Here is a 57,671-nt window from a genome sequence, read left to right on the forward strand (position 1 = left end):
GTCAAGGATCAACCGAAGCAGGTGTAAAGCATCAGCCGAAACCCTGTCAGCCATCAGCCGGAGACGAAACGTCAAGCATCACCCGACGTCATACATGCTCTGAAGTGGGGCGGGCGGGGCTCGAACCCGCGACCAAGGGATTATGAGTCCCCGGCTCTGACCAACTGAGCTACCGCCCCAGCGCAACGAATGCGGCCACTATGTTCGCATGCCGCCCCAGCCGAAGAACGGACTGGTCGCTTTGGACTCGCTCGGCGCTGCGGCATGACGCTGGCGGTGCACATGGCGCCGTTCGACTGCTGACGCCCAACCAACACGAGGCATCATGTTGGGCGTGACCGACATTCACTCGTTCGACAAGGCCCTGCAATTGCAGCCTGTCGATGACACCAGCATGCGCGGCAAAACCCAGCCGGAATGGGCGAACATGGTCGGCCCGTTCGGCGGGATCACTGCGGCGACACTATTGCGTGCGGTCGAGATGCGGCCGGACCGCATCGGTGAACCGCTGGCCCTCACTGTCAACTTCGCGGCGCCCATCACCGACGGCGAGTTCGACATCTCGCTCAAACCCGCCCGCACCAACCGCACCAACCAGCACTGGATTGCCGAACTCAGCCAACAAGACGACGTGAAAACAACGGCCACCATGGTCTTCGGCATCCGTCGAGACACGTGGTCGGACAACGAGACCCGGATGCCGACCGCGCCGCCGCCCGAGGGGCTCGCCACCAGCGGCCCGCCGCTGGTGTGGATGAGCCGATACGACACGCGGTACGTCGAAAACCCTTTCCCGACAGAACATTCCGGGCCCAATCAGTCGTCGAGGTCGACGTTGTGGGTGCGGGATGCGAACCAGCGCGGCATCGATTTCGCCGCGCTCGCAGCAATGTGCGACATCTTCTATCCGCGGGTGTACCTGCGGCGCGGCGAATTCACCCCGGCGGGGACCATCTCGCTGACCACGTACTTTCACGCCAACGGGCACGAGCTCGAAAAACTGGGCGGCGACTTCGTGTTGGGCAGTGCACACGCCGATCGCTTCTCAGACGGATATTTCGACCAGAGCGCACATCTTTGGGCCCGCGACGGCGCGCTGCTGGCCAGCTCCCATCAGATCGTGTATTTCAAGGGCTGAAGGCGCTCAGGAGTACACCGGCTGGCCGTCTACTCCGAGCAGATAGCGCTCGGTCCCCTCGGCCACCCGCGGTGCGTCGCCGCCCAGCGCGACGGCGATCTTGTTGATCCCGTTGCGCATGGCATCCAGGGTGATCTCGGTGGCCTCGGAATCTGAGTAGTGCGCACGGACACCAGCGGCGACCTCAGGGGGTATCGCGGACGGCGTCCACACCAGTGCATCGACGTACCGCAGCGCGGCCTTGTGCCGCTCGTCGAGCAGCACCGAGGATTCGTAGACCTCGATGTCCGAATAGAGCGACTCGTTACCGCCGGCATCCAGGGCCGCACCTTCGCGCAGCGATTTGCAGACTCGGCAGTTGTGCGCGGCCGCGCCGCGCAGCCGCACCAACTCCGTGGTCACCGGGTCCAGTCCGCGCAGCGCGCCGACGGTCCCGGCGAAGTGATTCAGCAGCAGATCCACGGGATCGGTGTCGTGGTCCCAGCCCCCCGGGTCGGTAATGCCGGGCAGGCCCAACGCCGCAAAGCCGGCGCGCACCCGCGGCACAAAATCGGCGATGTAGGTCAGCACAGCCACCTGGAAGGCCCGCTTGCCGAAAGCCGCCAAGAACCCCGCACGCATCTGCGGCGACAGCACCGATACGTCGACGCTGAACTGCTCGGCGAACAACGCCAGCTCTCGATCGTCGAGCGGCGCACCCTCACTGGGTAGCGCCGGTAGCGACAGTGCCTCCGCACAGGTCCGGCGCACCAACGTGTTCAGCGCCGGATCAGGGTTGACGGCGATCAGCTGAGTCAGCAGACCAACAGGCTCCACAGTGATCTTTCTCCCGTCGCTTCGCTCGCCCTGGACGGATTTCCCGTCGCTTCGCTCGCCTTAGACCCCGATTATTGCGCCTGACTGACCGACGACATGTGGAAGTCGGGAATCCGCAGCGACGGCATCTGCGCGCGGGTCGCCCAGTCACCCCATTCGCGGGGCAGTGTGTGCTCGCTGACGCCGACCTCGGTCGCGCGGCGCAGCAGATCCAGCGGGCTCTCGTTGAACCGGAAGTTGTTGACCGCCCCGGTCACTTCACCGTCCTCGATCAGGTACACGCCGTCGCGGGTCAATCCGGTCAACAACAGCACCGCCGGATCGACCTCGCGGATGTACCACAGGGTGCTGAGCAACAGTCCGTGTTCGGTACCGGCGATCATGTCGGCCAGGTCGACCGTGCCGCCGGTCATCAGCAGGTTGTCGGCGGGCACCGCCACCGGAGCGCCGAATTCCCTTGCCGCGGCCCGCGGATAGGCCAGCGCGTTGATCGTCCCGTCCCGAATCCAGTCCACCCGACCGATGTCCAGACCGTTATCGAACACCGAGACCCGCTCCGAAGAACTAGACGCCGCGACAAACGGTTGGCAATCCAGGCCTGGCGCAACGGGATCCGAGTACAAGGTCAGCCCCAGGTCGGTGAGCTTCTCCCCCACCCGGGTGCCGCCCGGCGCCGATAATGCGGTGCGGCCTTCTTGAGCACCGCGGCCGTCCATGGTCCAGCTCAGATAGATCATCATGTCGGCCACTGTGGACGGCGGCATCAGCGTCTCGTACCGACCGGCGGGCAGCTCGACGGTGTGAGCGGACCAGCCGAGCCGCAGTGACAGATCCTCGAGCATGGAATCGATCGGCACATCGACGAAATCTGCGGTACTGACCCCCGACCAGGCACTGGCGCCGCCACGCTTGGCGTTGATCTCCACCGAACCGGTGGGCTGGGTGAACCGGCGTCGAATACCGCCGGAGGTCGCCAGGTAGGTGGTATCCAGCTCGTGGCGGGCGAACCCGTAGAGGGCATCGGCACCGTGGAACCCGTCAACCAAACGTGGTGCAATACCGCCGAATACGGCCGCACCGGTGAGGGCCGACGGTTCTTCCCAATCGTCCGGGCATTCCTGGCCCGACAGCGCCGGGGCACCGTCGCGGGCCTCGGGCGCCGACTGCGCGGCCTGCTGCGAGGCAGCCACCAATCCAGCGATGGTGCCGGGATCGACCTCACTGGACTTCACCGACCCGACCTGCGCGCTATCACCGCGCCGGACGATGGAGATCACCGTGGTTTCCCGGCTGACCGATTCACCGTTGGTGGTCATGGAGTTTCGGGCCCATCGCAGTGACGCGGTGGACCGGTCCGTCACCAGCACGATGGTCTCGTCGGCACCGCCGCGGCGTTTGGCCTCGGCCAGCACCTGCTCGACGACCTGCGGTGCGGTGATCATGAGCGCCCCGATTCAGTCCGCGTGTTGAGCACGTTGATGCCGCGGAACAGCGCCGACGGGCAACCGTGGCTCACCGCGGCCACCTGCCCGGGCTGGGCCTTGCCGCAGTTGAACGCGCCACCAAGTCTCCAAGTCGACCGTCCGCCAACAGCTTCCATGGCCCCCCAGAAGTCGGTGGTGGTGGCCTGGTAGGCGACGTCGCGCAGTTGGCCGTCCAACCTGCCGTCGGTGATCTTGAAGAACCGTTGGCCGGTGAACTGAAAGTTGTACCGCTGCATATCGATTGACCACGATTTGTCACCGACGATGTAGATGCCGTCTTCGACCCGAGAGATCAGGTCTTCGGTGCTCAGCTCCTCGGCGCCGGGTTGCAGTGACACGTTGGCCATCCGCTGGATCGGTACGTGGTGCGGCGAGTCAGCGTACGAGCAGCCGTTGGAGCGGGCCACCCCCAGCTTGGGTGCGAACACCCGGTCCAACTGGTAGCCGACGAACACTCCGTCACGCACGAGGTCCCAGCTCTGGGCGCGTACCCCTTCATCGTCGAATCCGATTGTCGCCAGTCCGTATTCGACGGTGCGGTCGGCGGTGACGTTCATGATCGGTGAGCCGTACTGCATGGTACCCAGCTTGTCCGGGGTGGCGAACGAGGTGCCGGCGTAGGCCGCCTCGTAACCGATGGCCCGGTCGTATTCGGTGGCGTGCCCGATCGATTCGTGGATGGTCAGCCACAGGTTGGTCGGGTCGATCACCAGGTCGGTGGGGCCCGCAGCCACGCTGGGCGCCTTGACCTTCTCGGCGAGCAATGACGGCAACTGCGCCAATTCGGTTGTCCAGTCCCACACCTCGTCCCCGGCGACGGCCTCCCAGCCGCGGGCAGTCGGCGGGGCCAGCGTCCGCATGCTCTCGAAGGTGCCGGCCGCGGTGTCGACGGCCACGGCCTCCAGCGTCGGTAGTACCCGGACCCGCTGCTGAGTGATCGCCGAACCGAATGCGTCGGCGTAGAACACCTGCTCCTTGACCGCGTGCAGACCCGCCGACACATGGTCGACCCCGTCGGCGGCCTGCAGCCGTCCGGTGTATTCGGCCAGTACGGCGATCTTGTCGGCGGCCGGCACCTCGAACGGATCGATGCGGTAGTCCGATATCCACGATACGTTGGCATATACCGGCTCGGGCGCCAGCTCGATGCGCTCGGCATTCAGCGGCGCCAACGACACCGCCACGGCGACCGCACGCCGGGCCGTTTCGGCGGCCACCGCGGGGTCCAGCTCGGCGTGTGAGGCGAAGCCCCAGGTGCCGTCGATGATGACCCGTACCGCCAGGCCGATCTCGCGGGTCACCACCGAAGTTTCCAGTTCGCCGTCGCGCAGCTGGATCATTTCGGTGGTGATGCGGTGTATCCGCAGGTCGGCGTAGCTCGCGCCGGCAGCCAGCGCGGCCGATATGGCGGCCTCGGCCAGCTGGTGGCGCGGCAACGCCAGAAAGTCGGCGTCAACCCGTCGCAGCGCAGTCACGGCTACACCGTAGTAGTCAGCGCCGAAATGACCACGCTTTAATGGCAATGTGCAGCGCCGCCGGTTTCGGGACACCGTGACGGGCTATGCACTGCTCGCGCCCAGCCTGTTCGGGGTGGTGCTCTTTCTGCTGCTGCCGATGCTGGTGGTCGGCTGGCTCAGCCTGCAGCACTGGGACCTGTTGGGGCCGATCCGTTTTATCGGCCTGGACAACTGGCATTCGGTACTGACCGACGCCAGTTTCGGTCGGTCGCTACTGGTCACCCTGGCCTTCGTCGCACTGGTGGTGCCGGTGCAGACCGTCCTTGGGTTGGCAGCGGCACTGATGTTGGCCCGCGGCCTGCCGGGCACCGGCTTCTTCCGTACTCTGTATGTACTGCCCTGGATCTGCTCGCCACTGGCGATCGCGGTGCTGTGGCGGTGGATCCTGTCTCCTACCGACGGGGCCGTCAGCACCGTGCTCGGTCATCGCGTCGAGTGGCTGACCGACCCCACGCTCGCGCTGCCCGTGGTCTCGGCGGTGACGGTATGGACCAACGTCGGCTACGTGGCGTTGTTCTTCCTGGCTGGGATCCTGGCCATCCCCACCGACGTCCAGCACGCGGCCCGGCTGGACGGCGCGGACAGCTGGCAGCGGTTCCGCCACATCACCCTGCCGATGTTGCGCCCCACGTTGTTCTTCGTCCTCGTGACAGGAATTGTCAGCGCCGCACAGGTTTTCGACACGGTGTATGCCCTGACCGGCGGCGGACCACGGGCCCGCACCGATGTGGTGGCGCATCGCATCTACACCGAGGCTTTTGGCAGTGCCGCGGTGGGTCGGGCCGCGGTGATGGCCCTGATCCTGTTCGCACTGCTGCTCGGCGTCACCGCCGTGCAGCACTTCTACTTCCGTCGCCGGGTCAGCTATGACCTCACGTAACGGCCTCATCTACGCGACACTGGTGATCGGCGCCGCGATCACCCTGCTGCCGTTCGGCCTCGGCCTGCTCACGTCGTTCACCTCGGCGCGCCAGTTCAACACCGAATCGGCGCTGTCCCTACCGCATCCGCCGACCCTTGCCAATTACACCGGCCTGGCCGATGCCGGATTCGGCCGCGCCGCCATCGTCACCGCACTGATGACCGCGGTGATCTTGTTGGGCCAGTTGACCTTCTCGGTGACCGCGGCCTACGCCTTAGCCCGGCTGGACTTTCCCGGCCGAGACGTGTTGTTCTGGCTGTATCTGGCAACTCTGATGGTTCCGGCGACGGTCACCGTGGTGCCGTTGTATCTGATGATGGCCGAAGCCGGCCTGCGAAACACCTTCTGGGCGTTGGTTTTGCCGTTCATGTTCGGCTCGCCTTACGCGATCTTCCTGTTGCGCGAGTACTTCCGGTCCATTCCGGCGGACCTGATTCGCGCCGCCCGCGTCGACGGCGCCAGCACAGCCGATGTGATCGTGCACGTGGTGCTGCCGGCCAGCCGCTCGATCCTGGCAACGCTCGCGCTGATCACCGTTGTCTCCCAGTGGAACAGCTTCATGTGGCCGCTCGTGACCACCAGCGGCTCACGGTGGCGGGTGCTAACCGTCGCCACCGCCGGCCTACAGTCCCAGTTCGATGCCCAATGGACGGTGGTCATGGCAGCCACCACGGTGGCGATCGTGCCGCTGGTCGTGATGTTCGGCTTCCTGGGCCGCCACGTGGTCCGGTCGATCGTGCTGACCGGCATCAAATGAAGTTCTCGACCCGGTTCATCATCACCGTGGCGGTCACCATGGTCGCACTGCTGGTGGCTGCGGTACTGCTGGGCCGATCCGATGAGCACGCGGGCAAAACCGTTGTCACGGTGCGGCTGTGGGACCAGCAGGTCGCTACTGCGTACCGCGAATCGTTCGCCGAGTTCGGACGCCGCCATCCGGACATCGAGGTGCGGGTCAATGTGGTGGCGTACGCGTCGTATTTCGACAGCCTGCGCACCGACGTCGCCGGCGGGGGCGCCGATGACATCTTCTGGCTGTCCAACGCCTACCTCGCCGCGTATTCCGATACCGGCCGGCTGCTCGACCTGGGACCGCTGGCCCCCCATGCCCCGAACTGGGACCGATCAGTGGTACGACAGTTCACCCGCGGAGGCGCGCTGCGCGCGGTGCCGCAACTGACCGATGCCGGCATCGCCGTGTACTACAACGCCGACTTGCTCGCCGCCGCCGGCGTCGACCCCGCCGCGTTGGCGACGCTGCACTGGTCCCCGGGCCGCGACGACACGCTGCGGCCATTGCTGGCCCGACTGACCCTGGACCGCAACGGCATTCGAGCCGACGCCCCGGGCTTCGAGGCGGGACAGACCAAGCAGTGGGGCTACAACGCGGCCAATGACTTACAGGGCATCTACCTGAACTACATCGGGTCCGCCGGCGGCGTCTTCTCCGACGGGGACCGGTTCGCCTTCGACAACCCCGGCGCGCGGGCGGCTTTCGACTACCTGGTGCGGCTGATCAACGTCGACCACGTATCGCCCGCTGCGTCGGATACCAACGACAACGGCGACTTCTCCCGCAACCAGTTCCTGGCCGGGCGGATGGCGCTGTTCCAATCGGGCACGTACAACTTGGCGGCGATCGCCGATCAGGCCAAATTCCACTGGGGCGTGGCGATGATGCCGAGCGGACCTCACGGTCGGGTCAGTGTGACCAATGGCGTTGCCGCAGCCGGCAACTCGGCAACCCCCCACGTCGAGGCGACACGCGCTGTACTGGACTGGATGGGCAGCGCCGACGGCAACGCTTTCCTGGGAGCCACCGGCTCGGCCATCCCGGCGGTGCTGGGCGCACAGCGCGTCTATTTCGACTACTGGGCGCGCCGACACATTTCCGTCGACCCGTTTTTCCGGGTGCTGGACGGCCCCCATCTCCAAGCCCCTGGGGGCGCCGGCTTTCCCGCCGGATTCCGGGCCATCAAACCCTATTTCGACGAGATGTTCTTGGGCCGTGCCGACGTGAATTCCAGCCTGGCCCAGGCGCAACGGGCCGCCAACGCCGCCGCCGGACGTTAGTGCCCGTCTCAGCCTTGTTGCGGCGTCGCGAACACCCCATGAGACGAGTGGTGTCTGTGTCGGTTTATCGCGGCCATAATTTGTCGTACCCCTCTGCGATGATGATGTCATGTCCACCACCGCAACACCTTTGGCCGCCGGGGTGCACCCCGGTGAGCGGCTGGAGGTGTTGTTCGAGGAAATCGCGGAGCTGACCGGTCAGCGCAACGCGATCGACGGGCGCCTGGTGCAGATCGTCGCGGAGATCGAACGTGACGAACTGTGGGGCGCTACCGGTGCCCGGTCACTGCCGTCGTTGGTCGCGTGGAAAACCGGGGTCACACCACACAACGCCGAAACCATCGTGGCCGTCGCGCATCGCCTGGCCGAGTTCCCGGCGTGCCTCGACGGGATGAGCGACGGCCGGCTGTCGTTGGATCAGGTCGGGGTGATCGCCGAACGCGCAGCAGACGGCTCCGATGCGCACTACGCCGAAATGGCCGCGGTGGCTACCGTCAACCAGTTGCGCACCGCCATCAAACTCGAACCACGCCCCGACCCCGATCCCCGGCCTGAACCCCAGCGCTCGATCACCAAGACGATCGGCGATGAGTACACGACCTGGCGGATCCGGTTACCGAAGCTGGAGGCCGCGACATTCGAGGCCGGCTTGGAGTCCCATCACGATGCGCTGATCGCCGACTGGAAACGCGACCACGACACCGACGAACCCGTGTCGGAGCAGGCGCCGCCGTTCCCGGACACCGTCGATGCGTTCATGAGTCTGGTCGAAGCCGGCTGGGACGCCGATGTCGCCCGGCGCCCACACGGGCAACACACCACCGTGGTGGTGCATGTCGATGTTGACAAGTCTTCTGCTGCACTTCATCTGGGCCAGCTGCTCACTGACGACGAGCGCCGATTGCTGCTGTGCGACGCGACCTGCGAAGTGTGGCTGCAGCGCCACGGGCAACCGATCGGTGCGGGACGTGGCACCCGGCAGATCAGCCGTCGGCTGCGCCGCGCGCTCGAACACCGGGACCGGTGCTGTGTCGTGCCCGGCTGCGGGGCCACCCGAGGATTGCACGCTCACCACATCACCCATTGGGAAGACAGCGGACCCACCGACCTACACAACCTGGTACTGCTCTGCCCGTATCACCACCGGTTGCATCACCGCGGCGCCATCACCATCACCGGACCCGCCGACCAACTCATCGTCACCGACACCACCGGACAACAACTCACCAACAGCTCACTGGCCCGACCACCAACCACCCCACCACCCGACGTCCCACCATGCCCCGGACCCACCGGCGAACGCGCCCAATGGTGGTGGTACCAACCATTCCACCCACCACCACCGTCCACAAACTAAACGGATTCTCCCGCGATACGGCGGGACGGAGAAGGCTGGCCGACAAGGGAATTCGCGGCTGGACCCGCCCTCCGGGTGTACCTCTCACGCTTGCACTAGAGCGCGCTGGTGGTCAACGCGGTGAACCCTTCCACCCACACCGACAGCACGCACATCGCGGTCACGATCACCCACGCCACCACGTCGGCCCTGCCGGGTCGGGAGGGGTACGCCGAAATCTGGCCGGCCCCACCACGAGCGGTGATCGCATCACCCATTTCGTCGCCACGGCGCAACGCCACGGTGATGGCTGCGGCAAGCAGGTCGACGATCTCCGCCGCACGCTGACGCCGACGTTGCCGACGGCCCGCCGCTTGCCGACGCGGCCGTAGTCGGCGGGCCGCGAACAGCACCCGGTATTCCTCGATCAACATCGGGAACGCCCGCAAGGCCAGCGCCAGCGTGACCGCCCACTCATCTACGGGTATGCGCAACCGGCGCAGTGGCCCGCCCAATGTGGCTACTGCAGGCGCGATTTCGGCCACATTGGTGGTCCAGGAAACCAAGGCGCCGAGTCCCAACAGCACGATCGACAGCAGGGTGATCTGAAAGAACTTCAGCAGTCCACCGAGGCCGAAAACCTGCGAGCCCACGGTGATGAAGGGATACCCGCCGGCCATCGCCGCGGTGGCGCCGCCCAGCGCCAGCAGAATCCACAAGAATCGAGGTACTCCGGGCAGCACACTGCGCGGAATGTGCGCCAGCCTGGCGGTCACCAGTACCAACGCCGCCACCAACCCGATCGGAATCCAGCCGGGATATACGGTGAGGACCACGCCGATCAAGGCCACCGCGGTCAACTTCGTGCCTGCCCACAGCCGGTGGATGACCGAGTCCCCCGGTACCGGTCGCAGCAGCACAACCGATCGGCGTTGGCGCGTCGTGGGTGCCGTCATGAGCGGCCTCCCGCCGTGATCGGTGCCTCGACCAACGCACCCCGATGCAGATTCAGCACCCGCGGGCACAGCTCTTCGAGCCCGGCAAAGTCGTGCGAAATCACCACCACGGTCAGGCCGGTGGTGTGCCGCAGTTCGGCCAGCAACGAGACCAAGGCGCGCTGGCTGTCGGCATCCAGACCGGCCAGCGGCTCGTCGAGGATCAGCGCCCGGGGCCGTCGGGCCAACAATCCGGCCAGCACCACCCGGCGCATCTGACCGCCACTGAGCTGGTCGATCCGGCGGTCGGCCAGGGCTGGGTCAAGGCCCACCATGGCCAGCGCCTCGGCGACACGGGCCCGGTCATGCCGCGAGAACCCGGCACTCGAGGCGATCTCCCGACCCACCCGCGATCGCATCAACTGCAGTCGGGCGGCCTGGAACGACATCGCCACGGCGCCAACCTGTTCGGACACCGGAGCACCGTCGAGCAGACAGCTGCCGCTGGTCGGGACGGTCAATCCGGCCATGATCCAGGCCAAGGTCGACTTGCCAGATCCGTTGAGACCGTGGATCAGCAGACCCTCACCCTCGCGCACGGTGAAGCTGACGTCACTCAGAGCCGTTGATTCCCAAGGGGTTCCACTGTTGTACTGATGGCTGACGTGTTGTAGCTCCAGCACGACCGACCCGCGCGGTTCGTCCTCGGAGGCGATCGGCACCGATGCGGTCTGGACCATTTCGATGTTGTCGGCATGGCTGGACAAGCGCACCACCCGGTCGGCGGCGTCGGCCTCGTCGTTGTAATGCGTGATGTGCACGAGTGCGGTCTGATGGTTGCGGGTCAGGTCGGACAGCACCGAGATGAGCCCGTCGCGGCCCTGCTGATCGACCATGCTGGTGACCTCGTCGGCGATGAGCAGCGCGGGTTCACGCGCGAGCGCGGCCGCCACCGCCAGGCGTTGCAGCTCACCGCCGGACAGCCCGCCGGTATCGCGGTCGGCCAGTCCGTCCAGGCCCACCTCGGCCAGCAAGCGCTCCACATCTGTGGGGTGTCCCGGCGGCAACCCCCACACCACGTCGTCGGCCACGCGGGTGCCCAGGACCTGACTCTCGGGGTGTTGCATGATCACGGCCGTGCCGCCGGGGTGGCCCAGACCGACCGCTCCCGGCCGCTCGATGGTGCCGGCGGTGGCCGCACGCCCGGCCAGCATGAGCATCAGCGTCGTCTTGCCGGAACCGTTGGCGCCCGTGACGGCGACATGCTCGCCGGCGTCGACGGTCATGGTCACCGGACCCAACGCGTCATGACTGGTACCCGGGTACCGGAATCTGACGTCATCGAGCCGGACCGGAACCGGCGCCGCGGCGGCGCAGACGCCGTCGACGTCGAGCTTGTGGACGTCGGGGATGCCCAACAGCCGAGTCAGCACGCGAGACAGTGCCCACCATCCGATGAACGTCACGATCACCGAGTTGATGACCACGGCAACGACGATCAGCACCGGCCAGTAGTGCAGCATGGTGGCGAAGTCGGACCGCAGATGTTCGGCGCTGTCGCGCATGCCAGGGATCTTGTCCAGCGAGTTGGCCAGGCCGTCGATGTTGGCGGTCATCGATGCGAACATCAATTCGCGGGGACGCGACACGGCCAACAGGAACAGCACGCCCAGCGCACCGAAGACAGCGCCAGCGCCGACCGCGGAGGCGGCAACCATCAGACGGCCACTGCGCCGACGGATCACAATGCCGGTGAGTCCGCCGATGTAGGCCGTGTGCACGACCGTGAACAAGCCACCGAGTCCGGCGATCAGAAACGCAATGGTGCAGCCCGCGACGGCGGCGGCCACCAGTACACGCAGCCGATACCGGTACGCCAGCAAACCCATCGGCACGGTGCCCAGCATGGCCAGAACCGCGGCGAACGGTACGACGACGGCAATGATCGCGGTGGCCGCGCACAGCGCCGCCATGACGGCCGCCTGCGCGAGTTCACCAGGATGCAGGGCACCGGCGTGACGTGGCGTGCCGGTTACGGTCATTTCTCAATAGTGCCAGTCATCAGCTGCGTCTCACCGGTGTCGCCTACATAGAAGATCTATGCAATCATGACGACCATGCCTGAACCCGCGGGCGATGCGACGCTCGCCGCCGACCTCCTCTCGGTGGTCGCGCGACTGAACCGGCTGGCCAATCAACGCGTGCGACTGTCCATACCGTTCGCCCAGGCCCGCTTGCTGTCCACCATCGAGGACCAGCGCATGGCGCGAATCTCCGACCTGGCCGCGCTGGATCACTCCTCACAACCGACGATGACCACCCAGGTGCATCGACTCGAAGACGCCGGCCTGGTGGCCCGCTCCGCCGATCCCGAGGACGCCCGCGCCGTGCTGATCAGCATCACCCCGGCAGGCGTGGCCACCCTGGCCCAGGTCCGGGTCGACCGCGGCGGCGCCGTCGACCCCTACCTGGAGCAGCTTGACAGCACCGACCGGGCTACCCTGATTTCCGCCGTCGCCATCATGCGCAGGCTGCTGGCCGCAGCCACCGAACAGCGCCGCTGAAAGTTCTGCAGGACCCTCCCATCGGCGGATCGGACCGGCTAGCGTCGGGGCCATGACGCAGTCCACCGAGGCCACCCTGTCCGATCACCTGCGCAACACCCTCGACGGTCGCTGGCGCGACGTGAAAAACAAGATGCGCCAGGAACTCTCGAATGAGATCTTTCGCCCGCACTACACGCCGATCACCTCGATCGCCCGCACCAAGGTCAACGAACAGCTCAAGATCATGGCAGCCCACGGTGTCGCCGAGGATGGCTTCGCCAAGGCCCACGGTGGCTCGGGCAACTTCGGCGCGGCCGTGATCCGCATCGAAATGCTCGCCATGAGTGACCTGTCACTGATGGTCAAGGCCGGCGTGCAGTGGGGTCTGTTCGGCGGAGCCATCGAGAACCTGGGCACTCAACGTCATCACGACGCGTACGTCCGGCGGATCATCGACCTGGACCTGCTGGGTTGCTTCGCGATGACCGAAACCGGCCACGGCAGTGACGTGCAGTCGCTGGAGACGACCGCCACCTACGATCCGGCTACGCAGGAGTTCGTGATCGACTCCCCAACCCCGACTGCGCGCAAGGACTACATAGGTGGAGCGGCCGCGACCGCGCGGGTAGCCGCAGTTTTTGCCCAACTCATCACCGGCGGCGAGAGCTACGGTGTGCATTGCTTCGTGGTGCCGATCCGCGATGCCGACGGAAATGACCTGCCCGGGGTGACGACTTCGGACTGCGAATACAAGGGCGGGCTACCCGGTGTGGACAACGGGCGGATCATGTTCGACCACGTCAGGGTGCCGCGCGAGAACCTGCTGAACCGCTACGGCGACGTCAGCGCCGATGGCACGTACAGCTCGCCGATCGAGAACCCCGGCCGGCGGTTCTTCACCATGTTGGGCACCCTGATCCGCGGACGCATCACCGTCGGCGGCAGCTCGGCCGCGGCGGCGCGGGTGGCGCTGGACATCGCAACCCGGTATGCATTGCAGCGCAGGCAATTTGAGGCACCTAAGTCCGACCAAGAGGTGCTGATCATGGACTATCTGGTACACCAGCGCCGGTTGCTCCCGCTGATCGCCGAGTCCTACGCGCTGCAGTTCGCGCAGAACGAGCTGGTGGCCAAGATGCAAGAACTACAGTCCGCCGACCAGCCCGACGCCGAGGAGCAACGCGAGCTTGAGTCCCGCGCCGCCGGGCTCAAGGCCGCCAACAGCTGGCACGCATCACACGCCATTCAAGAGGCGCGCGAAGCCTGCGGCGGCGCCGGCTATCTGGCCGAGAATCGGCTGATCGCGTTGCGCGCCGACACCGATGTCTTCACCACCTTCGAAGGCGACAACCATGTGCTGACCCAATTGGTGGCCAAGGAACTGCTGACCGCCTATGCCGATGACATCAAGGGTATGAGCCCATTTGAATGGGTTCGCTTCGCCGCCAACACCGTTGGCGACCGAGTGGTCAAGCGTACCGCGGCTGAGACGATCATCCAGACCGTGCTGGACAGCCGTCAGGACAACGAGGAAGAGGGCAGCCTGTTCAACCGAGGCACCCAGATCAAGATGTTCGAGGACCGCGAGGAGTACCTGCTGAGCTCAGTGGCACGCCGGTTGCAGGCCAAGTCCAAGGAGCTCTCGCCATTCGACGCGTTCAACTCGGTGCAGGACCACGTGCTGCACGCCGCATCGGGCCATATCGATCGAATTGTGTTGGAGGCCTTCGTCGCCGGTATCGAATCCTGTCAGGACCGAGAGGCACGCAAACTACTGTCGCTGGTGTGCGACCTGTACGCGCTGTCGGTGATCGAGAAGGACAAGGCCTGGTACGTCGAGCACCGCTACCTGTCCACCGAACGCGCCAAGGCAGTGACCCGGGGCATCAACGACCTCTGCCGACGGCTGCGGCCATTCGCCGAAACCCTGGTCGACGGGTTCGGGATTCCCGAGCAGCTGCGGTACGCCGAGATGCTGCACCCGGAGCTCATCGCTGCCGCCGACTGACCGCGCTACGGCCCCGGGATCGGGCCGCGCGCTTTGAGCTTGCCGCCGTCGACGGTGAACTCGACGCTGCCGATACCCGTTGGCAGACCGGGCTTGTCGTTCGCCTGCTGCCACTGATACTGCACATTGACCGAGTCGGCACTGGCGTTGGTCACGGTGATGTAGGGCCGCGGGTTCGGGGTCGGCGAGCCCAGCGCGGCGTCGTGGTTGAAGAACAACACCTGCTGCGGGCTGTCGGGCGTGTGCTTGAGCGGACTGACCTGCACCCAGTACAGCGCACAGTTCGACGTGTGGCCGCTACCTACGACCGTCCATGGTCCGGATGGCAGCGCCCGAACCGCCGCGGTGACCACCTCGGGGTTCGGGGCGTCGGCAGTGGTGCAGGTGTCCGGGCCGGCCGGCGGCGGAGCCTTGGGGCTCCAGCCGCAACCGGCGGCCAACAGCGCCGACACAGCAGTGATGGTGAGTGCTGTGGTGACGCGGGTAGGACGCATGGTGTCAGCGTACGGACTGCCTCGACCGCACGTACCGGTCTGGCGTCACGCCATCACATGCCGGGACCATACAGACCAAAACGCAGGTCGGGGTCGCCGGGAACCCAGTCGTTGGTGAACTGCGAGCGGGCGCCCATGGCCGACACCCGGTCGACGAGCTGATTGCCGAGTTGAAGCTGTCCCGGCTCCCACCGCTTGAGCGCTTCGACGATCCCGCCGTCGTGGTTCCCCAGCTGGTCATGGAGAGCCCACGCGTCGGCGGCGGCCTTCGCCGAGCCCGCTGCCGCGTGCGGCCTGGCTGCGAACGCGGCGTCGCCCACGATGGCGATCCGGCCGTCGGCCATCGCCGGGCTGCGAGTGTCGAACACCACCTGCAGGTAAGGCTGTTCGGTGCCGACCACGACCTCGGCCACCGCCGGCGCGAGCTCGGTGACAGCGGCTGCCTTCATCTCCTCGATGAAGCGCTGCTGAACACCACCAGGATGCAGCGACACCGGCGCTTCGAATCCGCGCACGTCGGTGGTGAGTTCGTTCAACTCGGGACCGTCGGCCACGTTGCGGTACCAGACGTAGTTGAGCAGCCGCTTGCCCACCTCGAGCTCACCGTCCATACCGGGGATCGTGTATGTGATGGCCTGCGTGTTCTGGCCCAGGCTGTAGGTCAAGGAATCGGCAAGGATGGCCCGCGTCTCATCGCTCACCAGGTCCTCACGCACCGTCCCGCGCCAGCCGACATAGCCCGAGTATTGCCGCGTCAGGTCTGGGAACAGGCGCCGCCGGCCGGTCGAACTGATGCCGTCGGCGAACACCACCAAGTGGGCGGATTCCCTTCGGCCAGAAGCAAATCGCAATTCGACGCGGTCGGCATCCTGACTGAAGCCGACGAAGGATTCACCCAGGTGGTAGTGCTCGTGACCGAAGTCGCTCAGCAGCGCGCGGTAGACGGTATCCCACGAGGTATAGCGCCACTGCATCGCCTCGTCATGCAGGATCTCGTTGTCCTGACCCAGATAGCGCACGTGCGAGCTCTTGGTGCTGAGCTCTTCGATCTGACGCGTGCTGTGGCCGTCGAACCACTTCATCATGATCGGCTGCAGGACGATTCCCCCGCCGCGGTGCTCCAGGTTGGTGGGTGTCCGCTCGAACACGTCGACGGTGAAGCCCAGCTCGCGGAGCAGTAGTGCGGTGGTGAGCCCGCCGATCGAGCCGCCGACGACGACGGCCCGTGAACCGATGTAGGACTGCATGGTCAAACCTCCTTGGCACGTCTGCTGATGCTCCAACTCTGCGCCAAGCGGCCTCGCAAGTGGTTGTGAGAACACATAGGAATATGGAAAAACACTGTGGAACATCCCAGTCAAATGCCGATGGCGGCGCACTAGCGTCGGGAAGCACGGTGCCGATAACAGTTACCGGCACCACGACCTTGGAGGCAGACATGGCCATCGGTGTGGCGAAGATCCGAGATATCGCCGACGGCGTTCAGGCCGGACAGTTCGAGGTCGGTGACCGCGACCAGCTCCACCGATTGGACGACCTCGACCCGATCTACAAGCAATTACTCGACGGTCCGGTAACCGCGGTGATCTCGGTGATGGGCGGCGCCGGACGCCCGAATCTTTCCCCGGTGTGGGTCGACTACGAGGGCGATCGGATGCTGCTGAACCTGGCTTCTCACCGCAAGAAGGTGCAGTGGCTGCAGAACAACCCGCATGTCACCTTCATGCTGATGAATCCCTCCAACCCATTCCACTGGATGAGCGTCAAAGCCACTGTGGCGCGCCAGATCTCGGAGGACGACCCGGACGACGGCGCCCTGGTCACCGCACACATCGACCGCATGGCCCAGAAGTACCTCGGCACCGGCGGCGGCTACACGTTTCGCGACCCGAGCCGCGACGAGCGCCGGGTGTTGTTCGAATTCACCGTCGACTCGGTCGCAACGTTCGGCAAGCCGTGAGTGACTGCTGACGGACTCAGTCCGGCACGGCAGGCTGCACACCACCGAGCACGTCGGCGGCCATCAACGCGAGCTTGAGCTGCAGCCATGATTCCGGCTGCTGAAGGGACAGCCCCGCGATTTCTTCGACCTTCTTCAGGCGCAGACCGATGGTGTTCTGATGCACGAAAAGTGCTGTCGCCGTGCGGCCTACGCTCATTCCCTGATCGAGATACGCCCGCACCGTCGCAACGAGTTGGGCGTTCTTGCGCTCGTCATACCTGCGCAAGGCCTCCAGCGTGTGGTCCGAGAACCGAACGAGCTCATGCGGGTCATTCAGCTGCAGCAGCAGCCCGTAGACCCCGAGGTCGGGCAGCGTCACGACCCGATCGGACCCGCGCAGCCGCGCCAATTCCATTGCGGCACGGGCGGTTCCCATCGCAGCCCGCGCATCGGACAGACGTTCACACCGGTGACCGACGATGACGGTCGCGGTCTGGGCTCGCGCCAGGCGGCTGACGGCATGGCGAACGCGTTCGGCGGCCTGGCCCGGGGATTCGGCGCGAGATCCCTCGGGCCACAACATCAGGACGTCGCCGCCGGTGCTTGTCACCAGCGGCCGCGGCTCGCATTGCGCGGCCACCGCCCGCGCCGTCGACAGCAACGACCGCGTGCGCCCCGGGCCGCCGTTGCCATCGGCCGCGGCGACAATCACGGTGTGGGCGCGCGTCAGATCGTGTCCGAGCGCCCTGGCGCGGGTGCCCAACGCGTCCGCTGTGGCCCCCGCCAGAAAATCGGCCAGCAGGTCCGATCGCAGGCTCCATTCGACATCGGTGGCGGTGCGCTGCCGTAGAAACTCCAGCGCACACACCACGGCTGCGTGTTCCAATGCGCGCCGGTCGAGTTCGGACATATCGGCCAAGCGCCCCGGCAGCCACAACCGGGCGACCACCTCGCGCCCCAACCACACCGGCGCGGTGACCCGATTCCCTTGTGCCGTTTCCCCGATTACGTCCGGGAGTTGTTCTGTGTCAATGGATTCCGGAGCCAGCTGCACCCCCTCGTGAGCGGCGTTGGCCGCGATGGCACCAGAAGCGTCGGTGACCAGTACCGGACGGCGCTGCAGCCGGGCCAGGGCCTCGGCCACTCCCTGCACTCCCCCGGCGCGCAACGCCACTTCGGTCAGTTCGCGGTGGATGCACTCCGACTGCTCCAACAACCGGCGCTGCTCGGTCAGCGAGTTGATCAGGCGGGAACTCTGCAGTGCCGTGCCGGCCTGGTTCGCCAGGGTCCAGAGCAACGCGACTTCGTCCGGGCCGAAGTCGTGAACCGAGGTGCGGTAGCAGTTGAGCGTGCCGACAGGCGTCCGGTCCACCAGCAGCGGTACTGCGGCCATCGCCCGATACCCATAGTTGTCGGCCAGCCAGGCCCATGGCGCGAACGACGGGTCGGCGAGAATGTCGGGCACGATCGCGGGCTCGCCGGACCGGAAGGCCCACGTCGACGGCCCACCCGACAACGGACCCGAATCAATGGCGATCGTCCTGCGCTCATTGACCTCTGCGACGTACTCGACCGACAGCCCGGACGAACCCGATATGTACAGCCGGTGGCGATCTTCGTCGACCAGCAGCACGCTGCTGGCCTCGTACCCCGTCAGCGTGCAAGCGGTTTCGGCGATGAGGTCGAGCAGCTTCGGTAGCGGTGTCGAGGCGTTGACCGCCGCCGCCAAGTCACCCACCCCGCCGAGCCACCGCCGCATCTCGTTGCTCGTATAGCTATGCACGCCGGCCCCGATTCACTGACGGGTCAAACCAAAAACCTTGGGTAGATACACAATGAAGACCGTACATGCTGTGTTCTCACACAGTCCAGGGTCGGGTGGCGCTCCGTAGGGTTCGTGAACGAGCGGGGAGGTATCACCGCACTCGAACGCACCTGGAGGCCCCATGAATCCCGCGGAACGCATGGTTGAGGCGGCACGAGCGTGGATGGCCGGCCTCTCCGGAGAACAGCTCAGCCAAGCGGTTTCACCGTGGCCATCGGATGAGGAACGCCACCGTTGGTTCTATACCCCCACCGATCACGGCGGGCTGCCACTGGCGCGGATGCGACCCACACAGCAGAGCCGTGCCATGCAGTTGGTCGCGACCGGCCTGTCCAAACCCGGCTACGTCACCGCGACCACCATCATGGGACTGGAGAACGTCCTCGACCAGGTCGAGAACTGGCAAGCGGACTGGGGACGCGAACGCGGCAGGGATCCGCAGATGTACTGGCTGAAGATCTTCGGCGAGCCGGATCTGAAGGGCCCGTGGTCGTGGCGCTTCGGCGGTCATCACATCTCGGTCCAGCATTCGGTACGTGACGGCCAGGTGATCGCCAGTTCGCCCAGCTTCCTCGGCGCGGATCCGGCCGAATCACCCTTGCTCGGCGGACACCTGCTCCGGCCACTCGGGGCGGCCGAAGACCTTGCGCGCGAGCTGGTTCGGTCACTGGACGAAGGCCAGGTGGCAGAGGCGCTGATCAGTCCGGTCGCCCCGGTGGACATCGTCGGAGGCAATCGCCCCCATCTGCACGAGGGCGACATGATGATGGGGCTGCCCGATGTCTGGCGCGAGCCGTTCACCGATCCTCGGTTGCACGATCTGGTCCACTCCATGCACGACACGTCGGAGGTCCAGGCCGGCTTGCTGCCCGCGCATCATCGCGCGGTGAGTCTGACGACTGCTCCGAAAGGCATTGCAGCGTCGGCGATGTCAGACGGTCAACGAGAGTTGCTGCGCGCCGTGCTCGACGTCTTCATCGGCAGGATCCCTGAGGAACTCGCCGACCGGGAGGCCCAGAAATTTGCCGGCGCCAAACTCGACTCCGTCCACTTCGCCTGGGCCGGCGGCGTCGAGCGGGGTCAGCCGCACTATTACCGACTCCAGGGCCCGCGCTTGCTGGCCGAATACGACAACACCCAGCGCGAGGTCAACCACATCCACACGGTATGGCGGGATCCCAGTGGGGATTTCGGCGACGACGTCCTCGCGCGTCACCATGCCGAGTTCCACGGCACGCCGCGGCTGCAGTAATCAGATCGCCCTCGCCGAAGCGGCCAGTCACCCGACTGATGTCGCGATCCCGCGCTGCCCGCAGACTCACCAGAGCACACCGGCGTGGTGCGCATCGACGCGCACTGAAAGGAAGTGTGAGTTGCCAGCCAGATACGCCGTCATCGGTGCAACCGGAGCGACCGGCGGCGCCGTCACCGCCGCCCTCAAGCACCGCGGATCGCAGGTCCGGGCGATCACGCGAAATCCGTATTCAGCACGTGCCCAACATCTTTCGCAAACCGGCGTCGAGGTCCTCGCCGCCGATCTCGACGATGTCGAGGCGCTGGCCCACGCGTTGACCGGGGTCACCGGGGTTTTCGCCGTCACCACCCCGTTCGAGGACGGTCCGGATGCCGAACGGGAGCAGGGCCTGAACCTGGTTACCGCGGCCGAGAAAGCTCAGGTACCGCATCTGGTTTTCTCGTCGGTGGGAGGCGCCGATCAGCACACCGGAATTCCACATTTCGAGAGCAAGGCGGCCATCGAGGCAGCGCTCGCCGATTCCGGCGTGCCTTACACCATCGTCGGTCCCACGTACTTCTACGACAACCTGCTCGGCGGCCTCGACGAGTTGCGCGCGGGCCGGTTCACCCTGCCGATTCCACCCAACATGCCGCTACAACAGTTGTCCCGCAACGACTTCGGCCGGTTCGTCGCCACCGTGTTGCACGATCCCCTGCGCTTCATCGGAGCGCGCGTCGACGTGGCATCCGACGCGCCGACGCCGCGCCAGATGGTCATGGCGCTGCACCGAACACTCGGCCACCCAATAGAACTCGCCACGCCGGACCCGGCCCAGATCGACTCTCCCGACATGCGGGCGATGTTCACGTACCTGTCTGAACACGGCTACAGCGCAGACATCGTCGGTCTACGACAGACCTACCCAGAGGTCGGCTGGCAGCGCTTCGAGGACTGGCTGGACGAGACCCTCCAGGGCTAGTTCACCTGGTTCAGTGCCCGTGACCGCCGCTATGGCCACCGGCTCCTGAACCGGAACTCCCTGTGCCGGCATGGTTGTTGTCTTGATTCGGTGGCGCGTGGCACTGCCCGTCGACCATGACTTGGCCCGGCTCACACACGATCGAGTTGTCGGCCCACGCAGTTGGAGCCGCACCCACCACCGCCGCCGCGCACACCAAGGCCGCAACGCACATAGGTGAACTCAATATCGATGGCACCATGTCATCCCGCCGATCTCGACTGGTAGAGCGCCAGATTACCGCCGGGCCCAGCGCCGCACGTCGCTTATTGACGAGCTGGTTAGAAAAGCGCGCCGACCCTCCGGAGCATTCAGCCTCCGACACCGTCATCGAGTTGCTTTAATGCCGAGAGCCGCCATACGGGAAAGACATCCACCTCGCGGTCGTGCGACACGTTCACTCTCGACGGTTTCAGGAAAGGTCGGTCGCGGGGTATGGATCGACTCGGTATCGAGGCCCTCAGCGTGTTCGGTTTGCCACCAGTTGAATTCATTGAGCTTGCCGCAGACCTCGGATGCCACCACATCACGCTGTTCCTACACAGCGTCGCATTGGTACCACTCGGCTATCCGGCATTCTCGCTGCGGGACGACGTCGCCCTGCGAAAAGACATCCTGGCCGCCATGGATCACCGCGGGGTGACAATCTCACTAGGCGACGGATTCATCGCGCTGCCCGGGGCCGACATGCGCTCGTTCTGCGCGGATCTCGATGTCCTGTCCGAGCTAGGCGTGCCTCGGATCAATGCGGTCAGCCTCGACGCGGACCTCAACCACACCTTCGACCAGTTCGCCACGCTCGCGGAACTTGCGGCGCAGCGGCAGATCGAGACGGTGATCGAACCGGTGCCCGGCCTCACCGTTGGCGACCTGCCCACCGCACTGGCCGCGCTCAACCACATCGCACGCCCCGACGTTCGATTGCTGATCGACACCATGCACCTGGTGCGGTCCGGATCCAGCGCCCAGGACCTGCGCGCCGTGGACCCACGTCTGATCGGCTATGCGCAACTCGCCGATACCACACTCAAGCCTGGCAGCCGCCACTACGCAGAGGAAGCCATGTACGAACGCATGGTTCCCGGAGAGGGCGAACTGCCCCTGCCCGATATCGTCGCCGCCCTTCCCGGCGACGTCGTGATCGGACTCGAAGTGCCCAGACGTTCACTGGCGCTGTCCGGCGCCACTCCCATCGACCGGCTGCGCCCCTGCGTCGAGGCGGCACGCGCGCTGATGAACGCGGTATCCCGCTGACGGCGGGGTCACGAATCGTCACACGCCGACAGCGGTCTGAGCGCCGACAGCCGCAGGGCGCCACAGCACAACCAGAGCGATGATCGACGACGCTCACAACCCTCCGCATTGCATGTCGGTTGCCTGTACGTACAGCGTGCGCTCCCAGCGGCGTCGGAGTGCGGCGTTTAGGCTGCTCGGCAAGCGGCGCGGAGTCGTCCTGCCGGAAAAGACCTAGGTGGTGATGGGGAATCTTGAACGGCGGACGTGATCGAGCAACTCGCTGCGCATACGCTCGGCACCCTCAGACTGGCATCAGGCGCAGGACCCGGGTGCTCGGTAGCGCCCTGGTTTCCTGCGCCATGACGGTCGCCGGGCTCGGTCCGGCCGGCGTCGCTCACGCAGTCTGCGCGTCCGTCAACGGCACCCCTGTCGGGCCGGGCTGCTCCAAACCGTCGTATCAGCTCGCCGACCAAGCACAGAAGCAAGTTGTGAGCGTCGGCCCTCGGCCTTCCACCACGGGCGCCGTCGCAGCCTCCACCGCCATCTCGGACGCTTCAACCGATGCCGACGCCGACCCTGGCGACCCGGACACCGCCGGCGCGCCGAGCAATCCTGTCGCGGTGGCCGAGACCATGCTGGGGACCGACGTCTTCGGGCCCTACGGCTGCGAAGACTTCGTTGACGCCGCATACGGGCGCACTACCAGCACCGGTATCGCTCACGACGCAGCGCTGTACTTCTACCAGTCACTGGCCGACCGTGGGCTGGCACATCACGAAATGCCCATCCCACGCGGCGCACTGGTGTTCTCCAACGGACCCGACGGCGGTCACGTCGACATCTCGCGCGGCGACAACACCTATGTTTCCGGTGGCGTGCAAGGACTTTCGCCCGGTTACGGCGACGGCCACAACGTGCAGATCCTGCCCGCTCCGAACCTTGGCTCCTGGACGCTGTCCGGATGGGCCTATCCGCCCTGGTAGGGGTGCGCGCGGCGTAGTAACTACCGTCAAACCGCACACCATCGCCGGAAGGATGTAATGAAGCTTCGCCGGCTGGATCTCACTGTCGGCTTGATATTTGCCCTGGCCGGCTGCAGCTCATCGAACACCGCCAGTACCAATAGCACCTCGACGAGCGCACGCACGACGGCGTCGGAGTCTCACTGCGCTACTGCCCAGTTGGAGGCCAAACTTGGTGAGCCCCAAGGCACTACCGGCACCACCAAATATTCACTCAACCTGAGTAACACCAGCACATCTACCTGCACCATTCAGGGCTACGCCGGCGTGACATTCGTCGCCGGCGACGATAACCACCCGATCGGCCATGCCGCCGACCAGGACACCGGCCCACTTCCCACCATCACCTTGTCACCCGGCCAAACCGCCTCGGCGATACTTGGGATTGAGGACCCCGCGAACTTGCCCGCCGACTGCGATGCCACTCCGCCCGGCGGACTACGAGTCTCGCCGCCGGACCAATCTGCTTCCCTCGTCATCGATCCCGCTGGCATTGCATGCGCCAATCCGAAGTACACCACCTTGCACATCGGCCCATTTCACAACGCCTAGCTTCGCTGCGAACCGGCACAGTCGTTTCTGCGGGACCAGCACTGATGCTGCCATGGCGCGCGAAGACCGCGCATTTCAACCGTGGCTGCCCTGAACCGTAACGGTCCTCGTCGCCGCCGTGGGACTACCTCCACCGGGCGGGGTGATCTCCACCGAAATGCCGTAAATGCCCGGAACTGTGACCTCGAACGCAGATGCGGGACTGCCTACACAATCGGTGCTGCGCTGCTGTTGGTCATAATTCTGCGGGCCGGTGAGTTCGGCGGTGACCGTGCAGGCACCGGCGGTTGCCGGTTGGCCCTGATCGCTATAAGCCCAATTGAACGTCAGCTGCGGCGGCATGCCCGCTGGTGGGTTCGCGGCGAGCTGGAAGACGTCCACGCCGACTTGAGTAAGACCCGCATTGGCGGCCCGTGATTGGAGTTCGATCGAGCCAGTGCTCATCGGCGGTCCGCCAGGTTCGGTCGTCATCGACCCAGGCGCGCCCTGGCTGACTGGGGTTGCGACGACTGTTCCGCTGGAGACCTGTGGCGACGGGCCGGCCCCTTGACCACTCGGCGTGGTGCCGTGACCCTGACAGGCGGTCGCACTCAGCACGGCGAACACAGCCATCGTCGCAAACCGTCCGATGTGGTGGGGCCATCTCAGCTGTTGCGTCATCGTTCCCCGGCTCCCTTCCGAAAGGTGATGCCGAACAGTCTTGACCCGACAGACCTCCCACCGTGATATTTCAGGATTACTGGCAAGGCTCTCAGGGCGGTCTGAGGTGCGACGGCCTGGGACAAGGGAGGCACGCTGTTTCGAGAACGCCGGAGTTCACACCGTGCCGCGGTCGGGTTTACGGGAAAATACGGGATACAGGCCCCGGAGACGAGAACAGGCCAGAGGCGTAAACCTCTGGCCTAGCTGTGAGCTCCCCCGATTGGACTCGAACCAATAACCGCCCGATTAACAGTCGGGAGCTCTGCCAATTGAGCTACAGGGGACTACTTTCGGCTCCGGGAGGTTGTCCCTGAACCGAAGCAAGACTCTAGCGCACCACCCGCCGAATCTTGGAATCGGGTGCACAACCTGCGTAAGCCCACCCGCCTGCAGCGCGCCGCATCGATCGTGAGGCAGGATGGAGCCAAGCATTTTTCGTCAGGGAGGGGTCCCCGTGATCCGCACCGTCGCCGTTATGGCCGTCGGCTATGTGTTGGGAGCGAAAGCCGGACGTCGCCGGTATGAGCAGATCGCCGGCACGTATCGCGCCATCACCGAGAGCCCCAAGACAAAGGCGATTCTGGATGCGGGTCGGCGCAAGCTGGCCGACAAGGTTTCACCCGACCCGAACATGGTCCGGCTGACTGCCATCGACTCCAAGACCGCGGTACTGCACCCCGAGTCTGTCGACGACTAGAAAACGGTCAGTTGATCGGGGTGTTCCAGGACTGCCCGGGCAGTAGCGGACCGGAGTTGATCCCGCCGCTGGGTCCCCAGACGCCCCACGGAGTTCCCGCCGTCACGGGCTGACCATTGGACTGGCCGACACAGTTGCCGTCGTCCTTGTTGCCGATCCAAGCCAGGCACTTACCGGCCACCGCGTGCTCGGACGGGCCGGCCGACAGGGCCACCGCGATGGGTGCGGCCACCGCAGCGACCGCCAGTGCTCCAGCGGCGCAGAGCCGGGATGCTCGGATGGTCATGATGGCTTCTCTCCCCTACCTGGTCGGTACAGCCCCTTCACCATAACGTGTGACAGGCCGGCGCGGACCCGCCGAGATCGACGAAATGGCCGGATCTTCTCGCCATAGTTGGACTATTTGTCCGTCTGGGCAAGCGGTCAGGTGAGGTCGTCGCCGCTGGCCTGCTCCAACAGACTGCGCCGGTATTGCTCCATGGCGACCAGGTCACCGAACAGCGCGTGGTACTCGTCGGCGTGGTCCACCGGCGACATCCGCTGCAGCTTGGATTTCACCTCGGCGATCTGGCGGCCCACCCACACCTCTTGCAGCCTGGCCAGCACACTGGACACGTAGCGCGGCAGTTGGTCGTCGTCATCGACCCGGAAGCCCTCGACCGCGAGCTCGCTGGTCAGGTTGGCGGCCGCCTGGCCCGCGGTCTGCACCGCTCCGATCCACTCGGCACCGGACAGGCCCAGCGACGTACCGCCCGCGGTCGTGATGGCCTCGCGCACCGCTGCATAGCTCGGATGCGTGAAACTCTCCACCGGCAGCGAGTCGAACACCGGGCCGGCCAGCCCCGGATATTGCAAGGCCGACTTGAGTGCCTCACGCTGCGGCCACAGCGTCGGGTCCCGCGGATTCGGCCGCACCGTCGCCGTGGCGCCGGTGGTAGCCGCAACCGAGACCGTGCTGGCCGCCTTACGACGCGACGGACCCGGCCCTGCCTTCGCTGTCTCTCGCACCCGGGAAATGACTTGGGCCACATCGTCCCAACCCACCCAGCCGGCCAGCTGACGAGCGTATTCATCGCGCAGGGTGGAGTCCTTGATCTTGGCCACCATCGGCACGCAGCGCCGAAGTGCGGTCACCCGTCCCTCTGCACTGTCCAGGTCATAGTCCTCCAGCGCGGTGCGAATCACGAACTCGAACAACGGAGTTCGCCTGGCCACCAGATCGCGCAGCACACTGTCACCAGATTTCAGCCGCAGATCGCACGGGTCCATCCCGTCGGCGGCCACCGCGACGAACGACTGCCCCGAAAGATTCTGTTCGCCCTCAAAGGCTTTCACCGCAGCGGCACGCCCGGCGGCGTCGCCGTCGAAGACGTAGATCAACTCACCGCGGAAAAAATTGTCGTCGAGCATCAGGCGGCGCAGCATCGACAGGTGCTCATCGCCGAACGCCGTACCGCACGACGCCACCGCCGTCGTCACCCCGGCCAGATGCATCGCCATGACATCGGTGTAGCCCTCGACAACCACGGCCTGGTGCCCCTTGGCGATGTCCCGCTTGGCCAGATCAAGCCCGAAGAGCACGTGAGACTTCTTGTACAGCACCGTTTCCGGGGTGTTGACGTACTTGGCTTCCATGTGGTCGTCGTCGAACAACCGGCGGGCGCCGAAGCCGATCACCTCGCCGCCGGAACCACGGATCGGCCACAGCAGCCGACGGTGGAACCGGTCCATCGGGCCCTTCCGGCCCTCTCGGGACAGCCCGGCCGCCTCTAACTCCTTGAATTCGAAACCCTTGCGCAGCAGATGCTTTGTCAGAGTGTCCCAGCCCGCTGGGGCGAAGCCACAGCCGAAGCGACGCGCCGCCTCTTCGTCGAAGTTACGGTCGAGCAGATACTGCCGGGCCGCAGCGGCCTCCGGCGAGCGCAACGCCTCGGCGTAAAACTCCTGCGCGGCGATGTTGGCGGCCAGCAGCCGGCTGCGGCTGCCGCGGTCGCGCTGCACGTGGGTGGCGGCCGCCCCTGAATAGGTGATGGTGTGGCCGATCTTGTCCGCCAGCAGTTCGACCGCTTCGACGAAGGTGACGTGCTCGATCTTCTGCACGAACGCGTAGACGTCGCCGCCTTCGCCGCAGCCGAAACAGTGGTACTGGCCATGGTTCGGCCGGACGTTGAACGACGGCGACTTCTCGTCGTGGAACGGGCACAGCCCCTTCAGCGAATCGGCGCCCGCGCGCTTGAGCTGGACGTACTCACCAATGACGTCTTCGATTCGAGTGCGTTCACGAATTGCCGCGATGTCACGGTCGGAGATGCGGCCCTGCGGCATCGGATCAGTCTAGTGGCCGCGGTGAGCGCGCCTCGTGCACGCGTTCCAGCCGGGTCTCGGTGTACGACGCGATCTGGTCGAGCACGACGCGCAACCGGGCGCCATCGTCGGCGGCCATCACGAACTCGGCTGCGAACTGTGGGTCCAGGCTGGCCGGGGCCTGGCCCCACAACGCCAGTGCGACCTCCTCGACACGGGTGCGTTGATCGGCCTGGATCTGCAGGTGACGGTGGTCGGACATGATGAACTGCAGCGCCAGCATCTTGAGCACCGCCACTTCGGCGCGTACCAGCGTCGGCACGGCCAGGCTGGCGTCGAAGCGGCGCAGCGGTCCGCGGCCGTAGCGCGTCCGGGTCTCGATGATCGCCGCATTGGCGAAGCGCCCGACCAGTTCGCTGGTGAGCCGCTTGAGCGCCACCGAAGACGCCACCGTGCCATCGTATTTGCCGACCGCGGCCACCACGGGTATCTGGGACAGCCGCTCGGCGGCGCCCAGCATCTCGTCGTGCGTCACCGTCGGATAGGAGCCCGCGCCCAGACCGGCCAACGTCGCGGCGGCATCGGGATCGGCGAGCACCCGCAGGTCGATGCGCCCCGAGATCACCCCGTCCTCGACGTCGTGGACCGAATAGGCCACATCGTCCGCCCAGTCCATCACCTGCGCCTCCAGGCACAACCGCTCGGCCGGGGCACCGGCTCGCATCCACTGCGCGGCCACCATGTCGTCTTCGTAGAAGCCGAACTTCTTGCGGTCACCGCGCTGCCACGGGTATTTGATCACTGCATCCAACGCGGCCCGGGTCAGGTTCAGCCCAACCGAGCGGCCTTGGGCGTCAAGAGCTTTGGGCTCAAGGCGGGTCAGGATCCGAAAGTTCTGGGCATTGCCCTCGAAGCCGCCGAAGGCCTCGGCGATCTGGTTGAGCGCGCGTTCGCCGTTGTGGCCGTATGGCGGATGACCGATGTCGTGCGCCAGGCCGGCCAGGTCGACCAGGTCCGGATCGCAGCCCAGCCCGATCGCCATGCCACGGCCGATCTGCGCAACCTCCAGCGAGTGGGTCAGCCGGGTGCGCGGATTGTCGCCATGACGCGGGCCGACCACCTGGGTTTTGTCGGCGAGTCGCCGCAGTGCCGCGCTGTGCAGGACGCGCGCCCGATCCCGGGAGAAGTCGGTGCGGTATTCGGTATCGGTGCCGGGCAGTGCGGCGACCTTGGGTCCCTCTTCGACCAGCCGTTGCCGGTCGAAGTCGCTGTAGTCGTCTGCGGTGCCCACCGCCGGACAGTCTGCCAGCCGCCCGGCCGCATCCGTTCGGCGGCACTGCGACAACGGCCACACAGCGCACTGCCAGTCACTACATTGGCGGGCATGCGCGTGGTGCGACTGCTCTGGCTGGCGATGTCGGTTCTGTTGGCCGGAACACTGTTGACGCCCATTGCGGCGGCCGCACCTCCGATGAGGTTGGCCGATTACGTGACCGACACCTCCGGTGCCTTGAATCCCGCACAACGCGCCGAGGTGAACCAGGCTGTCGAGCAGTTGTACAGGCAGCGGCACCTCCGGCTGTGGGTGGTCTACGTCGACACCTTCTCCGGGTCCGACGGCCGGCAGTGGGCGCAAAGCACCTGGCACAGAAGCGATCTGGGTGAGAGTGATGCCATCCTCGCGGTCGCCACCAAGGACCGGGGCTATGCCTTACTGGTACCGACCGCATCCGCCACGGGCGTCGATGTGGATCGGTTGCGTCGCAACGTCGTCGAACCCAAACTGCACGACGGCGACTGGGCCGGTGCGGCGGTCGCTGCGGCCGAGGGCCTGCGCTCGCCTGGCTCCACCATCAATTGGGCGGGACTGATCGGCGCATTGGCCGCCATCGGCGTCGCGTTGGTCGGCCTGATCTGGTGGACCCGACGACGTCGACGCCAGCGCCGCGCCGCCGAACTGGCCGCGGCCCGTCAGGTCGACGTCACTGATGCCGATGCACTCGCCGCCATGCCGTTGGACACCTTGGAGGACCTGTCCAAGTCGATCGTGGTCGAGGTCGACAACGCCGTACGCACCAGCGACAACGAACTCGCCCTGGCCGTGGGCGAGTTCGGCGAACACGACACCGCGCCGTTCAGCGCCGCGGTACGCGACGCGAAAGCCGCGATGGCGCAGGCATTCACCGTCCGACAGACCCTTGATGACGCCATACCCGAAACCCCGCAACAGCGTCGCGACCTGTTGACCCAGGTGGTGGTGTCCGCCGGTCGTGCCGACAAGGAGCTGGAAAACCAGCGGGCGGCGTTCCACCAACTCCGCGACCTGGTGATCAATGCCCCGACCCGACTCGACTCACTGACCCAGCAGATGGTCGCGTTGACGGCCCGGATCGACCCGTCGCAGCAGACCTTGGCCGGGCTACACGGCCAGTTCACCGAGACGGCGCTGGCATCGGTGGCCGGCAACGTGGACGCCGCCAAGGAACGGCTGGCGTTCGCCGACCAGAACATCGCCGCGGCACGGACACTGGTCAGCAAGCCGGCCGACAGCCAGGCCGGCTTGGTCGATTCGATCCGAGCCGCCGAGTTGGCGCTCGGCCAGGCCCAGCAGATGCTGGACGCCGTTTCCAGCGCGGCGTCGGACATCAATCACGCGGTGGCCACGTTGCCCGCGGCAATAGCCGATATCCGCGGCGGCATCGACGCCGCCGCCCAAGTTCCCGCCGGCCCCCACACTCCGGAGCTGACCGCGGCGCGTGACGTTGCGGTACAAGCGGTTTCGTCGGCCCAGGCTTCCGGCGCCGCCGATCCGCTGGGCGCCTTCACCGGACTCTCCGCCGCTGACGCCGCCCTGGACAAACTGCTCGCGACCATTGCCGAGGAGACGGCCGCGGCCAAGCGCCTACGCCAGTCCTACGACCAGGCGTTGATGGTCGCCCAGTCTCGGGTCCGCGGGGTGTCCGACTTCATCGACACCCGACGCGGCAGCGTCGGGCCCGAGGCCCGCACGCGGCTGGCCGAGGCCCGGCGCCATCTCGATGCGGCCCAGGCTGCGGTTGCCACCGATGTGCCCGGCGCCATCGGCCACGCCAACGCGGCTGCTGATCTGGCCGCGCGGGCCCAGTCGCAGGCCGACGAGGATGTGCGTGCCGCGCAGCGCACCCACGTCGGCAACACCGGGTCCGGCACCGGCGCGGAGTTGGGCGGCATCATCATCGGCGGCATCCTGTCCGGAGCCATGCGCGAAGGCCGGCGCGGCGGGTACGGCGGCCGCGGGGGCCCGACGTCATACGGCGGGTCGGGTCGTTCCAGCGGATCCGGTGACGGATTCTCCGGCGGCGGCGGCCGGTTCTAACAGCCCTTGAGGCGGACCGCGAGGTAATCGCTGACCGCGTCGATGGCGACCCGCTCCTGCGTCATCGCGTCACGTTCCCGGATGGTCACCGCGTGGTCTTCCAAGGAGTCGAAGTCCACGGTGATGCAGTACGGCGTACCGATCTCGTCCTGGCGACGGTAGCGGCGGCCGATTGCGCCGGCGTCGTCGAACTCGACGTTCCACGACTGCCGCAGTTCGGCAGCCAAGTCCCGGGCCTTCGGCGACAGGTCGGCGTTGCGCGACAGCGGCAACACAGCGGCCTTGACCGGAGCCAATCGCGGGTCGAGCTTGAGCACAGTGCGCTTGTCCACGCCGCCCTTGGCGTTGGGTGCCTCGTCTTCGTGGTACGAGTCGACCAGGAACGCCATCAGCGAACGGGTCAGGCCGGCTGCCGGCTCGATCACGTACGGCACATAGCGGGTGTCGGTGCCCTGGTCGTAGAACGACAGGTCGACGCCGGAATGCTCTGAGTGCGTGGACAAGTCGAAGTTGGTGCGGTTGGCGATGCCCTCCAGCTCACCCCACGGGTTGCCGGCGAAGCCGAACTTGTACTCGATATCGGTGGTGCCGGCGCTGTAGTGCGACAACTTCTCCAACGGGTGCTCGTACAGCCGCAGGTTCTCCGGGTTGATGCCCAGGTCGATGTACCACTGCAGCCGGGTGTCGATCCAGTACTTGTGCCACTCCGGCGCAGTCGACGGCTCGACGAAGAACTCCATCTCCATCTGTTCGAACTCGCGGGTGCGGAAGATGAAGTTGCCAGGGGTGATCTCGTTACGGAAGCTCTTGCCGATCTGGCCGATGCCGAATGGCGGCTTCTTGCGCGCAGTGGTGACCACGTTGGCGAAGTTCACGAAGATGCCCTGCGCGGTCTCCGGGCGCAGGAAGTGCAGACCCTCTTCGGACTCGATCGGGCCGAGGTAGGTCTTGAGCATCATGTTGAAGTCACGCGGCTCGGTCCACTGCCCCTTGGTGCCACAGTCCGGGCAGACGATCTCGCTCATCGGCACGTCGTCAGGGTTGCCGCCCTTCTTCAGCGCGACGGCCTCCTGCAGGTGGTCCTGGCGATGCCGCTTGTGACAGTTCAGGCACTCGACCAGCGGGTCGTTGAACACCGCGACGTGGCCGGAGGCCACCCACACCTGGCGCGGCAGGATGATCGCGCTGTCCAGGCCGACGACATCGTCCCGGCTGGTGATGACGGACCGCCACCACTGGCGCTTGATGTTCTCCTTGAGCTCGACACCCAATGGCCCGTAGTCCCACGCCGACTTGGTGCCGCCGTAGATTTCGCCGGACTGGAAGACCAGACCACGGCGTTTGGCCAGGTTGGCAACGGTGTCGATGATGGACGCCACGATGTCGAGCACTCCTGTGTCAGGTGGGATGCAACCCGAACAGCGTAATGGCGCGGCATTCGGTGAGGAACTTCGCGTCCGCTCCGACCGACTACGCGGGAATACCGAACCTTTGACATGCGCAACCATGCATGGAAAGCTAATTGAAAATAGTTTCCAATAACGTGGAAGGATACGTGAGTGCACACCGCCGCCGCCACCCACGACGAGTCCGGCCATCAACATCGCGACGTCGCCTTCCCGCCGGTTCCGCTTCGCGAAACCCTGGACGCGGCCGGCGATCTGTTACGCGCCCTGGCCGCCCCGGTGCGCATCGCCATTGTGCTGCAGCTCCGCGAATCCGCCTGCTGCGTACACGAACTCGTCGACGCACTCGAGCTGCCGCAACCATTGGTCAGCCAGCACCTGCGAATCCTCAAGGCCGCCGGGGTGGTGGTCGGCGAGCGGACCGGCCGCGAAGTGCACTACCGCCTGGTCGATGACCATCTCACGGAGATCGTCGTTGCCGCGGTCGCGCACGCCGGCGAGGGGCACCGATGACGGGCGTCATCCGGTCCACCAAACAGCGCACCGCGATCGCCGCACTGCTGGACACCATCACCGAATTCCGCTCGGCCCAGGAGTTGCACGACGAACTGCGCCGCCGCGGCGAGGGCATCGGCCTGACCACCGTCTACCGGACGCTGCAGTCGATGGCCGCCGCCGGTCAGGTCGACAGCCTGCGTACCGATACCGGCGAATCTCTCTACCGGCGGTGCTCCGAGCAGCATCATCACCACCATCTGGTGTGCCGCCACTGCGGCGCCACCGTGGAGGTCGCGGGCCCCGAGGTCGAAGCCTGGGCCACGGAAATCGCTGCATCCCACGGCTTTACCGACGTCAGTCACACCATCGAGATCTTCGGTGTGTGTGGGGGCTGCGGCAAGGTCGGCTGACGCCGACGCCGGAGCACCGGGAATGCGCGCAGATCGCGACACTGACCGCGCACTCCCGCGTTGCCATGTCAGAGCTTTCGCTTACAGACCCAATCCAACACCGCATCAGCAGTCAACGGCGCCAGCTCGATACTCCCGGGCGCACCCGGATCAATCCATCGCATCTCGGCGATCTCAGCGGCCGCCTGCGGCATGCCGTCGATGTGAGCCACGAACAGTTCGGCGTCCACGGTGTGGCCCGGTTCGTTGGCCGCCACCGCACTGTGCCGCCCGAGCCAGCGAGGCGCCACGACGTCGACACCGAGTTCTTCACGAACCTCGCGAGCGAGCGCATCCGCCGGCGACTCCCCTGGCTCGATCTTGCCGCCGGGCTGCATGAACGCCGTCGTCCCGCGCTTGCGCACCACCAGCAGTCGACCGGCGTCATCGAGCACCACGGCCGCCACGATCCGGATGACGGTCACGACGTCAGGTCAGCCCGCACATCTAGGCCCATGGACAACACCAGCATGATCAGCGTCTGCAACGGGGCATCGGCGAGTCCGGCGGCCGGGAAGTTGTACCGCAACATCACGTCGGCCTTGCCTGCCGACCGCTCCGCCAGCACCACGGTGCCCAGCATGGTGCAACCGGCGTGTTCGATCACCCGGTCACGAATGCTGTTGTCCAGCTTGAGATCCCAGGCCAGCGGCTGGGTCAGCGAGACCATCTGCAGGCCGTCGGCGATATCCACCACCCGCAGGGACGCCACCGTCCCGCCGTGCGTGACGGTCAGCGCGTCGTCGTCTTCGACGACGGTCATCACCTCGCCGAGCACCGCGGCCAAACGCTGTAACTCCATCAGGCGCGTCCAAACCTTCTGTTCCGGTTGACGTATTCCTCGCACGCCGCCCACAGATCCCGGCGGTCGTAGTCCGGCCAAAGCTTGTCCTGGAACACGTATTCGGCGTATGCGGCCTGCCAGAGCATGAAATTGCTGGCCCGCTGCTCGCCCGATGTCCTGATGAACAGGTCGACATCGGGGATGTCGGCGCGGTGCAGGTGCTTGGCCAAGGATGCCTCGGTGATCCGGTTCGGGTTGATCTTGCCGTCGACCGCTTCTTCGGCGAGTTGCCTTGCCGCCTCGACGATCTCGGTGCGCCCGCCGTAGTTCACGCAGTAGTTGACCGTGATGACGTCGTTGCCGACCGTCATCTGCTCGGCGATGTCGAACTCCTTGATGACGCTGCTCCACATACGTGGCCGCGACCCGACCCAGCGCATGTTGACGCCCATCGCGTTGAGATTCTCCCGGCGCCGACGCACCACCTCACGGTTGAAGCCCATGAGGAAGCGCACCTCCTCGGTACTGCGCTTCCAGTTCTCGGTGGAGAACGCGTACACCGACAGATGCTTGATACCCAGTTCGATGGCACCGCAGGTGATGTCGATCAGCACCGCCTCACCCATCTTGTGGCCTTCGGTCCGCCCGAGCCCGCGCTGAGTGGCCCAGCGTCCGTTGCCGTCCATGACGACCGCGACGTGGTTGGGCACCTGGCCGGCCGGGATATGCGGGGCAGCGGCCTTGGACGGATGCTGCGGCGGCCGGGCGAAGCGGCCGTTGCTGTTCGGTGGGAGTTCCGGAAAGACCACCGGCCAGGTCGAGGTGTCAGGGAACACCGGGTAGTCGTCAGGCGCTGGAGGCAGCTGTGGGTAGCTGATCTTGCGCGCCCGGTTGAGTGCCATGGGCAATATCCTGCCTGAACACCGTCGCGCGCTGGCTGGCGACTGCGTTATCCGTCCGATGACGCGCTGTCTGCTCTTCGCGCAAGCGCTCATCGCCCCGCTCGACCAGCGGCAACGTCCGCAGCCGACGCTCCAGGTGCCACTGCAGATGCGCGGCCACCAGACCGCTGGCCTGGCTGCGGTGAGACGTCGATGAGGCCTGCGCGAACTCCCAGTCCCCGTCGTGCAGGGCTGCCATCAGGTCGAGTACGGCCTGTGGCGGAGTGGCCGAGCCGGACGGCCGGCAGTGCACGCACACGCTGCCGCCGGCAGCCACATGGAACGCCCGGTGCGGACCGGGCGCGGCGCAGCGGGCGCATTCGGTGATCGCCGGCGCCCATCCGGCGATCCCCATGGCGCGCAGCAGATATGCGTCGAGTACCAGTTCCCGGGGGCGGGTGCCGTCGGCCACTGCCCGCAGCGCCCCGATGGTGAGCCGGTGCAGCGCAGGTACCGGGTTACGTTCCTCACCGGCCAGTCGTTCAGCGGTTTCCAGGATGGCGCATCCGCAGGTGTAACGGCCGTAGTCACTGACGATGTCGACGGCGAACGCATCGATGGCCTGCACCTGGGTGACGATGTCCAGGTTGCGGCCGGGATGCAGCTGCACGTCGATGTGGGCGAACGGCTCCAGCCGGGAGCCGAACTTGCTGCGGGTACGCCGCACACCCTTGGCCACCGCCCGCACCAACCCGTTCTCGCGAGTCAGCAGGGTTACGATCCGGTCGGCCTCGCCGAGCTTGTGCTGGCGCAGCACAACCGCTCGATCTCGGTACAACCGCATCTCATCATTGTCACATCACCGGCCGACAACCCCGGTTAGGCAACGCCGGGAATCCCTCCGATCTATCCTCTATATCGCCATGGTCGAGCAAACCCCCACGCCCCGGTTCCTCACCTTGACTCAGCAGCTGTACCGGCTCGCCAGCGGCGCCACGACATCTCGGCAGCTCACCCAACAGTCGCTCGACGCCATCGCCGCCAGCCAATCCAAGCTGAATGCGTTCCGGGTGGTCTTCACCGAACGCGCACTTGCCGACGCAGACGAGGCGGACCGCAAACTCGCTGCCGGACAACAACTTCCACTCCTGGGCGCGCCGATCGCGATCAAAGATGACGTCGATGTCGCCGGGGTGCCCACGCGCTTCGGCACATGCGGACCGGTTCGGCCGGCCGCTGAGGACTCCGAGGTGGTGCGGCGGCTGCGGGCGGCCGGGGCGGTCATCGTCGGCAAGACCAACACCTGCGAGCTCGGTCAATGGCCGTTCACCAGCGGCCCCGGCTTCGGCCACACCCGAAATCCGTGGTCTGCCAACCACACCCCGGGAGGTTCATCGGGCGGCAGCGCCGCGGCGGTGGCGGCCGGACTGGTCGCCGGCGCCATCGGGTCCGACGGCGCCGGCAGCGTACGGATCCCGGCGGCCTGGACCCACCTGGTGGGCATCAAGCCACAGCGCGGACGCATCTCGACCTGGCCGCTGCCCGAGGCGTTCAACGGCATCACCGTCAACGGGGTACTGGCCCGCACCGTCGCCGACGCGGCACTGCTGCTCGACGCGGTGTCCGGCAATGTCGACGGTGACCTGCACAAACCACCGCCGATCAACGCCGCGGAGGCGGTAGGGGAAGCGACGGGCCCGCTGCGAATTGCGCTGTCCACCAAGTTCCCGTTCACCCTCTTCCGGGCCCGGTTGCATCCGGAAATCGACGCGGCGCTGAAGACCGTTGCAGAACAACTCGAAGAACTCGGGCACACCGTCCAGCCGGCCGATCCGAACTACGGGGTGCGACTGTCGTGGGACTTCCTGGCCCGCTCCACCGCCGGCATCGCGCAGTGGCGTTCGCGGCTCGGACCAGGCGTCACCTTGGACAAACGCACCGCGAGCAATATGCGTACCGGATGGTTGTTGTCCCAGAACGCATTACGCGATGCGCGCCGGCGCGAGGCCGACAGTGCGCGTCGGGTGGGTTGGATCTTCAACCTGGCTGACGTAGTGCTCGCCCCCACCACCGCATTGCCGCCGCCCCGGCTCTATGCGTTCGACGGCCTGAGCCCCACCGCCACTGATCGCGCCATCATCGAAGCCTGCCCGGTGTGCTGGCCGTGGAATGCGTTGGGCTGGCCTTCGATCAACATCCCGGCCGGATTCACCTCGGACGGTCTGCCGATCGGTGTGCAGCTGATGGGCCCCGAGGGCAGCGAGCCACTGTTGATCTCGTTGGCGGCCAGCCTGGAAGCCATCGGTGGCTGGGCCGGCAAGCAACCCGCCCGCTGGTGGAAGTAGGCGTCAAAAGCCCAGTTTGCCAAGCTGTTTGGGGTCACGCTGCCAGTTCTTGGCGATCTTGACCCGCAGGTCCAGGTACACCTTGGTGCCCAGCAGCTTCTCGATCTGCGTCCGCGCGGACGTGCCGACCTCGCGCAGTCGCGACCCACCCTTGCCGATCACGATGCCCTTCTGGCTGTCGCGTTCGACGTAGATGATGGCGTGCACGTCGACCATCTCACCCTGCTCGGGGGTGCGGCCCTCTCGGTCGCTGATCTCGTCGATCACCACGGCCAACGAGTGCGGCAATTCGTCGCGCACACCTTCCAGCGCGGCTTCGCGGATGAACTCCGCCATCAGCACTTCTTCGGGCTCATCGGTCAATTCACCGTCCGGGTAGAACGCCGGGCCGGGCGGCAGTTTTCCGGCCAGCACGTCGATCAGCACGTCGACCTGCTCCCCCTTGACCGCTGACACCGGAACGATCTCGGCAGTGTCGCCGGTGAGCTCGGTGACCGCCAGCAGTTGCGCGGCCACTCGATCCCGCGGGACCTTGTCGGTCTTGGTGACCACCACCAGCAGCGTGGTTCTCGGTGCGACAGTGCGGATCTGCTGATAGATCCACCGGTCACCCGGGCCGATGTTCTCGTCAGCCGGAATGCACAAGCAGATGACGTCGACCTCGGAGTAGGTGTCCTTGACCAGTTCGTTGAGCCGCTGTCCGAGCAATGTGCGCGGGCGGTGCAGACCGGGAGTGTCGACCAGGATGATCTGAAACTCTTCACGGTGCACGATGCCGCGGATGGTGTGCCGGGTGGTTTGCGGCCGGTTCGAGGTGATGGCCACCTTGGAACCGACCAGCGCATTGGTCAAGGTGGACTTGCCGGTATTGGGCCGGCCCACCAAACACACAAAGCCGGAATGGAATTCGGGCTCACTCATCGTCGTCCCCTTCAGTTTCGGCCGGCGGCTCGATCGGTGTCACCAGTGCAGTCCCGATGCGGATCCGGCCACGGTTGTCCCGGCCGCCCTCGGCGCGCAGGCGCAGAGTCACCGGATCGGGCGAATGAAGCGACGGGAAGGACACCTGTATCTCGGCCCCGGGCAATGGAACCCGGCCGAGTTGATGGGCGATCAGGCCACCGACGGTGTCCATGTCCAGGTCGTCGTCGAGCTCCAGGTCGTACAACTCGGCCAAGTCCTCCAACGGCAACCGCGTCGACACCCGATAGCGGTGGTCGCCCAATTCCTCGATCGGCAGCACCTCATCGGTGTCGTACTCGTCGGCGATCTCCCCGACGATCTCCTCCAGCACGTCTTCGATGGTCACCAGCCCGGCGATCGCGCCGTATTCATCGACCAGCAGCGCCATGTGATTGTGAGTGCGCTGCATCTCGCTGAGCAGGGCGTCGAGAGGCTTGGAGTCCGGCATGAACACCGCAGGCCGCATCATCTCGGTGACCTTGCCGCTGCGTCCGTCATTGCTGGAGTAATAGGTCTGCTGCACAAGGTCTTTGAGGTAGACCACGCCGAGCACGTCATCGACGTTCTCGCCGATCACCGGGATCCGGGAGTAGCCGCTGCGCACCGCCAGCGACGTCGCCTGCCCGGCGGTCTTGTCGTCCTCGATCCACACCATCTCGGTGCGCGGCACCATCACCTCGCGGGCCGGGGTGTCACCGAGTTCGAACACCGACTTGATCATCCGACGCTCGTCGTCGGCCACCACGCCGCGCTGCTGGGCCAGGTCGACGACCTCCAACAGCTCGATTTCCGAGGCGAACGGGCCGTTGCGGAAACCACGACCTGGGGTCAGTGCGTTACCGATCAGCACCAGCAGACGGCTGATCGGCGTCAGCAGGACCGAAATCGCCTGCAGCGGAAGCGCTGCCAAGAGCGAGATGGAATAGGCGTTCTGCCGCCCAATGGTTCGCGGCCCGACGCCGATGGCCACGAAGCTGACCACCACCATGGTCGCGGCCGCGGCCAGCAGCGCCCAGCCTCGGCTCAGCAGCCCGTCGAGGTAGTCGACCAGCAGCACCGTGGCCGCCGTCTCGCAGGCGATACGAAGCAGCACAACCAGATTGACGTACCGGGGGCGTTCATGGATGACCCGGGCCAGCCGCACCGCACCCGGGCGCTCGTCGCGTACCAGTTCATCGACACGGGCAATGGACACCGTGCTGATGGCGGCGTCGATCGCTGCGAGCAATCCGCCGAGGCCGATCAGTGCAAGGGCGCCGATCAGCGGCGTCAGTCCGGTCACGACTCGTCGAAGTACCGCGACTTGTCCAGCAGCCGACGATCTTTCTCGCTCTGCCGGTCCTGGTGATATGCCTGCACCTGATCGGCCACCCACTCTTCGAGTAGTTGACGCTGCAGGGCGAACATCTCTTTCTCCTCGTCGGGCTCGGCGTGGTCGTAGCCCAACAGGTGCAGCACCCCGTGCACGGTCAGCAGCGCCAGCTCGTGGCCCAATGAATGTCCGGCTGTCTCAGCCTGTTTGGCGGCGAATTCCGGGCACAGCACGATGTCACCGAGCATCGATGGCCCCGGATCCGGAGCATCCGGCCGTCCGCCGGGCTCCAATTCGTCCATCGGGAAGCTCATCACATCTGTGGGACCGGGCAGGTCCATCCACCGCATGTGCAGGTCGGCCATGGCCGCGGTGTCCAACAACACCATCGACAGTTCGGCAGCCGGGTTCACGTCCATCTTGGCGATGACGAACCGCGCCACGCTGATCAGCTCGTCCTCGGAAACCTCGACGCCCGACTCGTTGGATACCTCGATGCTCACCCGGTCACCGCCTCGTCCGGCCGGTTGCGCGACGATGCGAGCGGTTGGCCAAACCATGCTCGCCAAGTTTGGCCTCGGCGGCTTCATAGGCATCGACGATCTCTGAAACCAGCTTGTGACGCACCACATCTGCACTGGTGAGTTCGGCGATGTGAATGTCCTCGATGCCCTCGAGCACCTCGATGGCGGCCCGCAGTCCCGACCGCGCCCCTCCGGGCAGGTCGACCTGGGTGGCGTCGCCGGTGACGACGATCTTGGTCCCAAAACCCAAGCGGGTCAGGAACATCTTCATCTGTTCGGCCGTGGTGTTCTGCGCTTCGTCGAGGATGACAAAAGCGTCGTTCAACGTCCTGCCCCGCATGAAAGCCAGCGGCGCAACCTCGATCACCCCGGCCGCCATCAGCTTGGGGATCATCTCGGCGTCCATCATGTCGTGCAGCGCGTCGTAGAGGGGCCGCAGATACGGATCGATTTTCTCGTTGAGCGTGCCCGGCAGGAAGCCCAACCGTTCTCCGGCCTCGACCGCCGGTCGGGTCAGGATGATCCGGCTGACCTGTTTGGTCTGTAATGCGTTGACCGCCTTGGCCATTGCCAGATAGGTCTTGCCGGTGCCGGCCGGGCCGATGCCGAACACGATGGTGTGTTCGTCGATCGCGTCGACGTACCGCTTCTGGTTGAGCGTCTTGGGCCGAATGGTCTTGCCGCGCCGCGACAGGATGTCCAGGCTCAGCACCTCGGCCGGCGACTGCGCAACGGGCCCGGTGAGCATGCCCACGCTGCGGCGGATGGCATCCGGGGTGAGCGACTGGCCAGCGCCGACGATCGCGAGCAGCTCACCGATGGCTCGCTCCGCCAGTGCCACGTCGGCCGGCGTGCCGGCCAGCGACACCGCGTTGCCGCGGACATGGATATCGGCGCTCAGCAGGGCTTCGAGCGCACGCAGATTCTCGTCGGCTGACCCGAGCAGGCCGACCACCAGGTCAGGCGGAACTTCAATGCTGCTTCGGACCGAAGAACCGGGTGCATCGGGCGCAGCGGCGCGCAACGGCGCTGCGTTCGTCTCGCGGGGGGTCACGTGCTGTTCGCTGCCTGCTTCCTGGGGTTGGATTGGCGCTGCTCAGTCTACCGCCGGTGGGCTGGCACGCCCAATGCGTCGGCCACACGACAAAGGGGCGCCGATTCCGGCGCCCCTTCTCGGTTTGATGCTGGTCAGCGGCTGTGCCGCACGCTGGTGTCCACCTGAGGCACGCTGGCCCCGTGGTGAATCTGGTCGAGCCACGACAGGTGGTCGACGCCAGTGGGTGCTACAACCATCGACGTCGGCTTGACCTGAACGCTCGCGAACGCCGGGGCAGCAAATGCCATCCCACTGACAACCACACCGCCGGCCAACATCGCAGCAACACCCATGTTCTTCATTTTCGATTCCCCTTTGATTCCGTGCCACCGGGAGATAAATCCGTCTGCCCGGCCAGACACCAAGTGTCAACACGTCGTCGCCGAGAAATATTCCGGTAACACAACACGACCGGCTGTCGGTGCCGCAGCGGCTTCCCCTGGGCCACTTGAAAATTGGTGTGAACCACGCCACTTATGCGCTGTGGGGCCCGAATTCAGCAGGCGAGGGCCGCACGGGAGTTTCTGGAGCGGTACCTACGCGGCCGAACCTGAACCGTCAGAGCTGCCAACGCCCGGTCAGCACACCGATGGCCCCTAACGCCACGGCCGCCGCGGTCGAGGTGCGCAACACCGACGGGCCCAACCGCACGGCGACCGCACCGGCAGCGGTGAGCGCATCAAGCTCGGCATCACTGATGCCGCCCTCCGGACCCACGATCAAGGTCACCGAATCAGCCTGAGCCACTGGAATTTCCGCCAACGGAACGGTCGCCGATTCGTGTAGCACCAGCACCACACCGGTCAGCGATGCCACCAGTTCGGCGGTGGACACCGGACCGGAAACCGACGGCACCCACGGCCGCCGCGACTGCCGGGCCGCCGATCGCGCCACCGAACCCCAGCGGCGCAAACCCTTTTCAGTCTTCGTGCTGCCGTCCCAGCGGGCCACGCAACGTTCCGACTGCCAGGCCACGAAGGCGTCGGCACCAGCCTCGGTAGCCAATTCGATTGCCAGTTCCGATCGTTCGGACTTGGGCAGCGCCTGCACCACCGTCACCTGAGGATGCGCGGCAGGCACGTCCCGGCGGGAGATCACCCGCGCCGTCAGCCGACCCTTCACCACGTCGGTGATCTCGCAGTGCGCCACCGAGCCCGCGCCGTCGGAGATATCGAGTTCTTCCCCGGCCCGCAGTCGTCGTACCGCGGTGGCGTGGAACCCCTCGTCACCGTCGACGATCACCGTCATGCCGTCCCGCGGCAGCGAGTCGACGTAGAACAACGCCCGACTCACGATGAAAACTCAGCGGCCACTGAAGGTTTCGCGTAGCCGGCTGAACAGCCCGCCACCACCGGCGGTCGCCTGGGCGGAACGGACCTCCGTCACGTCACGCGCGCGCTGCTCCTTGAAACTGCGCAGCAGTTCGGTCTCGCGCGCATCGAGACGCGACGGCACCACCACGTCGATGTGGGCGTGCAGGTTGCCGCGCACACCTGAACGCAGGTGCGGCATGCCGCGGCCGCGCAGGCTGGCCACCGACCCCGGCTGAGTGCCGGGCGCGATGGTGATCTCGGTCGGCCCGTCCAAGATGGCGTCCACGGAAACCGTGGTGCCCAACGCTGCGTCGACCATCGGCACCGAAATGGTGCAGTGCAGGTCGTCGCCGTCGCGGACGAAGATGTCATGTTGTTGCTCATGGACCTCGACATAGAGGTCGCCGGCCGGACCACCGCCGGGACCGACCTCGCCCTGGGCCGCGAGTCGCACCCGCATGCCCTCGCCGACGCCGGCCGGGATCTTGACGCTGACCTCGCGGCGGGCCCGCACCCTGCCGTCGCCGCCGCATCGGTGGCACGGATCGGGGATCACCTCGCCGATACCGCCGCACACCGGGCACGGCCGCGACGTCATGACCTGGCCGAGCAACGAGCGCTGGACGGACTGCACCTCGCCCCGCCCGTGGCAGGTGTCACAGGTCGCCGGCCTGGAGTCACCGTGGGTGCCCCGGCCCTGACACAGGTCGCACAGGATCGCGGTGTCGACGGTGACCTGCTTGGTCACACCGGTCGCACACTCTTCCAGGTCGACGCGCATCCGCAGCAGCGAGTCAGAACCGGGACGCACCCGGCCGATCGGCCCGCGCGAGGTGGTGCCACCGCCGAAGAACGCCTCGAACACGTCGCCAAGCCCGCCGAATCCGGCGAAGCCGCCCGCCCCGGCACCGCCGCCGCTGTTCTCCAGCGGGTCACCGCCGAGGTCGACGATGCGCCGCTTCTCCGGGTCGCTGAGCACCTCGTAGGCCGTGCTGATCTCCGCGAAGCGGGTCTGTGCCCCTTCGTCGGGGTTGACGTCGGGGTGCAGTTCCCGGGCCAGCCTGCGGTAGGCCTTCTTGATCTCCGAGTCACTGGCGCCCTTGCTCACGCCGAGCAGGCCATAGTAATCGCGTGCCACGCCTAAATCCTTGTCTAACCTGTTGAAACCGCGGAGCTACCGCGTGCCCAAGACTTCACCGATGTACATCGCCACTGCCGCAACGTTGGCGATGGTTCCCGGATAGTCCATCCGGGTCGGACCCACCACACCCATGCCGCCGTAAATCTTGCCCAAGCTGCCATAGGTGGTGGTCACCACCGATGTCCCCGCCATCTGCTCGGCCTCCGTTTCCTGGCCGATGCGTACGGTGACTTTACCTGCCTCCTGCTGAGCTGCCAGCAATCGCAGCACCACCACCTGCTCTTCGAGGGCTTCGAGCACCGAACGCAGCGACCCGCCGAAATCGGCGGTGTTGCGGGTCAGGTTGGCGGTACCGCCGAGCACCAGGCGTTCCTCGTGGTGTTCGACCAGGGTCTCGACCAACACTGTCGCGGCCCGTCCGACCGCATCACCCAATCCCCCGCGGCCATCGAACTGCGACGCCAGGTCGGCCACCGCGATCGAGGCCGCCGACAGCGGCTTACCCTCCAGCGCACCGCCGAGTTGCTGGCGCAGCTGGGCCAGTTCGTGTTCGCCGATCGCATCCCCGAGCTCGACCATCCGCTGATCAACCCGGCCCGAGTCGGTGATGACCACCAGCAGCAGCCGGGCCGGGGTCAACGCGACAACCTCCAGGTGCCGCACTGACGAGGTGGACAGCGTCGGGTACTGGACGATCGCGACCTGCCGAGTCAGCTGGGCCAGCAATCGCACGGCGCGGCGCAGCACGTCGTCGAGGTCGACACCATCCTCCAGGAACTGCAGGATGGCGCGTCGTTCGCCAGAGGACAGCGGCTTGACATCGTCGAGCCGGTCGACGAATTCGCGGTAGCCCTTCTCCGTCGGCACCCGCCCTGAGCTGGTGTGCGGCTGGGTGATGTAGCCCTCGGCTTCCAGCACCGCCATGTCATTACGCACGGTGGCGCTGGAAACACCGAGGTTGTGGCGCTCGACGAGGGCCTTGGAGCCGATCGGCTCTTTGGTGGACACGAAGTCGGCGACAATGGCGCGCAGCACCGCAAAACGACGGTCGTCGGCACTACCCATGGCTCACCTCCGTAGTTGCCGCCAGTTTACGGGCTGGCCGGTGGCGCTAACCTCAACACATGGGTTCGTCGACGGGGGCGGGTTGACGCATGATCTTCAAGGGCGTACGCGAGGGTAAACCGTATCCGGAACACGGGCTGACCCACCGGCAATGGGCGCAGATCCCGCCGCGGCAGCTGCGGCTCGACGAGTTGGTGACGACGACGGCCGTGCTCGCCCTGGATCGGCTGCTGTCCGAGGACTCGACGTTCTATGGCGATCTGTTTCCGCACGCGGTGAAATGGAACGGCGACATCTACCTGGAAGACGGTCTGCACCGGGCGGTGCGGGCCGCACTGCGCAACCGGGTGGTGCTGCATGCCCGGGTGTACGACATGGGATTGCCGTTGGAGCAGCAGACGTCGGCGTCCCCGGGGTTCGGTCGCTAGCGCTATTTCTGGTCGGCAGGCAGCCGGCAGCCGGTGAACCCGGTGACCACAAGATTTCCGGAATACGCGACGTTGACCGCCAATCCGGCAGGACCATAAAAGCCGACGTCGTGATTGCCCGGTTGGTCTTTCATCGCCTGGAAGTCTGTGGCGTCGAGCTTGGCAGCCGCGGACTTTGCAATACCTTGGATACTCGCCCACTGGTCCTCGGATATCGGCACGCGAACCGCGCCGACATGCGGCAGAAAATAGGACCTGCCTTCGGACTGCTCGTACGGATGGTCACAGGTGTTGCCCGAACCGTCGCTCAGTGTTTCCCACCTCGCGTCAGGTATCAGTTGACTGACCGCCGCCGTGATCTGATCCATCGCGGCCTGTACAGCAATCTTGGTGTCCTCCAACGACGGTAGTGATTTGAGCTCGTCGGCAGACTTGGCGGCAACCGACGGCGGCGTGGGTTCATGTGGATTGTTCACGTGGCATCCTGACGCGACTAGTACAAGAACGGTTGCGGCGGCCGACACCAGCGCGCTGCACCGTCGGTTCGGGTGACTCGTCATCTGTGTTCTCAATTCTGCTCGACCGGTTTGAGACCGGCGACGACGGCGGCGATGTTGTAGTTGGTCGTCCGTAGCCCACCTCCGTCGGTCGTACGCGGGTAGTCGCTGTGACCATGCGCCTCCGCCAGGTCGAGAAAACCGCCCCGCCCGTCCGGCACCGTGGCCGCACCGGTGGCGAGGTGCGTGAAGTTGGGATTTGTCGCCGGGTTCGGACCGAAGTGCCCGGCCCCGGTGAGATCCCCGACGGCCAACGCTCCTTCCGCGACGTTGTTCAGGCCGAACGGTAAGAACGGCGCCAGCGCATGAGCTATCGGAGGAGCGTCATAGACCTGCTGGATCGGGTCGTCGGGGGTCTCCATGGTGAACACGTGGCCGGGCTGCAGATGAAGCTGCTGCGGTGTCGTGGCTTCGATACCCGGCGAACCGTAGAACAACGCCCGTGATACCCCGTGATCGCCAGGTTCCTGCAACGCCAATCCGGTGGTCAACGAGCCATAGGAATGCCCGATAGCGGTCAGATCCGCCGGCCCACCGTGATGAGCAGCCTGGATACCGTCATAGAACCCAGCGAGGTCATGGGCACCGGCCTTGGCGATGTCGTCGTGGCTCACCCCCCACAGACCGGCGGCGGACGCGCCGAGTTGATCCCACCCGGGGACCTGAGGCGGGTCGTACCCCATCCAGGCAATCGCAGACACACTGTCGTGCTCATGGCCGGGAGTGCTCTGCAACTGCCGAAGAGCGACATCCCGAAGACTGGTTGCCTCCCCCACCATGTCTTTGAGACCACCATGCACGTTGGAATTCAGACCTGGCGCACTGACCGATACATGTGTGGCCGTGTCCGGATCACCGACCGCGACCGCGGCCCGGGCCTGCTTGCCGGTGTGGGTGTCGAGCACCATCAACTTCCGATCCGGGCTCACCCCGACCGTATCGCTGACCGCCTTCAGATCAGGCAGGTACTTGGCGCCGTTCTGGGCGTCGTCCCACTGTTTCTTCCACGCTTGATACTGCTTGTCCATCCCCGGGAAGCGCGTCATCGGTACCGCGCCGTTGGCCCAGTCCGGGTGTTGTGCCCGCAGCGCGTCGAGGCGGGCCTGTGCAGCCTGGGCCGCGGACAACTCGGTGGCGAGGGTTTGCCGGTTGTAATGATCGCGGTCGACCGCGGGCATCCCGTTGCTGTTACCGATCGCATTGTTCTTGCTGTACAACAGATCTCGCTCGGCCGGGGTGAGCTCAGCCCACAACTGAGCGAACTCTTCGGGATCTGACGGCAGCTGGCCGTCGAGTGCCTTGAGTACCTCGGGCCTGGTCTCGGCGGGCACATCCGGCGACGGCGGTGCGCCGTCGTCCTTCAATGTCTTCGAAGCCTCAGCCAATACGCCGGTATATGTCGTGCGGTACCCCTGGATCTCACCGCCGGCATTCTGGACGAACTCGACAGCCAGACCTTTGGCCACCTTCAGCACATTCCGTGCCATCGTCGGGTCGGTGGCCATGAGACGATCCGCGGCATCCATCTGCTCATCGACCGCATGCAACTGCTTCTCCAAAGCCGCGATCTCGGAATCGGCATCACGCTGAGCCTTCGCCAACGCCGCCGCAATCTGCTCATACTTGGTGGCAATCGCCCGCAACTGGTCACGATGGGCTCCCACCGACGCCGTGATCCGCTGCACCTCACCGGACTCATCAATCGGACTGCGCGATCCATCCGACACCCACGCATCACGAAACTGCTTGCGCGCATGGCCAAAATCACTATCGACCTCGCCGGCGACGGTGCCCGCGCGGTGAATCCCATCGGCGATCGCATCGATCTTGCCCGGATCACCCACCTGCAGCGACTGATCTATCTGCCACGGATCGACCCCCGCTTCACCGGCCAATTCAGCACGAGTGAAGTGCTTGAACTCCCCCACCAGCTGCCCCTACGCCCGATCAGCCGGGCATCTGTCGATCGATCGACTCCCCCGACGTGTCGTCGGCGTCGGTGAACGCCTTGGCGGCGTCCTGCCCCTTGCCCGACAGCCTCGACAACTCGTCCCGGTGACCGGTGAACTTCTGCACATGGTGCTCATGCACCTGCGCCGCTACCGCGTGAAAACCATGCGCCGCATCGAAATCCCCGAAGATCCGGGATTCGATCGACACCCCCTGCAACACCTCTGCACCCGAGGCCGCCGACGTCGCCGCATCATCACAGCGGCCGGCACCGGCAGCCAAACCTTCAGGCGAGACAAACAAGCTCTGACCAGCCATAGAGACATGCTACCCACCACCGTGGCCAGTGATGTACACCTTCTCGGCGGCCTGGCGACTACCCGGTCAGCGCATCCCGCAGCGTCTTCGGGCGGATATCGGTCCAGTTCTCCTCGACGTACGCCAGACAGTCAGCGCGCGTGCTCTCACCGAACACCACGGTCCAACCCTCGGGCACTGCGGCAAACGAAGGCCAGAGGCTGTGCTGCTCCTCGGCGTTGATCAACACGTAGAAAGTGCCATTGTCGTCATCGAACGGATTGGCGCTCATCGCTACTCCTCACAGTCGGTACGAACAGGTCAGCCCCCAGTACCCGGTCACTGAGCAGGCCCAGACAGCTGAGATTGGGAAAGCCCGGCCCCTGGGTGAGCCAAGACAGGCTGGGCAGGAACAACTTTGGGGTCAAGCCGGCGACGGCAAGGTCGTAGCCGATCGACTGTTGCAACGATTCGGCGCTGAGCGGGGCGCCGATGGTCAGCTCCAACAGATCCAGGGCGTCCTGCGCCAACAGCGGTGCGAACCACATCGCGTCGGCACCGGAGCCGTCGATCACCAGATCGAATCCGTGCACGGTCTCAAGGCATTCCGAGCCTCGGTCGGTCTGCAATGTCAGCCGGATCCGGTCGTCGCGGGGCACCGCGTGCGCCACCCGCCCACGCAAGTGCCGGATACGGTCATCGGCCAACAAAGCCTCCTGCACCCGAGCCGAGAACACCCCACGGTCGGTGCGGGCCATGGCGTCGCGGCGTTCGGCCAGCGTCAGTCCGGCCCAGCCGGTGGGATCGGAGAACAGGGTGTTCTCGAAGAACCCCTCACCACGGGTGAACAGGGTGACTTGCGGGCAGATCACCGTGATCGTCGAAACCCGATGCGCAAAAAGCTCATTGAGCATGGTCGCGGCGGTCTCGCCGCCACCGATCACGGCGACCCGCTCGGCGCTGATGCGTTCATCCTGTGCGACACGGTGCCAGAACTGGGCGATGGACAGCACCCGCGGATGCCCCGGAAGTATGGACTTTTCCGCCTGTCCGGGACCGGTGATCATCACGCCGTCGGCACGCACCGTCCGCTCGCGGGTGTGCAGCACCCACTGCGAACGGTCGACCGACACCCGGGTCACTTCGCCGGTGATCACGGGCATGGCAACGCTTTCGGCGACCCAGCCCAGATACTGGGCCCAGCGGCGATGCGTCGGCGCGGGCCGGCCGCGGTCGATCCATTCGGCGAACTGGCCGGTGGCGATCAGATACGACTGCCAACTGTGCCGCATCATCCGCTCATCGAGTTCAGCGTTGCGCCGGGGCACCACACCTGACCGGTACGGGAATCCGACGTCTTTCTCCGGGCCGGTACCCAACCGGTGCCGCCCGTCGGTCCAGCCGCCCTCGGGCTGCCAATTTGCCCCCACACCAAGGCGTTCGACCGCGATCACCTCAGGCGCGTCGACCCCCATGGACCGCAGCTCCGTGGCCTTCGCCGCAACCGCCACGGCCTTGGCTCCGGCTCCGATGACGGCCAGGGTCCCGCTCATCGCACCACCTCTCGGATCTGCTGCTGCCACAGTCGTTGCAGCTCGGCTATGTCCTCGGCGCTGAAAATGTCTGGCAGCGTGCGCCATTGGACGCCCAGCACCGCCTCGCCGCCGTGGTCGATGACGGCCGCCATGAGGGTCAGTTCATGACGGACGGCGGTATTCGGTTCGGGCGTCGGTGACACCTTCTCGAGTAGCGCACCGTCGAGCTTGAGCGCATCGGCACCGGCACTGAGGTGCATCCGGCCCAAGTAGTTCAGCAGCACTTGCGGCTCGGCGTGCGCCGCCAATCGTTCGCCGGTGTCGGTGCGCAGATAACGCAACAGCCCGAAGTCGATGCCGTCGCCGGGTATCCCGGCGATCTGTGCGCTGACCTTGTGCGGCGACTCGGCGTCGATGCGCACCGGGTAGATCGCGCTGAACAGCCCGACGGTATCGCCGGTGTCGGTATCGTGTTGCAGCCCAGCCGAGACCACCGTATCGGCACGACCGTGCGTTTCCAGTGCCAGCAGTGGCGGCGGCGTCTGCTGGCCGCGTTGCCTGCGCCATCGGGTGATGGTGCGGGCTGCCGCCGCCGCCAGTAGGTCGGTGACGGGGAGGTCGGCAGCCAGCAGCCGGGCGGTGACGTCGGCATCGGTGATGGACATCTTCACCATCACATCGCCGACGCGGTCGGCATCCGGCGCCAACCTGCGGGCGCCCAGCGGCGGATCTTCGCCGGAGAGCTGGTCCTCCCAGAAACCGACGGTGTCGAGCTGCGCAGCCCGATCGGCCAGCAGCTGCGACCACCTGCGGTAGTCGGTCTGTTCGCTGATTCTCGCCGGGGTGTTTCCGGAAGTCAGGGCGTGCCAACCGCTTTCCAGCTCGCCGATCAGGATGCGCCACGAAGCTGGGTCCAGGGCCAGCACGTGCACGCTGAGCAGCAGAACTTTCCCCTCGGCGGTATGCAGCAGAGCTGCCCTCAGCAGGCTGCCGTGCTGCGGATCCAAGCGCTGCAACGCCAGTGCGGTGTGCTCGGCGACGGCCGCACGCACGTCGCCGGTCACTGTCACCTCGGTAAGCACGTCCACTACAGGATGTTCGACGAGCGTCATGGTGTCGCGGTCCAGCCTGGTGCGCAGCAGCTCGTGCCCGCTGATGACGGTGCGCAGCAACATGTCGAGTTGTTCGGCGGTGATCGCATCCGGCAGTCGCAGCGCCTGGGTCTGGGCCAGCCGCCGAGGATCGCCGTGCTGATACAGCCAGTGGACATTCGGTAGCACCGGTATGGGCCCGGAACTGCCGGGTTCGGGCGCCGCCGCGGCGACGTCGGTGTCCAGCGCGTACCCGAGTTCACGAATTGTCGCGCATTCCAACATCAGTCGTGCCCGCATTGCCAGGCCACGGCGTCGGGCCGCCTGCACCACCGAAAGCGCCACAATGCTGTCCAGCCCCAGATCGAGGAAATCGGCTGTCACATCAACGGCTTTGGTGTCGATGTGCAATACATCGGCGAACAGGTCGACCAGTGCCTGCTCGGTCGGGGTATCAGGTGCGGAGCTCTGCGCGCCGGTGATCTCGATCGCGGCCAGCGCAGCATCGTCCACCTTGCCGTTGGTGGTCAACGGGATCGCCTCGACGGCGATGATGTGATGCGGCACCAGATATCTGGGCAGTCGTCTGGTCAGGATCCGGCGCAGTTCGGCTACCGACGCGGTACCGGCGACATACGCGACCAACCGCGGTCCGCTGGCATGTCGACGTACCGTCACGTACGCCTGCCGTACGCCTGGATGGTCGTGCAGCACCGCCGCCACTTCACCGGGTTCGACGCGGAAGCCGCGGATCTTGACCTGATCATCGGAGCGGCCCTGAAACTGCAGGCCACCGGTGGTCGGGTTGCGGCGAACCACATCTCCGGTGCGATACATGCGATCCCCGGCCACAAACGGGTCGGCGACATAACGACCGGCGGTTTCTCCCGGACGGCCCAGATAGCCGCGGGTCAACTGGCCACCGGCCAGGTACAGCTCGCCGGTCACGCCGTCGGGCACCGGCCGCAGCCAGGCATCCAAGACATAGGCGCGGGTGGATTCGGTGGGATGACCGATCGACGGGGTGTCGTGGTCGGTGAAGGCGGCGACCACCGCCTCGACGGTGGTTTCGGTTGGGCCGTAACAGTTGTGGGCGACCGCACCGGTGCGGTCGCACTCGCTGCGGATGTAGGTCCAGGTCTTCGGGTCGACGGCCTCTCCGCCGAGGGCCAGCACCGTCAGTGGCACGGTCACCAGCAATCCGGCCGCCTGCAACTGGGTGAACATCGACGGCGTGGTGTCGATGAGATCGATGCCGTAACGGCCGATGGTGGCGACCAACGCCTCGGCGTCGCGCTGCACCTCGTCGCCGACGATGTGCACGCTGTGCCCATCCAGTAGCGCGGCCAGCGGCTGCCACGCGGCGTCGAAGGTGAACGACCAGGCGTGTGCAACGCGCAGTGGCCGGCCGGTCCGTGCTGCCGCGGGACGGAGAATCTTCGCGGCGTGATCGGCGGCGTACGCCACGACCGCGGCGTGGGTACCGATCACTCCCTTGGGCTTACCCGTGGTACCCGAGGTGAACACCACGTAGGCGCCCTGCCCGCAATGGGTTGGTACCGGCGTGAATTCGGCGACCGTGGCCTCGAGCATCAGCGCGTCGTCGACGATGACCGAGGCGCCGGTCTGGTGCACGATCTCGTCGATGCGTTCAGCGGGCATCGACGGATCAAGCGGCACGATCATGCCACCGGCCTTGAGCACCGCGAGCATTGCGACGACATACTGCGGCCCGCGGGTGAGCAGCACGGGCACCGGAGTCTCGGCGCCGACGCCGCGCTGTTGCAGCGCGGCGGCGATCCGGTCAGATCCCGCGTCGAGTTCTCGGTAGCTCAGTTCGCCGCCGTCGAAGGTCAAGGCGACCGCGTCCGGGTGCGCCGCCGCGATGTTGGTGAACCGTTGGTGCACACTGTGTTCCGGTGCCGGAGGTGTGGTCTCGGCGGCCCGATCATCGGTCTGCATCCGGACCTCGCGCAGAGGCCGGTCCCAGTTGTCCACCAGTTGCCGCGTGACGACCAGGAGCTGCTCGCCGATCGATTCCGGAGTCAGCAGGCCGAGTGCGCCGTCTTTTGTCTCGACCAAAATCGTCAGCGCACCGTCTGTCAGGTGAGCGGCAACGGTGATCGGGAAATGCGCCAGGCTTTCCAGCCCGGTAGGCCGGAAGGTGGCGCCACCGACCCGGAATTCACCCGTGCCCACCAGTCCCCCGGGCGGGAAGTTCTCGTAGACCAGCAGGCTGTCGAACATCTCGCCGACCCCGCCGATGGAACGCAATTCGGCGTGCGACAGATAGCTGTGATCTCGTAGTGCGGCAGCTTCCCGTTGCAGCGCAAGGCATTGCGTGCCGACCTGCTCCCCCGGATCGAGTCGAACCCGCAGTGGCACGGTGTTGATGAACAGGCCGACCATCGTTTCGACCCCGGTCAGCTCACCCGGCCGGCCCGACACGGTCACCCCGAAGACCACCTCACGGCGATCTGTGATGGTGGACAGCATTGCCGCCCAGGCCATCTGCACCAGGGTGTTCAGGGTGACGCCGCGGACGCGGGCCGCTTCGACCAAGCGCTCGGTTTCCTCGCAGCCGGCCATCACGGTGACGCGTTTCGGCAGGCCTGCGGAGATTTCCCCGGCGCCCAGGGCCGGGGCCACCAGCGTCGGAGCATCCACACCGGCCAGGTGCGTCCGCCACAACGCCCGGCTGGAATCCGGGTCACGGCCCGCAAGCCAGCCGATGTAGTCGCGGTACGGCCGCGGTTCCGACGCCAACACCGAAATGTCGCCGCCTGCGGTGTACAGCGCCAGCAGCTCACCGACGAACAGCGGCAACGACCAGCCGTCGATCACGATGTGGTGCGCGACCACCGTGAATCGCCAATGTTTGCCGGGCAATTCGATCAACAGGAACCGGATCACCGGTCCCTGCCCCAGGTCGAATGGCCGACGTCGTTCCGCCTCTTCCAATGCGCGGGCGGCGTCGGCATCATCGACCCGGACGCGGCGCCACGGCAGCGTCACGCTGCTCGGAATCACCTGCACGGTGCGGGCACCGGCTTGGACGAAGCTGGCCCGCAGATTGGGGTGACGCACCAGCAACGCTGCGCCGCAGGCCTGCAACAACTCCGCGTCCAGCTCGCCGTCGATGTCGGCGGACATGGCGATCAGATAGGGGTCCTGCTCGGTGTCACCGGTCATCGCCGCCATCGAGTACAGCCCCTGCTGCAATGGGCTGAGTGCCAACACATCCTCGATGGTCGGCGCCTGGTGTAGCGCCGTCACGACGTCTCCTGCATGGCCGTCCAGGATGCGGTGAGTTCGGCCAGTTCCTCGGCGGACAGTCCGGACGCGCTCATCGGCGCATGCGCGGTGTCCCCACCGTCCGGGTCCGCGGCGTCCGTGCTGTCCAGTACTGCTGCGAGTTCGCACACGGTCGGATGTTCGAAGATCATCCGTGCGGTCAGCCGCATCCCGTTGTCCCGGGCCCGCGCCGCCATCTGCACCGCCATGATGCTGTCCCCGCCAAGGCTGAAATAGTCGTCGTCACGGCTGATCTCGTCGACTCCGAGGACCGTCGAGAGCAGCGACACCAACGCCCGCTCGGTGTCGGTACGGGCCGGTTCGACGGCGTCCGATGTCCGATCACGAGCGGCGCGCCGCGGTGTCGGTGCCGTGATCAGCTCGAGCTCACCGGAGGCGGTCCACCGGCCGCGGCCCTGCGGTACCCCGTCGCGGTGGACTTCGCCCACCACCCCGAGACCGACCGGTCGCTGCCATTCATCAAGTACCTCAACACCATTGGACCCAAGCACCGGCTCATCGGTCTGCAGTTCCTGCATCGTCTGATCGGCATTGCCGGCGATCGCTTCGATGACTCGGAGCAACCGATCTGCCAGCCGCTGCGCGGTGCCACGCCCGTACAGGTCGGTGCGGTAGATCAGGTGGCCGCGGTAATCATCCGCCGTGGCAAAGAAATTCAGCGACAGGTCGGCATGGGCGACATCGAACGTCGGCTCCAAGGCCGAGAAGAGCGTGTCGCCATCGGGACCGGAGTCGATGACATGGTCGGTTGGCAGGTCCTCCCGGACATGGACCACCACGCCGAACAGCGGATTGCGCGACAGTGACCGTACCGGGCTGACCGCGTCGACGACCTGGTCGAACGGCAGGTCCTGGTGCGCGTAGGCGGCCAACGCGGTGTCCCTGGTGCGCCGCAGTACCTCGCGCAGGGTGGGATTGCCGGACAGGTCGTTGCGCACCACCAGGATGTTGATGAAAAAGCCCACCAGCGAATCGAGTTCGGCCTCGGTGCGGCCCGCCACCGGCGTGCCCAGCGGGATGTCCAGACCCTCCCCCGATTTGTGCAAGGCCACCGCCACCGCGGACTGCAGCAACATGAAGTCGGTGATGCCGAGTTCGCGGGTCAAATCGCTGAGTTTGGCGCGGGTATCGGCGCCGATGGCGAATTGCACGGAAGCACCCTCGCCGGACAGCACCGGTGGGCGCTCGAAATCCGGTTGCAGACCCGGGTCGGCGGGCATGGCGGCCAGCTGAGTACGCCAGTAGGCGCGCTGGGCAGCCATGGTTCCGGCCTCGTCTGCCAACAGGTCGGCCTGCCACACCGCGTAGTCGGCGTATTGCACCGGAAGCGCGGCAAAGTTGGCTTCCCGCTGGGCCTTCCGGGCCCGGTACGCGGTCACCAGATCGGTGAACAGCACCCCGGCCGACCAGTGGTCGGCGGCGATGTGGTGCACCACGATCGACAGCACATGCTGGCCCGGGATGGACAGCACCGCGGCCCGGATCGGCCAGTGCGCTTCCAGGTCGAACACGTGACGGCGCTCGGCGTCCAACTCGGCCTGCAACCACTGCTCATCGCCGCCGCTGGCCCGCCGTACCGGCAACGGCGCCTGGTCGCCCACGATCTGGTATGGCACCCCGTCGATTTCGCGATAGGTGGTGCGCAGCACCTCGTGCCGTCCGACCAGATCACCCAGCGCGGCGACGAACGCCTCCACGTCGCACGGCCCGGTGACACGGGCGGCGAACGGGATGTTGTTGACCGGTCCCGGCCCGTCGATGCGGTACTGGAACCATTGCCGCAATTGCGATGCCGACATCTGGCTCGGCCCGGTGTGCTCGGTCGCCACCAGGGGTGGTCGGTCGTATACCTCGCCGGTATCGATGCGGGCCGCCAGTTCGGCGACGGTGCCCAGCTCGAAGACTTCGCGTACCCCGATGTCGACCTTGCAACGTGCCCGGATCGCGGCGACCAGCTTGGTCGCGAGCAGTGAGTGGCCGCCCAGTTCGAAGAACGAGTCGTCGGCGCCGACCTGCGGTACCTCCAACAACTCGGCGAACAGCGCGGCGACCTGGCGTTCGGTGTCGGTGCTGGGTTCGCGGAATACGGCCTGGGAGTTGATCTCCGGATCCGGCAGTGCCCGGCGGTCGATCTTGCCGTGCGCGGTGATCGGGATCTCGTCGAGCACCACGTACCCGGCCGGCACCATGTATTCGGGCAGCGCGGCCGCCACCCGGGCCCGGATCCGGTCGACGTCCACGACATCGGCCGGCGTGGTCGGAGTCAGGTAGCCGACCAGGCTCTTGCCCAGGCCGGGCAGATCGCTGACCACCACGACGGCCTGGCCGACGCTCGGGTCCACCGAGATGGCTGCGGCGATTTCGCCGAGTTCGATGCGGAAGCCGCGGACCTTGACCTGTTCGTCGGCGCGGCCGACGAATTCGATGTTGCCGGAGGCGTTTCGGCGGGCCAGATCGCCGGACCGGTACAGCCGGCCGCCGGGGTTGTACGGGTCGGCCACGAACCGTTCGGCGGTCAGGCCGGGCCGGCGGTGATACCCATGGGCGACATGAGTTCCGCCGATGTAGATCTCACCGATGACACCAACCGGCACCGGCGCCAACGCATCGTCGAGCAGATGGATGTCGGTGTTGATCTTGGGCGTACCGATGGGCACGATGCGGGTGCCCTGCTTGCCCTCTACCTGATACCGGCTGGCGTTGATGACCGTCTCGGTCGGCCCGTAGAAGTTGTGCAGCAGCGCGTCGAAGGTGGCGTGGAATTTGTCGGCCACCTCACCGGGCAGTGCCTCGCCACCGATCGGTACCCGTTTGAGGCTGCGCCATCGGTTGACTCCGGGCAGTGACAGGAACAGGCTCAGCAGCGACGGCACGAAGTGCATCGAGGTGATGCCCTCGGTCTGCAGTAGCTCGGTCAGGTAGCCGATGTCGTTCAGGCCACCGGGACGCGGAATCACCAGTCGCGCACCGCAGGCCAGCATGCCGAACACCTCGGCAATGGACACGTCGAAGCTCGGCGAGGCAACCTGCAGCAGCCGTTCGTCGGCATCGATCTGGTACTCATCGACGAACCACACGAAATATTCGGCGACCGGCCGGTGCGGTACCGGCACGCCCTTGGGTTGTCCGGTGGATCCCGAGGTGTAGATCAGATACGCCGTGTTCTCCGGCGTCAACGGACGCACGCGTTCGGCATCGGTGGGATTGTCCGTCGGCCCGTCCAGGCCGGTAACCGGTTCCCCGATAACGAGTTTCGGGTCGCAGTCGCCGAGAATGAAGCTCAGCCGGTCCTCGGGATAGCTCGGGTCGACGGGCAGGTAGACGGCGCCGGCCTTGATGACGGCGAGTGCGGTGATCACCAGCTCGGGCGACTTGTCCAACAGCACCGCGACCCGGTCTTCGGTCCCGACACCCTGCCCGATCAGCCAGTGTGCCAGACGGTTTGCCTCGGCGTTGAGTTCACCGTAGGTGTAGTGCCGGCCCTCGTAGGCCACCGCAACGGCGTCCGGCGTGCGCTCGGCCTGTGCTTCAACCAACGCGGTGAGGGTGCTCGGTGGGGTGC

At 66.1% G+C, this 57,671-nt stretch carries 51 protein-coding genes and 2 tRNA genes (1 of these 53 running past the window's edge); 19 read left to right on the plus strand and 34 right to left on the minus strand.

Annotated features, from left to right (window positions below):
* Positions 1–105: 105 nt before the first annotated feature.
* A tRNA-Ile gene (locus ABIA30_RS22275) sits at positions 106–179 on the minus strand.
* 155 nt (positions 180–334) lie between these two features.
* On the opposite strand from ABIA30_RS22275, the gene ABIA30_RS22280 reads away from it, so the two are divergent.
* A complete protein-coding gene (locus tag ABIA30_RS22280; protein WP_370069434.1) occupies positions 335–1,138 on the plus strand; it encodes an acyl-CoA thioesterase in 804 nt (267 codons plus the stop codon).
* Positions 1,139–1,144: 6 nt separating this feature from the next.
* On the opposite strand, the gene ABIA30_RS22285 is transcribed toward ABIA30_RS22280, so the two are convergent.
* The 3 genes from ABIA30_RS22285 to ABIA30_RS22295 form a co-directional block, all read right to left on the minus strand.
* Positions 1,145–1,954 (minus strand): carboxymuconolactone decarboxylase family protein, encoded by an 810-nt coding sequence (locus ABIA30_RS22285; protein WP_370069436.1) that lies wholly within the window; start codon positions 1,952–1,954, stop codon positions 1,145–1,147.
* Between the two features lie 71 nt (positions 1,955–2,025).
* The gene (locus ABIA30_RS22290; RefSeq protein WP_370069438.1) at positions 2,026–3,396 is read right to left on the minus strand and encodes a metallopeptidase TldD-related protein; all 1,371 of its coding nucleotides are present in this window, start codon (positions 3,394–3,396) and stop codon (positions 2,026–2,028) included.
* A complete protein-coding gene (locus ABIA30_RS22295) occupies positions 3,393–4,913 on the minus strand; it encodes a TldD/PmbA family protein (protein ID WP_370069440.1) in 1,521 nt (506 codons plus the stop codon). Before ABIA30_RS22295 ends, ABIA30_RS22290 begins: the two co-directional genes overlap by 4 nt.
* Positions 4,914–4,962: 49 nt before the next feature.
* Here ABIA30_RS22295 and ABIA30_RS22300 point away from each other — a divergent pair, with 49 nt between their 5' ends.
* The 4 genes from ABIA30_RS22300 to ABIA30_RS22315 all read left to right on the plus strand — a co-directional run bounded on the left by ABIA30_RS22300 (position 4,963) and on the right by ABIA30_RS22315 (position 9,307).
* Positions 4,963–5,835, plus strand: coding sequence for a carbohydrate ABC transporter permease (locus ABIA30_RS22300; protein WP_370069442.1), 873 nt, complete (start codon positions 4,963–4,965; stop codon positions 5,833–5,835).
* On the plus strand, positions 5,822–6,634 hold the full coding sequence (locus ABIA30_RS22305; RefSeq protein ID WP_370069444.1) for a carbohydrate ABC transporter permease: 813 nt from the start codon (positions 5,822–5,824) through the stop codon (positions 6,632–6,634). Before ABIA30_RS22300 ends, ABIA30_RS22305 begins: the two co-directional genes overlap by 14 nt.
* Positions 6,631–7,950, plus strand: coding sequence for a sugar ABC transporter substrate-binding protein (locus tag ABIA30_RS22310; RefSeq protein ID WP_370069446.1), 1,320 nt, complete (start codon positions 6,631–6,633; stop codon positions 7,948–7,950). Before ABIA30_RS22305 ends, ABIA30_RS22310 begins: the two co-directional genes overlap by 4 nt.
* 109 nt (positions 7,951–8,059) lie before the next feature.
* Positions 8,060–9,307 carry a DUF222 domain-containing protein gene (locus ABIA30_RS22315; RefSeq protein ID WP_370069448.1) on the plus strand — a complete coding sequence of 416 codons (1,248 nt, stop codon included), beginning with the start codon at positions 8,060–8,062 and terminating at the stop codon, positions 9,305–9,307.
* Between the two features lie 95 nt (positions 9,308–9,402).
* Here ABIA30_RS22315 and ABIA30_RS22320 read toward each other — a convergent pair whose 3' ends face one another.
* Positions 9,403–10,242, minus strand: coding sequence for a CbiQ family ECF transporter T component (locus ABIA30_RS22320; protein WP_370069450.1), 840 nt, complete (start codon positions 10,240–10,242; stop codon positions 9,403–9,405).
* A complete protein-coding gene (locus tag ABIA30_RS22325) occupies positions 10,239–12,263 on the minus strand; it encodes a DUF2232 domain-containing protein (RefSeq protein ID WP_370069452.1) in 2,025 nt (674 codons plus the stop codon). Before ABIA30_RS22325 ends, ABIA30_RS22320 begins: the two co-directional genes overlap by 4 nt.
* Positions 12,264–12,338: 75 nt before the next feature.
* On the opposite strand from ABIA30_RS22325, the gene ABIA30_RS22330 reads away from it, so the two are divergent.
* Positions 12,339–12,785, plus strand: coding sequence for a MarR family winged helix-turn-helix transcriptional regulator (locus ABIA30_RS22330; RefSeq protein ID WP_370069454.1), 447 nt, complete (start codon positions 12,339–12,341; stop codon positions 12,783–12,785).
* 52 nt (positions 12,786–12,837) lie between these two features.
* Positions 12,838–14,775 carry an acyl-CoA dehydrogenase gene (locus ABIA30_RS22335; RefSeq protein ID WP_370069456.1) on the plus strand — a complete coding sequence of 646 codons (1,938 nt, stop codon included), beginning with the start codon at positions 12,838–12,840 and terminating at the stop codon, positions 14,773–14,775.
* Positions 14,776–14,780: 5 nt separating this feature from the next.
* On the opposite strand, the gene ABIA30_RS22340 is transcribed toward ABIA30_RS22335, so the two are convergent.
* Positions 14,781–15,269, minus strand: a complete 489-nt coding sequence (locus tag ABIA30_RS22340; RefSeq protein ID WP_370069458.1) for an LppP/LprE family lipoprotein — start codon at positions 15,267–15,269, stop codon at positions 14,781–14,783.
* Positions 15,270–15,322: 53 nt separating this feature from the next.
* Complete coding sequence (locus ABIA30_RS22345) at positions 15,323–16,516, minus strand: FAD-dependent monooxygenase (RefSeq protein WP_370069460.1); 1,194 nt, start codon at positions 16,514–16,516, stop codon at positions 15,323–15,325.
* Between the two features lie 149 nt (positions 16,517–16,665).
* Here ABIA30_RS22345 and ABIA30_RS22350 point away from each other — a divergent pair, with 149 nt between their 5' ends.
* Positions 16,666–17,229 carry a pyridoxamine 5'-phosphate oxidase family protein gene (locus ABIA30_RS22350; RefSeq protein WP_370069462.1) on the plus strand — a complete coding sequence of 188 codons (564 nt, stop codon included), beginning with the start codon at positions 16,666–16,668 and terminating at the stop codon, positions 17,227–17,229.
* A 16-nt stretch (positions 17,230–17,245) separates the two neighbouring features.
* Here ABIA30_RS22350 and ABIA30_RS22355 read toward each other — a convergent pair whose 3' ends face one another.
* On the minus strand, positions 17,246–18,970 hold the full coding sequence (locus ABIA30_RS22355; protein ID WP_370069464.1) for a helix-turn-helix domain-containing protein: 1,725 nt from the start codon (positions 18,968–18,970) through the stop codon (positions 17,246–17,248).
* Positions 18,971–19,157: 187 nt separating this feature from the next.
* On the opposite strand from ABIA30_RS22355, the gene ABIA30_RS22360 reads away from it, so the two are divergent.
* From ABIA30_RS22360 to ABIA30_RS22380, 5 genes are all read left to right on the plus strand, one after another.
* Entirely contained in the window at positions 19,158–20,288 is a 1,131-nt protein-coding gene (locus ABIA30_RS22360) for a DUF3500 domain-containing protein (protein WP_370069466.1), read from the plus strand.
* Positions 20,289–20,409: 121 nt separating this feature from the next.
* Complete coding sequence (locus ABIA30_RS22365; protein ID WP_370069468.1) at positions 20,410–21,252, plus strand: NmrA/HSCARG family protein; 843 nt, start codon at positions 20,410–20,412, stop codon at positions 21,250–21,252.
* Between the two features lie 474 nt (positions 21,253–21,726).
* Positions 21,727–22,545: a sugar phosphate isomerase/epimerase family protein gene (locus tag ABIA30_RS22370; RefSeq protein WP_370069470.1), complete on the plus strand. Its 819-nt coding sequence runs from the start codon at positions 21,727–21,729 to the stop codon at positions 22,543–22,545.
* Positions 22,546–22,856: 311 nt separating this feature from the next.
* The gene (locus ABIA30_RS22375; protein WP_370069472.1) at positions 22,857–23,510 is read left to right on the plus strand and encodes a hypothetical protein; all 654 of its coding nucleotides are present in this window, start codon (positions 22,857–22,859) and stop codon (positions 23,508–23,510) included.
* Positions 23,511–23,567: 57 nt separating this feature from the next.
* On the plus strand, positions 23,568–24,101 hold the full coding sequence (locus ABIA30_RS22380; RefSeq protein ID WP_370069474.1) for a DUF4232 domain-containing protein: 534 nt from the start codon (positions 23,568–23,570) through the stop codon (positions 24,099–24,101).
* Between the two features lie 75 nt (positions 24,102–24,176).
* On the opposite strand, the gene ABIA30_RS22385 is transcribed toward ABIA30_RS22380, so the two are convergent.
* Both ABIA30_RS22385 and ABIA30_RS22390 read right to left on the minus strand, forming a co-directional pair.
* Positions 24,177–24,572 carry a hypothetical protein gene (locus ABIA30_RS22385; protein ID WP_370069476.1) on the minus strand — a complete coding sequence of 132 codons (396 nt, stop codon included), beginning with the start codon at positions 24,570–24,572 and terminating at the stop codon, positions 24,177–24,179.
* 442 nt (positions 24,573–25,014) lie between these two features.
* A tRNA-Asn gene (locus ABIA30_RS22390) sits at positions 25,015–25,087 on the minus strand.
* Between the two features lie 170 nt (positions 25,088–25,257).
* On the opposite strand from ABIA30_RS22390, the gene ABIA30_RS22395 reads away from it, so the two are divergent.
* Positions 25,258–25,500 carry a hypothetical protein gene (locus ABIA30_RS22395; protein WP_370069478.1) on the plus strand — a complete coding sequence of 81 codons (243 nt, stop codon included), beginning with the start codon at positions 25,258–25,260 and terminating at the stop codon, positions 25,498–25,500.
* Positions 25,501–25,507: 7 nt separating this feature from the next.
* On the opposite strand, the gene ABIA30_RS22400 is transcribed toward ABIA30_RS22395, so the two are convergent.
* The 3 genes from ABIA30_RS22400 to ABIA30_RS22410 all read right to left on the minus strand — a co-directional run bounded on the left by ABIA30_RS22400 (position 25,508) and on the right by ABIA30_RS22410 (position 29,095).
* Positions 25,508–25,786: a hypothetical protein gene (locus ABIA30_RS22400; protein ID WP_370069480.1), complete on the minus strand. Its 279-nt coding sequence runs from the start codon at positions 25,784–25,786 to the stop codon at positions 25,508–25,510.
* Between the two features lie 137 nt (positions 25,787–25,923).
* Positions 25,924–27,825 (minus strand): DNA primase, encoded by a 1,902-nt coding sequence (dnaG, locus tag ABIA30_RS22405; RefSeq protein ID WP_370069482.1) that lies wholly within the window; start codon positions 27,823–27,825, stop codon positions 25,924–25,926.
* Positions 27,826–27,829: 4 nt separating this feature from the next.
* On the minus strand, positions 27,830–29,095 hold the full coding sequence (locus ABIA30_RS22410; RefSeq protein ID WP_370069484.1) for a deoxyguanosinetriphosphate triphosphohydrolase: 1,266 nt from the start codon (positions 29,093–29,095) through the stop codon (positions 27,830–27,832).
* 93 nt (positions 29,096–29,188) lie between these two features.
* Here ABIA30_RS22410 and ABIA30_RS22415 point away from each other — a divergent pair, with 93 nt between their 5' ends.
* Positions 29,189–31,159: a YgcG family protein gene (locus ABIA30_RS22415; RefSeq protein ID WP_370069486.1), complete on the plus strand. Its 1,971-nt coding sequence runs from the start codon at positions 29,189–29,191 to the stop codon at positions 31,157–31,159.
* Here the strand turns inward: ABIA30_RS22415 and ABIA30_RS22420 are convergent.
* Positions 31,156–32,538: a glycine--tRNA ligase gene (locus ABIA30_RS22420; protein WP_370069488.1), complete on the minus strand. Its 1,383-nt coding sequence runs from the start codon at positions 32,536–32,538 to the stop codon at positions 31,156–31,158. The genes ABIA30_RS22415 and ABIA30_RS22420 overlap by 4 nt on opposite strands.
* 180 nt (positions 32,539–32,718) lie before the next feature.
* Between ABIA30_RS22420 and ABIA30_RS22425 the strand changes: the two genes are divergently transcribed.
* Together ABIA30_RS22425 and ABIA30_RS22430 are read left to right on the plus strand one after the other, a co-directional pair.
* Positions 32,719–33,078 (plus strand): ArsR/SmtB family transcription factor, encoded by a 360-nt coding sequence (locus tag ABIA30_RS22425; protein ID WP_370069490.1) that lies wholly within the window; start codon positions 32,719–32,721, stop codon positions 33,076–33,078.
* Positions 33,075–33,473 (plus strand): Fur family transcriptional regulator, encoded by a 399-nt coding sequence (locus ABIA30_RS22430; RefSeq protein ID WP_370069492.1) that lies wholly within the window; start codon positions 33,075–33,077, stop codon positions 33,471–33,473. The genes ABIA30_RS22425 and ABIA30_RS22430 overlap by 4 nt, the downstream gene beginning before the upstream one ends.
* Before the next feature lie 68 nt (positions 33,474–33,541).
* On the opposite strand, the gene ABIA30_RS22435 is transcribed toward ABIA30_RS22430, so the two are convergent.
* Genes ABIA30_RS22435 through recO form a run of 4 tightly spaced genes read right to left on the minus strand, consistent with a single transcriptional unit; the run spans position 33,542 to position 36,021 of the window.
* Positions 33,542–33,937 carry an NUDIX domain-containing protein gene (locus tag ABIA30_RS22435; protein ID WP_370069494.1) on the minus strand — a complete coding sequence of 132 codons (396 nt, stop codon included), beginning with the start codon at positions 33,935–33,937 and terminating at the stop codon, positions 33,542–33,544.
* Entirely contained in the window at positions 33,934–34,314 is a 381-nt protein-coding gene (locus ABIA30_RS22440; RefSeq protein WP_370069496.1) for a hypothetical protein, read from the minus strand. Before ABIA30_RS22440 ends, ABIA30_RS22435 begins: the two co-directional genes overlap by 4 nt.
* Complete coding sequence (locus ABIA30_RS22445) at positions 34,314–35,198, minus strand: decaprenyl diphosphate synthase (protein ID WP_370069498.1); 885 nt, start codon at positions 35,196–35,198, stop codon at positions 34,314–34,316. The genes ABIA30_RS22440 and ABIA30_RS22445 overlap by 1 nt, the downstream gene beginning before the upstream one ends.
* A complete protein-coding gene (recO, locus tag ABIA30_RS22450; protein ID WP_370069500.1) occupies positions 35,143–36,021 on the minus strand; it encodes a DNA repair protein RecO in 879 nt (292 codons plus the stop codon). The genes ABIA30_RS22445 and recO overlap by 56 nt, the downstream gene beginning before the upstream one ends.
* 79 nt (positions 36,022–36,100) lie before the next feature.
* On the opposite strand from recO, the gene ABIA30_RS22455 reads away from it, so the two are divergent.
* The gene (locus ABIA30_RS22455) at positions 36,101–37,522 is read left to right on the plus strand and encodes an amidase (RefSeq protein ID WP_370069502.1); all 1,422 of its coding nucleotides are present in this window, start codon (positions 36,101–36,103) and stop codon (positions 37,520–37,522) included.
* Between the two features lie 3 nt (positions 37,523–37,525).
* On the opposite strand, the gene era is transcribed toward ABIA30_RS22455, so the two are convergent.
* From era to hrcA, 8 genes are all read right to left on the minus strand, one after another.
* The gene (gene era, locus ABIA30_RS22460) at positions 37,526–38,443 is read right to left on the minus strand and encodes a GTPase Era (protein ID WP_370069504.1); all 918 of its coding nucleotides are present in this window, start codon (positions 38,441–38,443) and stop codon (positions 37,526–37,528) included.
* Positions 38,436–39,767, minus strand: a complete 1,332-nt coding sequence (locus ABIA30_RS22465) for a hemolysin family protein (RefSeq protein WP_370069506.1) — start codon at positions 39,765–39,767, stop codon at positions 38,436–38,438. The genes era and ABIA30_RS22465 overlap by 8 nt, the downstream gene beginning before the upstream one ends.
* Positions 39,764–40,300: an rRNA maturation RNase YbeY gene (gene ybeY, locus ABIA30_RS22470; protein WP_370069508.1), complete on the minus strand. Its 537-nt coding sequence runs from the start codon at positions 40,298–40,300 to the stop codon at positions 39,764–39,766. The genes ABIA30_RS22465 and ybeY overlap by 4 nt, the downstream gene beginning before the upstream one ends.
* Positions 40,301–40,304: 4 nt before the next feature.
* Positions 40,305–41,375: a PhoH family protein gene (locus ABIA30_RS22475; RefSeq protein ID WP_370069510.1), complete on the minus strand. Its 1,071-nt coding sequence runs from the start codon at positions 41,373–41,375 to the stop codon at positions 40,305–40,307.
* A gap of 134 nt (positions 41,376–41,509) precedes the next feature.
* Positions 41,510–41,719, minus strand: coding sequence for a hypothetical protein (locus ABIA30_RS22480; RefSeq protein WP_370069512.1), 210 nt, complete (start codon positions 41,717–41,719; stop codon positions 41,510–41,512).
* A gap of 256 nt (positions 41,720–41,975) precedes the next feature.
* Positions 41,976–42,710 (minus strand): 16S rRNA (uracil(1498)-N(3))-methyltransferase, encoded by a 735-nt coding sequence (locus ABIA30_RS22485; protein ID WP_370069513.1) that lies wholly within the window; start codon positions 42,708–42,710, stop codon positions 41,976–41,978.
* 9 nt (positions 42,711–42,719) lie between these two features.
* Positions 42,720–43,868, minus strand: coding sequence for a molecular chaperone DnaJ (gene dnaJ, locus ABIA30_RS22490; RefSeq protein ID WP_370069514.1), 1,149 nt, complete (start codon positions 43,866–43,868; stop codon positions 42,720–42,722).
* A 36-nt stretch (positions 43,869–43,904) separates the two neighbouring features.
* The gene (gene hrcA, locus ABIA30_RS22495) at positions 43,905–44,936 is read right to left on the minus strand and encodes a heat-inducible transcriptional repressor HrcA (RefSeq protein ID WP_370069515.1); all 1,032 of its coding nucleotides are present in this window, start codon (positions 44,934–44,936) and stop codon (positions 43,905–43,907) included.
* Positions 44,937–45,025: 89 nt separating this feature from the next.
* Here hrcA and ABIA30_RS22500 point away from each other — a divergent pair, with 89 nt between their 5' ends.
* The gene (locus ABIA30_RS22500; RefSeq protein ID WP_370069517.1) at positions 45,026–45,364 is read left to right on the plus strand and encodes a type II toxin-antitoxin system VapB family antitoxin; all 339 of its coding nucleotides are present in this window, start codon (positions 45,026–45,028) and stop codon (positions 45,362–45,364) included.
* 2 nt (positions 45,365–45,366) lie between these two features.
* Here the strand turns inward: ABIA30_RS22500 and ABIA30_RS22505 are convergent, their stop codons facing one another.
* The 7 genes from ABIA30_RS22505 to ABIA30_RS22535 all read right to left on the minus strand — a co-directional run.
* Entirely contained in the window at positions 45,367–45,840 is a 474-nt protein-coding gene (locus tag ABIA30_RS22505; RefSeq protein ID WP_370069519.1) for an LppA family lipoprotein, read from the minus strand.
* A 92-nt stretch (positions 45,841–45,932) separates the two neighbouring features.
* Complete coding sequence (locus tag ABIA30_RS22510; protein WP_370069521.1) at positions 45,933–47,849, minus strand: alpha/beta hydrolase; 1,917 nt, start codon at positions 47,847–47,849, stop codon at positions 45,933–45,935.
* Between the two features lie 19 nt (positions 47,850–47,868).
* Positions 47,869–48,189: a DUF2563 family protein gene (locus ABIA30_RS22515; RefSeq protein ID WP_370069523.1), complete on the minus strand. Its 321-nt coding sequence runs from the start codon at positions 48,187–48,189 to the stop codon at positions 47,869–47,871.
* A 58-nt stretch (positions 48,190–48,247) separates the two neighbouring features.
* The gene (locus tag ABIA30_RS22520) at positions 48,248–48,460 is read right to left on the minus strand and encodes an MbtH family protein (protein ID WP_370069525.1); all 213 of its coding nucleotides are present in this window, start codon (positions 48,458–48,460) and stop codon (positions 48,248–48,250) included.
* Positions 48,438–49,721 carry an NADPH-dependent L-lysine N(6)-monooxygenase MbtG gene (mbtG, locus tag ABIA30_RS22525; protein ID WP_370069527.1) on the minus strand — a complete coding sequence of 428 codons (1,284 nt, stop codon included), beginning with the start codon at positions 49,719–49,721 and terminating at the stop codon, positions 48,438–48,440. The genes ABIA30_RS22520 and mbtG overlap by 23 nt, the downstream gene beginning before the upstream one ends.
* Positions 49,718–54,070, minus strand: coding sequence for an amino acid adenylation domain-containing protein (locus tag ABIA30_RS22530; protein ID WP_370069529.1), 4,353 nt, complete (start codon positions 54,068–54,070; stop codon positions 49,718–49,720). Before ABIA30_RS22530 ends, mbtG begins: the two co-directional genes overlap by 4 nt.
* A protein-coding gene (locus ABIA30_RS22535; protein WP_370069531.1) for an amino acid adenylation domain-containing protein crosses the window boundary here: on the minus strand, positions 54,067–57,671 show its 3' portion. It continues 1,405 nt past the right edge of the window; the window shows 3,605 of its 5,010 coding nt (coding positions 1,406–5,010); its start codon lies off the right edge, out of view — the gene reads right to left on this strand; it ends in the stop codon at positions 54,067–54,069. Before ABIA30_RS22535 ends, ABIA30_RS22530 begins: the two co-directional genes overlap by 4 nt.

The sequence above is a fragment of the Mycobacterium sp. MAA66 genome (genome assembly GCF_041261665.1).
Taxonomy (GTDB): domain Bacteria; phylum Actinomycetota; class Actinomycetes; order Mycobacteriales; family Mycobacteriaceae; genus Mycobacterium.

What these genes read in the sequence shown, in the direction of transcription:
- ABIA30_RS22440 (WP_370069496.1), bottom strand. Translation starts at nt 34,314, where the DNA reads ATGGAGTTACAGCGTTTGGCCGCGGTGCTCGGCGAGGTGATGACCGTC.
- ABIA30_RS22385 (WP_370069476.1), bottom strand. Translation starts at nt 24,572, where the DNA reads ATGACGACCGAACCTGGCGGACCGCCGATGAGCACTGGCTCGATCGAA.
- hrcA (WP_370069515.1), bottom strand. Translation starts at nt 44,936, where the DNA reads ATGGGTAGTGCCGACGACCGTCGTTTTGCGGTGCTGCGCGCCATTGTC.
- ABIA30_RS22380 (WP_370069474.1), top strand. Translation starts at nt 23,568, where the DNA reads ATGAAGCTTCGCCGGCTGGATCTCACTGTCGGCTTGATATTTGCCCTG.
- ABIA30_RS22430 (WP_370069492.1), top strand. Translation starts at nt 33,075, where the DNA reads ATGACGGGCGTCATCCGGTCCACCAAACAGCGCACCGCGATCGCCGCA.
- ABIA30_RS22345 (WP_370069460.1), bottom strand. Translation starts at nt 16,516, where the DNA reads ATGCAGTCCTACATCGGTTCACGGGCCGTCGTCGTCGGCGGCTCGATC.
- ABIA30_RS22360 (WP_370069466.1), top strand. Translation starts at nt 19,158, where the DNA reads ATGAATCCCGCGGAACGCATGGTTGAGGCGGCACGAGCGTGGATGGCC.
- dnaG (WP_370069482.1), bottom strand. Translation starts at nt 27,825, where the DNA reads ATGCCGCAGGGCCGCATCTCCGACCGTGACATCGCGGCAATTCGTGAA.
- ABIA30_RS22370 (WP_370069470.1), top strand. Translation starts at nt 21,727, where the DNA reads ATGGATCGACTCGGTATCGAGGCCCTCAGCGTGTTCGGTTTGCCACCA.
- ABIA30_RS22335 (WP_370069456.1), top strand. Translation starts at nt 12,838, where the DNA reads ATGACGCAGTCCACCGAGGCCACCCTGTCCGATCACCTGCGCAACACC.
- ABIA30_RS22355 (WP_370069464.1), bottom strand. Translation starts at nt 18,970, where the DNA reads ATGCGGCGGTGGCTCGGCGGGGTGGGTGACTTGGCGGCGGCGGTCAAC.
- ABIA30_RS22340 (WP_370069458.1), bottom strand. Translation starts at nt 15,269, where the DNA reads ATGCGTCCTACCCGCGTCACCACAGCACTCACCATCACTGCTGTGTCG.
- ABIA30_RS22305 (WP_370069444.1), top strand. Translation starts at nt 5,822, where the DNA reads ATGACCTCACGTAACGGCCTCATCTACGCGACACTGGTGATCGGCGCC.
- ABIA30_RS22330 (WP_370069454.1), top strand. Translation starts at nt 12,339, where the DNA reads ATGCCTGAACCCGCGGGCGATGCGACGCTCGCCGCCGACCTCCTCTCG.
- ABIA30_RS22480 (WP_370069512.1), bottom strand. Translation starts at nt 41,719, where the DNA reads ATGAAGAACATGGGTGTTGCTGCGATGTTGGCCGGCGGTGTGGTTGTC.
- era (WP_370069504.1), bottom strand. Translation starts at nt 38,443, where the DNA reads ATGAGTGAGCCCGAATTCCATTCCGGCTTTGTGTGTTTGGTGGGCCGG.
- ABIA30_RS22315 (WP_370069448.1), top strand. Translation starts at nt 8,060, where the DNA reads ATGTCCACCACCGCAACACCTTTGGCCGCCGGGGTGCACCCCGGTGAG.
- ABIA30_RS22400 (WP_370069480.1), bottom strand. Translation starts at nt 25,786, where the DNA reads ATGACCATCCGAGCATCCCGGCTCTGCGCCGCTGGAGCACTGGCGGTC.
- ABIA30_RS22415 (WP_370069486.1), top strand. Translation starts at nt 29,189, where the DNA reads ATGCGCGTGGTGCGACTGCTCTGGCTGGCGATGTCGGTTCTGTTGGCC.
- ABIA30_RS22455 (WP_370069502.1), top strand. Translation starts at nt 36,101, where the DNA reads ATGGTCGAGCAAACCCCCACGCCCCGGTTCCTCACCTTGACTCAGCAG.
- ABIA30_RS22325 (WP_370069452.1), bottom strand. Translation starts at nt 12,263, where the DNA reads ATGACCGTAACCGGCACGCCACGTCACGCCGGTGCCCTGCATCCTGGT.
- ABIA30_RS22310 (WP_370069446.1), top strand. Translation starts at nt 6,631, where the DNA reads ATGAAGTTCTCGACCCGGTTCATCATCACCGTGGCGGTCACCATGGTC.
- recO (WP_370069500.1), bottom strand. Translation starts at nt 36,021, where the DNA reads ATGCGGTTGTACCGAGATCGAGCGGTTGTGCTGCGCCAGCACAAGCTC.
- ABIA30_RS22500 (WP_370069517.1), top strand. Translation starts at nt 45,026, where the DNA reads ATGATCTTCAAGGGCGTACGCGAGGGTAAACCGTATCCGGAACACGGG.
- ABIA30_RS22515 (WP_370069523.1), bottom strand. Translation starts at nt 48,189, where the DNA reads ATGGCTGGTCAGAGCTTGTTTGTCTCGCCTGAAGGTTTGGCTGCCGGT.
- ABIA30_RS22520 (WP_370069525.1), bottom strand. Translation starts at nt 48,460, where the DNA reads ATGAGCGCCAATCCGTTCGATGACGACAATGGCACTTTCTACGTGTTG.
- mbtG (WP_370069527.1), bottom strand. Translation starts at nt 49,721, where the DNA reads ATGAGCGGGACCCTGGCCGTCATCGGAGCCGGAGCCAAGGCCGTGGCG.
- ABIA30_RS22290 (WP_370069438.1), bottom strand. Translation starts at nt 3,396, where the DNA reads ATGATCACCGCACCGCAGGTCGTCGAGCAGGTGCTGGCCGAGGCCAAA.
- ABIA30_RS22320 (WP_370069450.1), bottom strand. Translation starts at nt 10,242, where the DNA reads ATGACGGCACCCACGACGCGCCAACGCCGATCGGTTGTGCTGCTGCGA.
- ABIA30_RS22445 (WP_370069498.1), bottom strand. Translation starts at nt 35,198, where the DNA reads ATGGCACTCAACCGGGCGCGCAAGATCAGCTACCCACAGCTGCCTCCA.